The sequence below is a fragment of the Cyanobium sp. LEGE 06113 genome, from assembly GCF_015207615.1.
In genome coordinates this window covers 109,429-159,703 of record NZ_JADEWM010000007.1, presented here as the reverse complement: position 1 = coordinate 159,703, position 50,275 = coordinate 109,429, and the positions used below count along the sequence as shown (strand labels likewise).

At 68.1% G+C, this 50,275-nt stretch carries 66 protein-coding genes, 1 tRNA gene and 2 pseudogenes (1 of these 69 cut by a window edge); 37 read left to right on the top strand and 32 right to left on the bottom strand.

Going from position 1 to position 50,275, the window contains the following annotated elements:
* Positions 1-1,120: SulP family inorganic anion transporter (locus tag IQ220_RS12615; RefSeq protein ID WP_255510965.1), on the bottom strand; the 1,120-nt coding region annotated here is incomplete at its 3' end.
* Between the two features lie 94 nt (positions 1,121-1,214).
* On the opposite strand from IQ220_RS12615, the gene cysK reads away from it, so the two are divergent.
* The 6 genes from cysK to IQ220_RS12585 all read left to right on the top strand — a co-directional run bounded on the left by cysK (position 1,215) and on the right by IQ220_RS12585 (position 6,184).
* Complete coding sequence (gene cysK / locus IQ220_RS12610) at positions 1,215-2,192, top strand: cysteine synthase A (protein ID WP_193815601.1); 978 nt, start codon at positions 1,215-1,217, stop codon at positions 2,190-2,192.
* Positions 2,193-2,302: 110 nt separating this feature from the next.
* Positions 2,303-3,025: a response regulator gene (locus tag IQ220_RS12605; protein ID WP_193815600.1), complete on the top strand. Its 723-nt coding sequence runs from the start codon at positions 2,303-2,305 to the stop codon at positions 3,023-3,025.
* Positions 3,018-4,379, top strand: coding sequence for an ATP-binding protein (locus IQ220_RS12600; protein ID WP_370566470.1), 1,362 nt, complete (start codon positions 3,018-3,020; stop codon positions 4,377-4,379). Before IQ220_RS12605 ends, IQ220_RS12600 begins: the two co-directional genes overlap by 8 nt.
* Positions 4,380-4,382: 3 nt before the next feature.
* Positions 4,383-4,805, top strand: a complete 423-nt coding sequence (locus IQ220_RS12595) for a hypothetical protein (RefSeq protein ID WP_193915350.1) — start codon at positions 4,383-4,385, stop codon at positions 4,803-4,805.
* 107 nt (positions 4,806-4,912) lie between these two features.
* A complete protein-coding gene (locus IQ220_RS12590; protein ID WP_186699276.1) occupies positions 4,913-5,074 on the top strand; it encodes a hypothetical protein in 162 nt (53 codons plus the stop codon).
* An 81-nt stretch (positions 5,075-5,155) separates the two neighbouring features.
* Positions 5,156-6,184, top strand: coding sequence for a metallophosphoesterase (locus IQ220_RS12585; protein ID WP_228009188.1), 1,029 nt, complete (start codon positions 5,156-5,158; stop codon positions 6,182-6,184).
* Here IQ220_RS12585 and IQ220_RS12580 read toward each other — a convergent pair.
* The gene (locus IQ220_RS12580; protein ID WP_193915348.1) at positions 6,177-6,935 is read right to left on the bottom strand and encodes a type 1 glutamine amidotransferase; all 759 of its coding nucleotides are present in this window, start codon (positions 6,933-6,935) and stop codon (positions 6,177-6,179) included. The two genes, IQ220_RS12585 and IQ220_RS12580, sit on opposite strands and share 8 nt — an antisense overlap.
* Positions 6,936-7,081: 146 nt before the next feature.
* Here IQ220_RS12580 and IQ220_RS16130 point away from each other — a divergent pair, with 146 nt between their 5' ends.
* The 3 genes from IQ220_RS16130 to IQ220_RS12570 are packed head-to-tail and all read left to right on the top strand — an operon-like array spanning position 7,082 to position 8,239.
* Positions 7,082-7,216, top strand: coding sequence for a hypothetical protein (locus IQ220_RS16130; protein WP_255460128.1), 135 nt, complete (start codon positions 7,082-7,084; stop codon positions 7,214-7,216).
* Positions 7,213-7,749 (top strand): ferritin, encoded by a 537-nt coding sequence (locus IQ220_RS12575; RefSeq protein ID WP_186699270.1) that lies wholly within the window; start codon positions 7,213-7,215, stop codon positions 7,747-7,749. Before IQ220_RS16130 ends, IQ220_RS12575 begins: the two co-directional genes overlap by 4 nt.
* A gap of 46 nt (positions 7,750-7,795) precedes the next feature.
* The gene (locus tag IQ220_RS12570; RefSeq protein ID WP_193915346.1) at positions 7,796-8,239 is read left to right on the top strand and encodes a hypothetical protein; all 444 of its coding nucleotides are present in this window, start codon (positions 7,796-7,798) and stop codon (positions 8,237-8,239) included.
* A 31-nt stretch (positions 8,240-8,270) separates the two neighbouring features.
* Here IQ220_RS12570 and gorA read toward each other — a convergent pair whose 3' ends face one another.
* Both gorA and IQ220_RS12560 read right to left on the bottom strand, forming a co-directional pair.
* Entirely contained in the window at positions 8,271-9,635 is a 1,365-nt protein-coding gene (gorA, locus tag IQ220_RS12565) for a glutathione-disulfide reductase (protein ID WP_193915344.1), read from the bottom strand.
* 157 nt (positions 9,636-9,792) lie between these two features.
* On the bottom strand, positions 9,793-11,229 hold the full coding sequence (locus IQ220_RS12560; RefSeq protein ID WP_193915342.1) for an ammonium transporter: 1,437 nt from the start codon (positions 11,227-11,229) through the stop codon (positions 9,793-9,795).
* A 500-nt stretch (positions 11,230-11,729) separates the two neighbouring features.
* On the opposite strand from IQ220_RS12560, the gene IQ220_RS12555 reads away from it, so the two are divergent.
* The 4 genes from IQ220_RS12555 (at position 11,730) to IQ220_RS12540 (ending at position 14,493) form a co-directional block, all read left to right on the top strand.
* Positions 11,730-11,915, top strand: coding sequence for a DUF4278 domain-containing protein (locus tag IQ220_RS12555; RefSeq protein WP_186699262.1), 186 nt, complete (start codon positions 11,730-11,732; stop codon positions 11,913-11,915).
* A 195-nt stretch (positions 11,916-12,110) separates the two neighbouring features.
* Positions 12,111-12,455 carry a P-II family nitrogen regulator gene (locus tag IQ220_RS12550; protein ID WP_186699260.1) on the top strand — a complete coding sequence of 115 codons (345 nt, stop codon included), beginning with the start codon at positions 12,111-12,113 and terminating at the stop codon, positions 12,453-12,455.
* A gap of 153 nt (positions 12,456-12,608) precedes the next feature.
* The gene (locus IQ220_RS12545; protein WP_193915374.1) at positions 12,609-13,883 is read left to right on the top strand and encodes a glutathione S-transferase family protein; all 1,275 of its coding nucleotides are present in this window, start codon (positions 12,609-12,611) and stop codon (positions 13,881-13,883) included.
* 22 nt (positions 13,884-13,905) lie between these two features.
* Positions 13,906-14,493 (top strand): DUF2808 domain-containing protein, encoded by a 588-nt coding sequence (locus IQ220_RS12540; protein WP_193814261.1) that lies wholly within the window; start codon positions 13,906-13,908, stop codon positions 14,491-14,493.
* Between the two features lie 18 nt (positions 14,494-14,511).
* On the opposite strand, the gene IQ220_RS12535 is transcribed toward IQ220_RS12540, so the two are convergent.
* From IQ220_RS12535 to IQ220_RS12520, 4 genes are all read right to left on the bottom strand, one after another.
* On the bottom strand, positions 14,512-14,721 hold the full coding sequence (locus tag IQ220_RS12535) for a hypothetical protein (protein ID WP_370566469.1): 210 nt from the start codon (positions 14,719-14,721) through the stop codon (positions 14,512-14,514).
* 134 nt (positions 14,722-14,855) lie between these two features.
* Positions 14,856-15,248, bottom strand: coding sequence for a Hepatitis C virus core protein (locus IQ220_RS12530; protein WP_186699254.1), 393 nt, complete (start codon positions 15,246-15,248; stop codon positions 14,856-14,858).
* Positions 15,249-15,320: 72 nt separating this feature from the next.
* On the bottom strand, positions 15,321-16,079 hold the full coding sequence (locus tag IQ220_RS12525) for a pirin-like bicupin family protein (protein ID WP_193915340.1): 759 nt from the start codon (positions 16,077-16,079) through the stop codon (positions 15,321-15,323).
* Entirely contained in the window at positions 16,076-16,588 is a 513-nt protein-coding gene (locus IQ220_RS12520; RefSeq protein WP_193915338.1) for an NADPH-dependent FMN reductase, read from the bottom strand. Before IQ220_RS12520 ends, IQ220_RS12525 begins: the two co-directional genes overlap by 4 nt.
* Before the next feature lie 308 nt (positions 16,589-16,896).
* Between IQ220_RS12520 and IQ220_RS12515 the strand changes: the two genes are divergently transcribed.
* Both IQ220_RS12515 and IQ220_RS12510 read left to right on the top strand, forming a co-directional pair.
* Positions 16,897-17,484 (top strand): hypothetical protein, encoded by a 588-nt coding sequence (locus tag IQ220_RS12515; protein ID WP_193915336.1) that lies wholly within the window; start codon positions 16,897-16,899, stop codon positions 17,482-17,484.
* A 57-nt stretch (positions 17,485-17,541) separates the two neighbouring features.
* Positions 17,542-18,087, top strand: coding sequence for a translesion error-prone DNA polymerase V autoproteolytic subunit (locus IQ220_RS12510; protein WP_193915334.1), 546 nt, complete (start codon positions 17,542-17,544; stop codon positions 18,085-18,087).
* Positions 18,088-18,299: 212 nt separating this feature from the next.
* Here IQ220_RS12510 and IQ220_RS12505 read toward each other — a convergent pair whose 3' ends face one another.
* Positions 18,300-18,446, bottom strand: a complete 147-nt coding sequence (locus IQ220_RS12505) for a chlorophyll a/b-binding protein (RefSeq protein WP_186699245.1) — start codon at positions 18,444-18,446, stop codon at positions 18,300-18,302.
* Between the two features lie 157 nt (positions 18,447-18,603).
* On the opposite strand from IQ220_RS12505, the gene IQ220_RS12500 reads away from it, so the two are divergent.
* The 3 genes from IQ220_RS12500 (at position 18,604) to IQ220_RS12490 (ending at position 19,738) form a co-directional block, all read left to right on the top strand.
* Positions 18,604-18,843 (top strand): hypothetical protein, encoded by a 240-nt coding sequence (locus tag IQ220_RS12500; protein WP_193814256.1) that lies wholly within the window; start codon positions 18,604-18,606, stop codon positions 18,841-18,843.
* On the top strand, positions 18,836-19,435 hold the full coding sequence (locus IQ220_RS12495; protein WP_193915332.1) for an alpha/beta fold hydrolase: 600 nt from the start codon (positions 18,836-18,838) through the stop codon (positions 19,433-19,435). The genes IQ220_RS12500 and IQ220_RS12495 overlap by 8 nt, the downstream gene beginning before the upstream one ends.
* A gap of 114 nt (positions 19,436-19,549) precedes the next feature.
* The gene (locus IQ220_RS12490) at positions 19,550-19,738 is read left to right on the top strand and encodes a hypothetical protein (RefSeq protein WP_193814254.1); all 189 of its coding nucleotides are present in this window, start codon (positions 19,550-19,552) and stop codon (positions 19,736-19,738) included.
* Positions 19,739-19,745: 7 nt separating this feature from the next.
* Here IQ220_RS12490 and sepF read toward each other — a convergent pair whose 3' ends face one another.
* The 3 genes from sepF to IQ220_RS12475 all read right to left on the bottom strand — a co-directional run bounded on the left by sepF (position 19,746) and on the right by IQ220_RS12475 (position 21,833).
* A complete protein-coding gene (gene sepF / locus IQ220_RS12485) occupies positions 19,746-20,021 on the bottom strand; it encodes a cell division protein SepF (protein ID WP_186699237.1) in 276 nt (91 codons plus the stop codon).
* A 147-nt stretch (positions 20,022-20,168) separates the two neighbouring features.
* Positions 20,169-20,606 carry a hypothetical protein gene (locus IQ220_RS15845; protein ID WP_228009186.1) on the bottom strand — a complete coding sequence of 146 codons (438 nt, stop codon included), beginning with the start codon at positions 20,604-20,606 and terminating at the stop codon, positions 20,169-20,171.
* 15 nt (positions 20,607-20,621) lie between these two features.
* Positions 20,622-21,833 (bottom strand): NAD(P)-binding protein, encoded by a 1,212-nt coding sequence (locus tag IQ220_RS12475; RefSeq protein ID WP_193915330.1) that lies wholly within the window; start codon positions 21,831-21,833, stop codon positions 20,622-20,624.
* Between the two features lie 135 nt (positions 21,834-21,968).
* On the opposite strand from IQ220_RS12475, the gene IQ220_RS12470 reads away from it, so the two are divergent.
* On the top strand, positions 21,969-22,361 hold the full coding sequence (locus IQ220_RS12470) for a hypothetical protein (RefSeq protein ID WP_186699233.1): 393 nt from the start codon (positions 21,969-21,971) through the stop codon (positions 22,359-22,361).
* On the opposite strand, the gene IQ220_RS12465 is transcribed toward IQ220_RS12470, so the two are convergent.
* The 5 genes from IQ220_RS12465 to IQ220_RS12445 all read right to left on the bottom strand — a co-directional run bounded on the left by IQ220_RS12465 (position 22,362) and on the right by IQ220_RS12445 (position 28,774).
* On the bottom strand, positions 22,362-22,763 hold the full coding sequence (locus IQ220_RS12465; protein WP_193915328.1) for a fasciclin domain-containing protein: 402 nt from the start codon (positions 22,761-22,763) through the stop codon (positions 22,362-22,364). It abuts the gene before it with no gap.
* Positions 22,764-22,820: 57 nt separating this feature from the next.
* Positions 22,821-24,131: a CO2 hydration protein gene (locus IQ220_RS12460; RefSeq protein ID WP_193915326.1), complete on the bottom strand. Its 1,311-nt coding sequence runs from the start codon at positions 24,129-24,131 to the stop codon at positions 22,821-22,823.
* A gap of 160 nt (positions 24,132-24,291) precedes the next feature.
* On the bottom strand, positions 24,292-25,707 hold the full coding sequence (locus IQ220_RS12455; protein WP_228009185.1) for an NADH-quinone oxidoreductase subunit M: 1,416 nt from the start codon (positions 25,705-25,707) through the stop codon (positions 24,292-24,294).
* 9 nt (positions 25,708-25,716) lie between these two features.
* Complete coding sequence (locus IQ220_RS12450; RefSeq protein ID WP_193915324.1) at positions 25,717-27,636, bottom strand: NAD(P)H-quinone oxidoreductase subunit F; 1,920 nt, start codon at positions 27,634-27,636, stop codon at positions 25,717-25,719.
* Positions 27,637-28,108: 472 nt separating this feature from the next.
* Complete coding sequence (locus tag IQ220_RS12445) at positions 28,109-28,774, bottom strand: DedA family protein (protein ID WP_370566468.1); 666 nt, start codon at positions 28,772-28,774, stop codon at positions 28,109-28,111.
* A 55-nt stretch (positions 28,775-28,829) separates the two neighbouring features.
* Here IQ220_RS12445 and IQ220_RS12440 point away from each other — a divergent pair, with 55 nt between their 5' ends.
* The 3 genes from IQ220_RS12440 (at position 28,830) to IQ220_RS12430 (ending at position 32,925) form a co-directional block, all read left to right on the top strand.
* The gene (locus tag IQ220_RS12440; protein ID WP_186699224.1) at positions 28,830-30,272 is read left to right on the top strand and encodes a TrkH family potassium uptake protein; all 1,443 of its coding nucleotides are present in this window, start codon (positions 28,830-28,832) and stop codon (positions 30,270-30,272) included.
* 72 nt (positions 30,273-30,344) lie between these two features.
* A complete protein-coding gene (locus tag IQ220_RS12435) occupies positions 30,345-31,049 on the top strand; it encodes a TrkA family potassium uptake protein (protein ID WP_186699222.1) in 705 nt (234 codons plus the stop codon).
* 58 nt (positions 31,050-31,107) lie between these two features.
* Positions 31,108-32,925: an SLC13 family permease gene (locus tag IQ220_RS12430; RefSeq protein WP_370566467.1), complete on the top strand. Its 1,818-nt coding sequence runs from the start codon at positions 31,108-31,110 to the stop codon at positions 32,923-32,925.
* 16 nt (positions 32,926-32,941) lie between these two features.
* On the opposite strand, the gene IQ220_RS12425 is transcribed toward IQ220_RS12430, so the two are convergent.
* Positions 32,942-34,018, bottom strand: coding sequence for a calcium/sodium antiporter (locus tag IQ220_RS12425; protein ID WP_193915320.1), 1,077 nt, complete (start codon positions 34,016-34,018; stop codon positions 32,942-32,944).
* Positions 34,019-34,134: 116 nt separating this feature from the next.
* Between IQ220_RS12425 and IQ220_RS12420 the strand changes: the two genes are divergently transcribed.
* Positions 34,135-34,527, top strand: a complete 393-nt coding sequence (locus IQ220_RS12420; RefSeq protein WP_186699219.1) for an MAPEG family protein — start codon at positions 34,135-34,137, stop codon at positions 34,525-34,527.
* 572 nt (positions 34,528-35,099) lie between these two features.
* A complete protein-coding gene (locus tag IQ220_RS12415) occupies positions 35,100-35,675 on the top strand; it encodes a DUF924 family protein (RefSeq protein WP_193915310.1) in 576 nt (191 codons plus the stop codon).
* 57 nt (positions 35,676-35,732) lie between these two features.
* Here IQ220_RS12415 and IQ220_RS12410 read toward each other — a convergent pair whose 3' ends face one another.
* From IQ220_RS12410 to IQ220_RS12390, 5 genes are all read right to left on the bottom strand, one after another.
* On the bottom strand, positions 35,733-36,149 hold the full coding sequence (locus tag IQ220_RS12410) for an NUDIX domain-containing protein (RefSeq protein WP_370566466.1): 417 nt from the start codon (positions 36,147-36,149) through the stop codon (positions 35,733-35,735).
* A gap of 17 nt (positions 36,150-36,166) precedes the next feature.
* The gene (locus IQ220_RS12405; RefSeq protein ID WP_228009184.1) at positions 36,167-36,559 is read right to left on the bottom strand and encodes a hypothetical protein; all 393 of its coding nucleotides are present in this window, start codon (positions 36,557-36,559) and stop codon (positions 36,167-36,169) included.
* 79 nt (positions 36,560-36,638) lie between these two features.
* On the bottom strand, positions 36,639-36,917 hold the full coding sequence (locus IQ220_RS12400) for a hypothetical protein (protein WP_193915309.1): 279 nt from the start codon (positions 36,915-36,917) through the stop codon (positions 36,639-36,641).
* 82 nt (positions 36,918-36,999) lie between these two features.
* Positions 37,000-37,404 (bottom strand): LysM domain-containing protein, encoded by a 405-nt coding sequence (locus IQ220_RS12395; protein WP_193915307.1) that lies wholly within the window; start codon positions 37,402-37,404, stop codon positions 37,000-37,002.
* Between the two features lie 175 nt (positions 37,405-37,579).
* Positions 37,580-37,663, bottom strand: a tRNA-Leu gene (locus IQ220_RS12390).
* 84 nt (positions 37,664-37,747) lie between these two features.
* On the opposite strand from IQ220_RS12390, the pseudogene IQ220_RS12385 reads away from it, so the two are divergent.
* The 4 genes and pseudogenes from IQ220_RS12385 (at position 37,748) to IQ220_RS12370 (ending at position 39,822) form a co-directional block, all read left to right on the top strand.
* Positions 37,748-37,956: pseudogene (locus IQ220_RS12385) on the top strand (NAD(P)H-quinone oxidoreductase subunit L).
* On the top strand, positions 37,953-38,348 hold the full coding sequence (locus IQ220_RS12380; RefSeq protein ID WP_186699211.1) for a DUF3007 family protein: 396 nt from the start codon (positions 37,953-37,955) through the stop codon (positions 38,346-38,348). The pseudogene IQ220_RS12385 and the gene IQ220_RS12380 overlap by 4 nt, the downstream one beginning before the upstream one ends.
* Before the next feature lie 27 nt (positions 38,349-38,375).
* Positions 38,376-39,191 (top strand): tryptophan synthase subunit alpha, encoded by an 816-nt coding sequence (trpA, locus tag IQ220_RS12375; RefSeq protein WP_193915305.1) that lies wholly within the window; start codon positions 38,376-38,378, stop codon positions 39,189-39,191.
* A 19-nt stretch (positions 39,192-39,210) separates the two neighbouring features.
* Positions 39,211-39,822: a DUF938 domain-containing protein gene (locus IQ220_RS12370; protein WP_193915303.1), complete on the top strand. Its 612-nt coding sequence runs from the start codon at positions 39,211-39,213 to the stop codon at positions 39,820-39,822.
* A gap of 40 nt (positions 39,823-39,862) precedes the next feature.
* Here the strand turns inward: IQ220_RS12370 and IQ220_RS12365 are convergent, their stop codons facing one another.
* Positions 39,863-40,132 (bottom strand): hypothetical protein, encoded by a 270-nt coding sequence (locus IQ220_RS12365; RefSeq protein ID WP_186699205.1) that lies wholly within the window; start codon positions 40,130-40,132, stop codon positions 39,863-39,865.
* 131 nt (positions 40,133-40,263) lie between these two features.
* On the opposite strand from IQ220_RS12365, the gene IQ220_RS12360 reads away from it, so the two are divergent.
* A complete protein-coding gene (locus tag IQ220_RS12360; RefSeq protein WP_186700256.1) occupies positions 40,264-40,533 on the top strand; it encodes a YciI family protein in 270 nt (89 codons plus the stop codon).
* 24 nt (positions 40,534-40,557) lie between these two features.
* Here IQ220_RS12360 and IQ220_RS12355 read toward each other — a convergent pair whose 3' ends face one another.
* Together IQ220_RS12355 and IQ220_RS12350 are read right to left on the bottom strand one after the other, a co-directional pair.
* Complete coding sequence (locus IQ220_RS12355; protein ID WP_228009183.1) at positions 40,558-40,968, bottom strand: c-type cytochrome; 411 nt, start codon at positions 40,966-40,968, stop codon at positions 40,558-40,560.
* 117 nt (positions 40,969-41,085) lie between these two features.
* Positions 41,086-41,451 (bottom strand): AbrB family transcriptional regulator, encoded by a 366-nt coding sequence (locus IQ220_RS12350; RefSeq protein WP_186699203.1) that lies wholly within the window; start codon positions 41,449-41,451, stop codon positions 41,086-41,088.
* 194 nt (positions 41,452-41,645) lie between these two features.
* On the opposite strand from IQ220_RS12350, the gene IQ220_RS12345 reads away from it, so the two are divergent.
* Positions 41,646-42,155: a GNAT family N-acetyltransferase gene (locus IQ220_RS12345; protein ID WP_186699201.1), complete on the top strand. Its 510-nt coding sequence runs from the start codon at positions 41,646-41,648 to the stop codon at positions 42,153-42,155.
* On the top strand, positions 42,148-42,678 hold the full coding sequence (locus tag IQ220_RS12340) for a Nif11 domain/cupin domain-containing protein (protein WP_193915301.1): 531 nt from the start codon (positions 42,148-42,150) through the stop codon (positions 42,676-42,678). The genes IQ220_RS12345 and IQ220_RS12340 overlap by 8 nt, the downstream gene beginning before the upstream one ends.
* Here IQ220_RS12340 and IQ220_RS12335 read toward each other — a convergent pair.
* From IQ220_RS12335 to IQ220_RS12315, 5 genes and pseudogenes are all read right to left on the bottom strand, one after another.
* Entirely contained in the window at positions 42,614-43,129 is a 516-nt protein-coding gene (locus IQ220_RS12335; protein ID WP_225875803.1) for a phosphate-starvation-inducible PsiE family protein, read from the bottom strand. The two genes, IQ220_RS12340 and IQ220_RS12335, sit on opposite strands and share 65 nt — an antisense overlap.
* A gap of 82 nt (positions 43,130-43,211) precedes the next feature.
* The gene (locus IQ220_RS12330; protein WP_193915377.1) at positions 43,212-43,448 is read right to left on the bottom strand and encodes a hypothetical protein; all 237 of its coding nucleotides are present in this window, start codon (positions 43,446-43,448) and stop codon (positions 43,212-43,214) included.
* 51 nt (positions 43,449-43,499) lie between these two features.
* Positions 43,500-43,829 (bottom strand): hypothetical protein, encoded by a 330-nt coding sequence (locus IQ220_RS12325; RefSeq protein ID WP_193815158.1) that lies wholly within the window; start codon positions 43,827-43,829, stop codon positions 43,500-43,502.
* 59 nt (positions 43,830-43,888) lie between these two features.
* Positions 43,889-44,239, bottom strand: coding sequence for a YkvA family protein (locus tag IQ220_RS12320; RefSeq protein ID WP_186699193.1), 351 nt, complete (start codon positions 44,237-44,239; stop codon positions 43,889-43,891).
* A 39-nt stretch (positions 44,240-44,278) separates the two neighbouring features.
* Positions 44,279-45,198: pseudogene (locus IQ220_RS12315) on the bottom strand (sigma-70 family RNA polymerase sigma factor).
* 194 nt (positions 45,199-45,392) lie between these two features.
* Here IQ220_RS12315 and IQ220_RS12310 point away from each other — a divergent pair.
* Both IQ220_RS12310 and IQ220_RS12305 read left to right on the top strand, forming a co-directional pair.
* Positions 45,393-45,893 carry a DUF2214 family protein gene (locus IQ220_RS12310; protein WP_186699189.1) on the top strand — a complete coding sequence of 167 codons (501 nt, stop codon included), beginning with the start codon at positions 45,393-45,395 and terminating at the stop codon, positions 45,891-45,893.
* A gap of 212 nt (positions 45,894-46,105) precedes the next feature.
* Positions 46,106-46,750: a peptidase gene (locus tag IQ220_RS12305; protein ID WP_193915299.1), complete on the top strand. Its 645-nt coding sequence runs from the start codon at positions 46,106-46,108 to the stop codon at positions 46,748-46,750.
* Positions 46,751-46,840: 90 nt separating this feature from the next.
* Here IQ220_RS12305 and hisIE read toward each other — a convergent pair whose 3' ends face one another.
* The gene (gene hisIE / locus IQ220_RS12300; RefSeq protein ID WP_228009181.1) at positions 46,841-47,536 is read right to left on the bottom strand and encodes a bifunctional phosphoribosyl-AMP cyclohydrolase/phosphoribosyl-ATP diphosphatase HisIE; all 696 of its coding nucleotides are present in this window, start codon (positions 47,534-47,536) and stop codon (positions 46,841-46,843) included.
* Between the two features lie 34 nt (positions 47,537-47,570).
* Between hisIE and IQ220_RS12295 the strand changes: the two genes are divergently transcribed.
* The 4 genes in view from IQ220_RS12295 to IQ220_RS12280 are tightly spaced (at most 1 nt apart) and all read left to right on the top strand, a layout consistent with a single transcriptional unit that may run on beyond the window.
* Positions 47,571-48,062 carry a 6-carboxytetrahydropterin synthase gene (locus IQ220_RS12295; RefSeq protein WP_186699183.1) on the top strand — a complete coding sequence of 164 codons (492 nt, stop codon included), beginning with the start codon at positions 47,571-47,573 and terminating at the stop codon, positions 48,060-48,062.
* Positions 48,059-49,021: a permease gene (locus IQ220_RS12290; protein ID WP_186699181.1), complete on the top strand. Its 963-nt coding sequence runs from the start codon at positions 48,059-48,061 to the stop codon at positions 49,019-49,021. The genes IQ220_RS12295 and IQ220_RS12290 overlap by 4 nt, the downstream gene beginning before the upstream one ends.
* A gap of 1 nt (position 49,022) precedes the next feature.
* Positions 49,023-49,703 carry a TIGR03943 family protein gene (locus tag IQ220_RS12285; RefSeq protein ID WP_193915295.1) on the top strand — a complete coding sequence of 227 codons (681 nt, stop codon included), beginning with the start codon at positions 49,023-49,025 and terminating at the stop codon, positions 49,701-49,703.
* On the top strand, positions 49,700-50,275 hold the 5' end (the start) of the coding sequence (locus IQ220_RS12280; protein WP_228009180.1) for a hypothetical protein. 807 nt of this gene lie beyond the right edge of the window; 576 of the gene's 1,383 nt are visible here — the first part of the coding sequence; it begins with the start codon at positions 49,700-49,702; its stop codon lies off the right edge, out of view. The genes IQ220_RS12285 and IQ220_RS12280 overlap by 4 nt, the downstream gene beginning before the upstream one ends.

Here is a 50,275-nt window from a genome sequence, read left to right as displayed (position 1 = left end):
CAAAGCCCACCTTCAGGGCGATGCCGGCCAGCACGGCCTGGGGGATCTGGGCGGCGAGGCCACTGCCGGCCAGGATCACCAGCATCAGGATCAGGGCACGGCTGAGGCCCGAGAGGGCACTGCGGCCACCGGCCTGGATGTTCACCACGGTGCCCATGGTGGCGCCGGCACCGGCGATGCCGCCGAACAGGCCGGAGACGAGGTTGCCGAGGCCCTGGCCGATCAGTTCCTTGTTGGAGTTGTGCTCGGTGCGGGTGATGCTGTCGGCCACCACGGCGGTGAGCAGGGCGTCGATGCAGCCCAGCATCCCCAGCACGGCCCCGTTCACCAGCATCAGCTGCAGCTGCGAGGCCTCGAAGTGGGGCAGATGCAGATGCGGCAGGCCCGAGGCGATGGCACCGATGCGGCGGATGCCCTCCACTTCAGCCGAGCCATCGGCGCCGCTCAGCAGGGTGAGCGAGAGCACGGTGCCGGCGATCAGGGCGATCAGCTGGGGCGGCGCCACCTTTTTCAGCCGCGCCGGCGTCAGCCACAGGATCGCCAGGGTCACCACAGCCAGGGTGACTTCCGCCGGGCGCGCCCCGGCCAGCAGGGAGGGGATGGCACCGAGGGTGCCGAGCACACCGCCCTTGGGGATGGCCTGGCCCAGGAAGGGGCCGATCTGGAGAATGATCAGGATCAGGCCGATGCCGCTCATGAAGCCCGAAATCACCGTGTAGGGCATCTGGGTCACGTAGCGACCCAGCCTGAGCAGGCCGAACAGGATCTGGAACACCCCGGCCAGCATCACCACGGTGAAGGCCATGGCCAGGCCGTTCTCCGGGTCCTGGGCGGTGAGGCTGGCGATGACGGCGGTCATCACCACGGTCATCGGGCCGGTGGGCTCGGAGATCAGGGTGGGGGTGCCGCCGAACAGGGCGGCGAACAGACCCACCAGCACCGCCCCCCAGAGGCCGGCCGCGGCGCCGGCGCCGGAGGCCACCCCGAAGGCCAGGGCCATCGGCAGGGCGATCACCGCCGCGGTGACCCCCCCGAACAGATCCCCCTTGATGGTGTCGAGGCTGAAGTGGTTCAGCAGCCGCAGGGAGGGGTGCCCCGATGGCGTCGTGGCGGTGGCCATGGCACGAGACCCCGGCTCAACAGCGAGCGTGAAGGGGTCCTTAACCCTAGGCAGGGGGGTTCCCTAGGCTGAGCCTCAGGTACGGCGTTCAGCAATGGCGATCTACGCCGACAACAGCTTCACGATCGGCAAGACCCCCCTGGTGCGGCTGAACCGGATCACTGAGGGCTGTGGCGCCACCGTGCTGGCCAAGATCGAAGGGCGTAATCCCGCCTACTCGGTGAAGTGCCGGATCGGCGCCGCCATGATCTGGCAGGCCGAACGGGATGGGCTGCTGGGCCCCGGCAAGGAACTGATCGAGCCCACCAGCGGCAACACCGGCATCGCCCTGGCCTTCGTGGCGGCCTCGCGCGGCATCCCGCTCACCCTCACCATGCCGGAGACGATGAGCCTGGAGCGCCGCAAGCTGCTCACGGCCTACGGCGCCCGTCTGCTGCTCACCGAGGGGCGCCAGGGGATGCCCGGTGCCATCAACGTTGCCCGCGAACTGGCGGAATCGGAGCCCGACCGCTACGTGCTGCTGCAGCAGTTCGCCAATCCCGCCAACCCCCGCATCCACCACGACACCACAGGCCCGGAGATCTGGGACGACAGCGACGGGCAGATCGATGTGCTGGTGGCCGGGGTCGGCACGGGGGGCACGATCACGGGCGTCAGCCGCTACATCAAGACCACGCTGGGCCAGCCGCTTGAATCGGTGGCGGTGGAGCCGCTCACCAGCCCGGTGATCAGCCAGACCAGGGCAGGGGATGAGATCAGCCCGGGGCCCCACAAGATCCAGGGGATCGGCGCGGGCTTCGTTCCAGGCAACCTCGACCTCAGCCTGGTGGACCGGGTGGAGACCGTGTCTGACGCCGAGGCGGTGGCCATGGCCCGGCGGCTGATGCGGGAGGAAGGCATCCTGGCGGGCATCTCCTGCGGTGCCGCCACCTGCGCGGCGCTGCGCCTGGCCGCCGATCCCGCCTATGCCGGCAAGACGATCGTGGTGGTGCTGCCCGACTCCGGCGAGCGCTACCTGAGCTCGATGCTGTTCGAGGGGGTGTTCAACGAACGGGGTCTGGCCCTGGTGTGAGGCCGTGGCCGGCTTGGGTACAGCACCGCCGCAGGGACAGTGGCTCGACCGACCGGGCCTGGATCGGTTCAGGATGATCGCCTCCTGAGCCACCCCGGCTGCCCGGCGCCATGGCCCGTTCCCACCGCATCTGGGTTGTCGACGATGACGCCGAGCTACGTCAGATGCTGCAGCGCTATCTCGGTGAACAGGGCTACGAGGTGCGCTGCCTGGCCAATGGTCAGCAGCTCACGGCGCGGCTGGAGAGTCAGCGGCCAGACCTGCTGGTGCTCGATCTGATGCTCCCCGGAGACGACGGCCTGCTGGTGCTGCGGCGGCTGCGCGACGGCGGCGATGACCTGCCGGTGCTGATGCTCACCGCCAGGGGCGATGCGGTGGACCGGATCATCGGGCTGGAGCAGGGCGCCGATGACTACCTGGCCAAACCCTTCCTGCCCCGCGAGCTCACGGCCCGCATCGAGGCGGTGCTGCGCCGGCGTCAGCAGGGTCCGCCGGGCACGCCGCGGCCTGACGCCAACCCGATCGGCTTCGGGGCCTGGCAGCTGGATCCCAGCACCCGGCGGCTGGAGCGCGACGGCGAGCCGGTGACGATCACCAGCGGCGAATTCAGCCTGCTGCTGGCCCTGGCCCAGCACCCCCACAGGCCCCTGTCGCGGGAGCGGCTGATTGAACTCTCGCGGGGACCCACCAGCGAGACCGACGCCCGCAGCATGGATGTGCAGGTGTCGCGGTTACGGCGGCTGGTGGAGGCGGACCCCTCCCAACCCCGCCACATCCAGACGGTGTGGGGCTATGGCTACGTCTTCGTTCCCGATGGCCAGCCGCGTGCCTAACCGCTCTGCGGCGGGATCCCGCCGATGGCTGAGGGTGCTGGCCTACGGGGCGGGCGGCCTGGGGCTCTGGCTGCTGAGCCTGCTGCTGGTTCAGACCCTGCTCAGCCGCCGGCTGGCCCGCAGCCAGATGGTGCAGCTGGGCTCGGAGGTGGCCTTCAGCCTGCGCCTGGGGGAGCTGGCCCTGGAGAGCTACCCGATGGAGTCTGTGGCGGAACTCAGCGGCCTGGAGCTGGCGGAGGACCATCCGCCAGCAGGGGACAGGGGCGGAGCGGAAGCCGATGCTCTCCACGCCGAGCTCTGCAGCCAGCTGGGCTTCTGCCGGGAGGTGGTGGCCGCTGGAGGCAGCCTCTGGGTCGAAGTGGTGTCGCCCTTCGAGTCGATCTGGCTGGCGGTGGCCATTCCCGACCCGCGGCGCTGGCCCCCCGACCCCCTCTCGCTGATCCTGTCGCTGGGGGCCGCGGGCCTGGCACTCTCCACCCTGGTGCTGAGCCTGGAGGTTCAGCGCCCCCTGCGCCAGCTGGAGAACTCCCTGCAGCAGCTGGGCACCAGCCAGGACCCCGAACCGCTGCCGGAGCGCGGCACCAGGGCCGTACGCCAGATCACCCGCCGCTTCAACGGCCTGCTTGAGCACCTGCGGCTGGACAGGCAGGTACGGGCCACGATGCTGGCCGGCATCGGCCACGACCTCAACAGCCCGATCACCAGGCTGCGCCTGCGCCTGCACCTGGCCGAGGGCCAGCCGATGTCCGCCGCCGAGAGCACCAAGGCCCAGGGCGACCTCGATGCCCTCGAACGGATCACCAGCCAGTTCATCGCCTTCGCCCGGGGAGACGCAGAAGAGCAGCCGGTGCGGGTGGACCTGGCGGCCCTGCTGGCCGAAGTCGCCGGCCAGAGCGGCCTGAGCAACCTGAGCCTGGACCTGAAGCCTCTGCAGGCCTGGGTGCGGCCCATCGCCCTGACCCGGGCGGTGGGGAACCTGCTCAGCAACGCCGCCCACCACGGCCACCCCCCCTACCAGCTGAGCCTGCAGCCCTGGGACGCTGGGGGCTTTGCGATCGCCGTGAGTGACGCCGGCGAGGGGATTCCAGAGGCGCTCTGGCACCAGGCGCTGCAGCCCTTTCGACGGCTCGATGAGGCCAGGGGCGGCGACGGCCACTGTGGCCTCGGCCTGGCCATCGCCCAGCGCGTCGCCCTGGAGCATGGCGGCGAACTCTTCCACCACCGCCCCGGCCAGGGGGGCTTCACCCTGGGGTTGCGGGGGCGGTCTCTGTCAGATCTGGTCACATCTTCGCGCTCTCCAGACCGATCTCATTCAGACCAGCAGGACAGGATGAATGGCGTTGAACATCCCTGAGCCATGACCATTCCCTCCATCTGCCTGTCCCGTCGCCTCGTGCGCACCGGCCTGGCCACCGCCGCCGGTCTCAGCCTCGCCCTGGGCAGCCTGGGCCCCGCCCTGGCCCAGACGTCCGCCCCCCCCGAGCGGCTCACCCCGGCCCAGCGGGAGAAGATCTTTCCGGAGCGCAAGGCGCTCACCCTCAAGCTGCAGAAGGAGCGCTCCCAGATCCAGCAGAAGAGCGAGCGCTGCGTTTCGGGGGCGTCCAACCAGCAGGAGCTGCGCAGTTGCCGCAAAGACGAGCGCAAGGCCAATCAGAAGCTGCGGGCCCAGTACCGCGACGAGATGCGCAAGATCTATGAGCGCAATGGCATCGAGGCGCCCGTGGGAGGCCCCGGCAAGGGCCGCAGGGGCGGCAAGCGCCAGGCGACGCCCGGTAGCTGATCACCGCCACGGCGATTCGTCATACCCCCACACATCTCGTCACGGCCTGGAGGTGGTGCGTGCTGGGGGTGCTGCCTAGGTTGAAACCACCCCTCGGGAGGACCACCATGCGCACTCACGACCTCGAGAACCACGACAATCTCTACGCCGACGAGATTGCCGCGGTAGCTGGCGAAACTCCCGCCGACGCCACGTCCCACGCCCTCTGGGCCGTGGCTCTGATCGCGACGATGGTGGTGGTGCTGGGCGCCTCCCTCGCCGTGTTCTGATCGGAGCAGGGCCTGGCCTCCCCCTGAGCCGCCCTGCCCAGCCACTCCCTCACGCCGATGCATTGCTCCCGACGGCATCTCTTGCAGCTGGCCGCCGGGGGGGCCGGTTTCTGGCTGGCCCGGCCCCTGTGGAGCAGGTCGGGCAGCGCCGCCAGCCTCACGCCAGGAACCGGCGCAGACGACAGCCCCCTGCGCATCGCCCTGATCAGCGATCTCAACAGCAGCTACGGCTCCACCTCCTACGTGCCCCAGGTGCAGCGGGGGGTGGCTCTGCTGGGCCGCCTGCGCCCTGAGCTGGTGCTCTGCGCCGGCGACATGGTGGCCGGCCAGAAACGGGGGCTCACGGCCAGCCAGCTGCAGGCGATGTGGCGCAGCTTCGGGGTGAACGTGCTCGATCCCCTGCTGAGCGATGGCCTCGCCTTCGCTGCGGCGATGGGCAACCACGATGCCTCCAGCAGCCAGCAGAACGGGCGCTACGTGTTCGCCCTGGATCGCCAGGAAGCCAGCCGGTTCTGGCTCGCCCAGCGCTCCCGCCTCAGGATCACGCTGCTGGACGGCTCGAACTTCCCCTTCCGCTACAGCCTGCTGCACCGAGGCGTGTTCGTGCTGGTGCTGGACGCGTCCTCCGCGGGGCTGGGGGGGGAGCAGCTGCGCTGGGCGGAACGGCAGCTCGCCAGCCCCCAGGCCCGCCAGGCCCGGCTGCGGCTGGCGATCGGCCACCTGCCCCTCTACGCCGTGGGCCAGGGCCGGGACCGGAGCGGCGAGGTGCTGCATCAGCCCGCCCTGGTGCGGGCGCTGCTGGAGCGCCAGGGGGTCGCCCTCTACATCAGTGGCCATCACCACACCTGGTTCCCCGGCCGGGTGGGGGGCCTCAACCTGCTCAGCCTCGGCGCCATGGGCAGCGGTCCGCGCCAGCTGCTCCAGAGCACCGCCCCGCCGCAGCAGAGCCTCACCCTGCTGGAGCTCTCCGGCGGCGCGGGCGGACTGAGCGAAACCACCTACAGCCTCAACAGCCTGGAGCCGCTGGCCGCCGGCTCCCTGCCCCAGGCGATCCAACCCAGCCAGGGGCCGCGTCTGCAGCGGCGCCCGCTGCAGATCGGGATCAGCTGAGCGGGGAGGCCTGGGTCGTCTGCACGAGCAGATCGAGCAGATTGTCGATCAGGCGGCGCCCTTGCCGCTCGGCCCTGGCGCCCCAGCGGCGCGTGTCGGCGTGGATCCGCTCCACCCCCCCAGGGCCCAGGGCGGCCGCCACATAGGCCGCGTCCTCCTGCAGCCAGCGCTGCAGATCCCGCTCCAGCACCTCGCCGTGACACTGGAGGCCGTAGGCCCGCGCGCCGAGGCGGAAGATCTGCTCAGGGCAAAGCAACGTGGAGCCCAGCAGCTCGGCACCGGCGGGCAGACGCACCCGATCGCCATGCCAGTGCAGCATCAGTTCGCTCGCCTCCAGCCCCCGCAGCAGGGGCTCCTGGCTGGGGTCCCCCAGGAAGCTCACCGCCCCCCAGCCCACCTCCCGCACCGGCAGCGCCGGAACCCCACAGGTGAGCGGCTCCACCATGCCTCCCGCCGCATGGGCCAGCAGCTGGGCGCCCAGGCAGATGCCGATCACGGGCTGCTGGCGTGCCAGCACCCGCTTCAGCAGGGCCACCTCCTCGGCGAGCCAGGCCAGGGCGGGGTCGCCCAGTTGGGCCACACCCATTGGCCCCCCCAGCACCAGCAGGATCTCGTCGTCGAGGGGATCGCGCAGGGGCTGGGCCAGGTCGGGACGCAGCACCTCCAGCTCCCACCCCCGGACAGCCGCTGCGGCGGCAAACTGGCCCGGGCCTTCGCGCTCCAGGTGCTGGATCACGAGCAGTCGGGCCATGGTCACCTTCCAGTGACCCCCATCCTGGCCGGCCCATCCGAGCGGAGGCCACATCGCTCTGTGCCATCGGTTGCCCGCAGGCGTCACCTGACGGCTCGACCGGGGGAGCGGTGAGGGGCAGTCTGAACGCAACCGCACCGGCACCCATGCTTCGCATCCGTGGCAACCAGCTCAGCCTGCTGGCGGCGCTCAGTGCCCACTGGGCCCATCAGCAGCTGGCCATCCCCAGGGTTCATAGGCTGGCCTCCAAACCCAACCGTGGCCCCGCTCCCCTGCGATGAACCAGCTCACCACCGCCATCAACCGCCATCTGGAATCGGAGTTTCAGGCCAGCCACAGCTACCTGTCGATGTCGATCTGGCTGCGGGAAAAGGATCTGGCGGGATTCTCCAAGTACATGCTCGAGAAGAGCAACGAGGAGCGCGCCCACGCGGCGCGGATGATCGCCTATCTGGTGGACTGTGATGAGGAGGTGATCCTGCCCACGATCCAGGCACCCCAGCGCGACTGGCAATCGGTGCAGCAGCTGTTCGACCGGGTTTCGGAGATGGAGAAGGAGGTGACAGCCTCCATCAACCGGCTCTATGGCCTGGCCGAGGAGAACTGCGAGCGCAGTGCCTCGGCGATGCTCGACTGGTTCGTGGAGGAGCAGATCAAGGAGGAGGCGGAGGCCCGCTTCGTGCGCAAACGCCTGCGGCTCGCCGGGGACAATTCGGCAGCACTGCTGCTGCTGGATCAACAGTTCCTCGAAGGGACAGCCCTGGCCCACGTCAAGGCCACAATGGTGGGTTACGGCGCCGCTGGCGGCGCCTGAAGGCCCCTTCGCCCAGCAACAATGGCCAGGAGCATCGCCTGGGCCCATGAGTGAACTGCGCGCCATCATGCAGCGCCTTGGCCAGCGCCTGGATCACCAGGCCGCTGCCCCGCCAGCCGGCGCGCCTGAGCGGCCTCCGGCCGATCTCTACGTGAGCGAGCTGGAGCACTGCAGCGACGCGATGCTCCACTACGAATGGAACTGGCTGGAGCAGCACCTGCAGGACCTTGCCCTGTGCCGCTCCAACGAGGCGATGCTGAAGGCGGCAGGAGGCCAGCAGCACCTCAACGGCCTGATCGCCCAGAGCGAGCACTACGCCGCACAGCTGCAGAAGGCCTTCGCCCAGCGGGCTCTGGTTCCCTGCCGCCAACCCCACAACGTCGCCCCCTCCGAGCACGCCTGGGAGCTGAGCAACCCGGGGCTGAGGGCCCAGTGGGGCTTCGAGCCGAGGGCCAACGCAGGTGCCCCCGGAGTCGACCCGGCCAGCTAATGACGCCAGCTGGCGCTGACTGGGCTCGTCCCTAGTTGGGCATCGTGACGAACTCCTCCGCCACCGTGGGATGGAGGGCCATGGTGCGGTCGAAGTCAGCCTTGGTGGCCCCCATGCCGATCGCCACAGCCGCCATCTGAATGATTTCAGCCGCGTGCTCTCCCACCATGTGGCAGCCCAGCACCCGGTCACTGGCCTTCTCCACGATCAGCTTCAGCAGCACCCTGGGCCCCCGGGCCGGCAGCGCCTGACTCATCGCCCGGAAGCGGGCCCGATGCACCTGGATCGCCGCGGCACCATGGCGCTCACAGGCCTGCTCCTCGGTGAGACCCACCCCGGAGAGCTCCGGCTGGGAGAACACCGCGCTGGCCACCAGGTCGTGATTCACCTGCCGCGGCCGCTGCCCGTAGACCGTGTCGGCAAAGGCCCGGCCCTCGTCCACCGCCACCGGCGTGAGGTTGATGCGGTCGGTCACATCGCCCACGGCATAGACATGGCTCACGTTGGTGCGCTGGTCGGCATCCACCGGGATGGCATCGCCTTCCACAGCGACGCCGGCCGCCTCGAGGTTGAGGTTGTCCAGAAACGGCTTGCGCCCGGTGGCCAGCAGCACCCCACCGCAGGCAATCTCCTCGCCGGACTGGGTGGTGAGAGTGAGGCCGGCGGAGCTGGCGGCCTGGGTGAGCGCCTTCGGGGTGTGGGCGAAGCGCAGATCGATGCCCTGCTCCTGCATGGCCTCACTCACGGCCTCGCTGGCCTCGCGGTCAAAGCCCCGCAGCAGATGATCGCCCCGCACCAGCTGGGTCACCCGCACGCCGAGGCCGTTGAGGATGCAGGCGAATTCGCAGGCGATGAAACCGCCGCCCACCACGGCCACCGCCTCAGGCAGCCTCTCCTGCAGAAACATGTCATCACTCACCCAGGCCAGCTCGGCGCCTGGGAAGGGGGGGCGATAGGGCCGGCCGCCAACGGCCACCAGGATGTGATCCGCCTGCAGCTGCCGCTCAGAACCATCGGCGCCCTGCACCGCCACGGCATCGGCAGACACAAAGCGCCCCCAGCCCCGCACCAGGGCCACGCCGGCCTTCTCCAGGAAGCCGATGTGCATGCTGTTGAGCCGATCCACCTCGGCCCGAACCGCCGCCAGCAGCCGCGCCGGATCGCTGCGCCAGGGGGCCAGCTCCCAGCCGTAGCTGGCGGCATCGGCGAGCAGGTGGCTGTAGGCCGAGCCATAGACAAGCAGCTTCTTGGGGACGCAGCCACGGATCACGCAGGTGCCGCCCACCCGGTCGCCCTCCACGATCGCCACCTTGGCCCCGTAACTGGCCGCCCGCTTGGCGGCTGCCAAGCCTCCGGAGCCGGCACCGAGCACGATCAGATCGAAGCGGTCACCCATGGAGACAGACGCAGAGGACGGCGGGGAAGAACCCCCAGCTTGCTTGGTCGGGGTCCGGCCCGGAGAACGCCCGAGGGGTCCCAAACAACAAAAAACCCACGGCAGAGCCGCGGGCTGATGGCAGCGAACGCCGAGGCCTGAGCCCCGGCTCGCAGCGTTACTTGGCGCTGGCAGCGAAGTCGGGGTACGACTCCATGCCGTGCTCGCTGATGTCGAGGCCTTCGATCTCCTCCTTCTCGGAGACGCGGATGCCTCCGAAGATGGCACCGATGATCGACCAGGTGATCAGGGAGGCCACGATGGCGAAGATCCCGTAGGCAAGAACGCCGACGATCTGAAAGCCGAGCTGGGAAGCACCGTGGCCGGTGAACAGACCCTTGTCCATGTTGAACAGACCCACGGCCAGGGTGCCCCAGATGCCGCAGGTGCCGTGCACCGAGAAGGCTCCCACAGGGTCGTCGATCTTGAGGCCGTCGATGAAGGACACCGAGAACACCACAAGAGCGCCACCGATGAAGCCCACAACCCATGCTCCAGCCATCGAGAAGCCGTCACAGCCCGCCGTCACAGCCACCAGTCCGGCCAGGATGCCGTTGATGGTCATGGTCAGGTCGGGCTTGCCGCCCCTGATCTGGGACACCAGTGTGCCGGCGATACCGCCGCCAGCGGCGCCCAGGGTGGTGGTCACGGCCACGTAGGGAACCGTTTGATCCATGGCCAGAACAGAGCCTGGGTTGAATCCGTACCAGCCGATCCAGAGAATGAGGCAGCCGAGGGTGGCAATGGCCATGTTGTGGCCTGGCAGGGCCTGAGGCCTGCCTTCGGCGAACTTACCAATCCTGGGGCCAAGCAGGATCGCTCCGATCAGGCCGGCCCAGGCCCCGAAGGAGTGCACGATCGAGGAGCCGGCGAAATCGATGAATCCAAGCTCTGAGAGCCAGCCACCATTCCACTGCCAGGAGCCGGAGATGGGATACAGGATCCCAACCAGAACCAGGGAGAAGACCACGAACTCACCAAATTTGATGCGCTCGGCCACCAGTCCGGAGACGATGGTGGCTGCCGTGGCGGCGAAGGCCACCTGGAAGAAGAAGTCGACGGTGGGAACGAGAGAGCCTTCGCTCACCATCTCAGGGGTGACGGTGGGATCGAAGAACAGGCCCTTGAAGAACAGCCAGCCGCCCAGCACCGAATCGCCGTACATCACCGAGTAGCCGATGAACCAGTAGGCGGTGGCCGCCAGGGCGAAGACGATGAGGTTCTTCAGCAGGATGTTGACCGCGTTTTTCTGGCGGCACATACCCGACTCCACCATGGCGAAGCCGGCATTCATGAAGATGACCAGAACCGCGCAGATGAAAATGAAGAGGTTGTTGGCCAAGAAGGCGGCCGTGAGTTCCGGGAGCTCTGCAGCGTGGGCTGAGAGGTTGAACACTCCCAGGCCGAAGAGTGCCAAAGGAATGCAGGCGAACCAGATGAGGCCGCGCTGGGAAGAAAGACCTCGGATCCTGCTCATCAGCAGGGCTGGTCCTTCCATCAGACTCGCCTCTTGCAGGCGTTTCGTACGCCTGGGAGGGTGCGAAGCAATGGTCATGGGCAGATCAGAAAGACGGCTGCACGATGGAGTTTTGGATGCCGCAAGACATCCATTGCGACTGACAATGCGCTCTGACGCTGCCGGCTGATGTTGTTTTCGCTACAAAATGGCTCCCGGCGGCCTCGGTTGCCGAACCCGGGACATCAGCAGCGGTGATCACCCAGGCGTCACCCTGCGCCGCGGGGCGCGCAGCACGCCCGCCAGGCACACCCAAGGATTGCAACGTTTCAGCACGGTTTCCGCGATCTGTTCGCAGTGGACAGAAATCTCGGCTTAGATGAGGTCTCAGGACAAAACGTTGGGCCTGTGCACGCTCCGCCGGACTCTCTAGAGCCCTGCAGGCCGTGTCTGCTGGAAGTAGCCCGATCCTCGCGTTGACCCCGGTCGCCGCGGGCACGGACGAAGCAACGCTCCTCCACGTCAAGGGGGCCGTCAACGACGCCCAAGCGCTCCGCGCCGCCCCACTTGGCCCTTCTCTTCCAACTGAGGACGCCACCATGACCAACTCCCCTCTGCGCTATCGCGGCGTGGCTTACGACGCCAGCCAGCATGAGCATCCCTCCACTGAGGCGGTGGAGCACACCTACCGAGGCCAGCACTACGTGGCCCCTCTGCGCCATGAGCCTGCACCGGCAGACCCCTCCACGGATCTGCAGTACCGCGGTGCCCACTACCACCACTGAGCCCCACAAGGGACTCTGCAGGAGGATGACCATCGGCCCCTGTTGCGGGCCGTTCCATCCTCTGGCTGCCCCCCTGCCTCAACCCGAACGGTTCAGCCGTGTCGGCGTTCGACAGATACGCCTGCAGAAAGCCGTCATTGCTACAGAAGCGGGCGCTCTCAGCCTCTAGAAGAGGCTGGGTCAACCTGGTATCACGTGAAACAAATTCAAGCCATTGTGCGCCCTGGAAAGCTGGACGCTGTAAAGGATGCCCTTGTGGCCATCGGCATCAACGGCATCACCGTGTCAACGGTTCAGGGCTTCGGACGCCAGATGGGTCACACCGAGGTCTACCGCGGCGTCAAGGTGGAGGCCAAGCTGCTCACCAAGATGCACATCACCACCGTGGTGACGGATCAGGTGGTGGACAGCGTTGTGGAAGCGATCAAGAGCGCCGCCCACACCGGGGAGATCGGCGACGGCAAGATCATCATCAGCCCGGTGGACAACACCATCCGGATCCGCACCGGCGAATCCGGAGACGACACCCTCAATCCCTGAGGGCGGCACCAGCACCGCTGCACTCCCAGTCACCCAGTGGCCGGCCCCTGGCCGGTCACTGGGTCCAGCCAGCGGCCCCATGGCGGAAGCCTGTCCAGCGGCACCACCTCACCCCAGTGGAGAATCGCCATGCAGGCTCCGTCCCCCGAGACGATGGGCGAACCAGGGTTGGTCACCACTGCCAGTTCGCCTCTTCCACTGCCATGGTCCGAGCTTGCCACCTGGGCGCAGCCTGAGTCTGATCGCGTCCAGGGCAGCACCAACGCCCAGGCCCTGCTACGACTGTTCGGTCAGCCTGAATCAGCGCTGAGGGTCACCTTTTACCGCGATCATCACGCCTGGTGCCCCTACTGCCAGAAGGTGTGGCTCTGGCTGGAGGAGAAGCGGATTCCCTATCGAATCCGCAAGGTCACGATGTTCTGTTACGGCGAGAAGGAGCGCTGGTACCGCCAGCTGGTTCCTTCCGGGATGTTGCCGGCCTTGGAACTCGATGGAGAGCGGATCACCGAGAGTGATCGCATCCTTGAGTGTCTCGAACGGGCCTTCGGGCCCTTGGCGGCAGGCCTGGGCCATCCCCAGGTCCTGCCGTTGCGACAGCTGGAAAGACACCTGTTTCGCGCCTGGTGCCAGTGGCTGTGTCAGCCCCAGCCCGGCCCCGCCGCCGAGCAGGACGCCCGCCTGCGCTTCCAGCGCACGGCCGCCCGGCTGGAACAGGCCCTGGAGGAAGGACCCGGGCCCTTCCTGCTGGAGGAGCTCAGCAGCGCAGACCTTGTGTTTGTGCCCTACCTGGAGCGAATGAACGCCTCCCTGGCCTACTACAAGGGCTTTCTGCTGCGCCAGGAACACCCGTCGATCGACCGCTGGTTCGCCGCTCTGGAACAGCGTTCCTCCTACCTCGGCACCCAGAGCGACTTCCACACCCACGCCCACGACCTGCCACCCCAGATGGGCGGCTGCTACGCCAGCGGCAGCGCCGCACAACAGGCCCTGGCCGCCCGCATCGACCGGGGCCCCTGGCCATTGCGTGATGCCTCGGGCACCGATCCGGAAACCTCTGCCCCAGAACCAGTCGATGCCGCCGTCGTGGCCCTGGGCCGCATGCTGCGCCACCGGGTCACCCTGCAGCAGCGCCCGGCCCTGGCCGGACCTGTCATGGACCAGGCCCTGCGCTGTGCCCTCACTCATCTGGTGCACGGCACACCCTGCCCGCCACCGGCCGGCACGGCCGTTGGCCTGCGCGCCCTGCGCGATCGCATCAGCGTGCCGCGCGACATGCCCCTGCATGCGGCCCGACGCCTGCGGACCAGCCTGGAAACCACCGCCGCGCTCGACCCCACAGACCCCTCGGCCCAGCCCGAGTCCCTGCCCGTCCACCATCGGCGCGACCAGGATCCCCAGCCCTTTCTCAGCTCCGCTCCTAGCGTCTGAGGGCACGCCGACGTTCGCGCCCATGGCCCCTCTCAGCCGTCATGCCGGTCCTGGGCAGCCCAGCCAGGAGCGCCACCTGGGCAGCGCGGCCATGGGCCTGGCGTTGCTGGCCCTGCTGGCTCCGGCCCCGCTGCGGGCTCTGGAGTTGCGCGGCAGCACCTACTTCACGCGCCCGCCCTGGAAGGTGGATCTGGTCAGCTACTACACCACCGTGTCCCAGCCCGCAGCGGAGTACTACTTCAGTGTGGAGCTGGCGGCCGACGCCGGCGCCTCCCTGGGAGGCCTGACGGTCCGTCAGACCCGTGGCGTCGACACCCACTTCCCATTCAGCCCTGAACGCACCAGGGCCTTTGTCGGCAGGCCGCGCCGGGAGGGTGCTGCGATTGCGGTGGAGGCCAGCTTTGACCCCGGGAAACGGGAGGTGCAGGTGACCTTTCCCGAACCCGTGGCACCCGGTCAGACGATCACCGTGATGCTCAAGCCCTGGGCCAATCCATCCATGAGCGACACCTACATGTTCCAGGTGCAGGCCATCCCGGCTGGCCCCCAACCCACGCCCTCGTCGCTGGGCTTCGCCACCCTGCGGATCTATCAGCCGGACTGGCGCTGAACCTGAAGGGGTTGGCGATCAGGCGCTGCCGCCCGGGTAGCGCAAAGTGCGCCAATCACCGCTGGCCGTGCTCACCTCAACGCCGATCTCCACCGGTCCCTGGCTGGCACCCACCTGCTCCTGCCACCATCCCATCGCCTCGGCCCAGGCGGCGTCGAGCGAGTCGTAGAGGTCGTCCAGCACCGGGTGGGGTGAGCCCTGCTGATCAACAAGGCGGTAGTGACGCAAATGCTGGGCATGAACTGAAGCCATCTCCCACAACGCGAAAGCCTGTTCTGATCATCGCCCTTGTGACAGCCAGAAACTGTCACCTTCACAACATCTTCGGGTCAGGCGGGTGGCTGCAGCCTGGACAGCCGCCCTCAGGTGAGGTAGCGGCGGATGCTGGGACGGCACCAATAGACCAGCGCCGCCGTGTTGGCGGCCCAGAGAACACCAGCCACCACGGCGGTCAGGCCACGGCCTTCGCTGAACAGGGCCAGCCGCACGATTCCGTACGGGAGCCCCACCGCCAGGCTCATGGCCAGGGCCACGATCACCACGATCTGGCCCCAGGCCCGCCATTTGAGCAGCGCGATCGTGCCCACCAGGCCCACCACCGCCGTGGGCAGCACCGCACTGGCCCCCACCACGATGTGCACCGTGCGCCAGGTGGGCTCCCGCAGAATCACCCAGAGCATCAGCGGCAGCACCAGGAGATTCGCCACCAGACCCAGCCAGCTGAGGGTGAGGTAGCCGCGGGGGGGCTGAAGCATGGCAAGCCGGGCGGGGAGCACGGGGTCCCCCATGGTCGGATACGGCGGACGTACGGCCATCAGTGCTGCCCCTCAGCCCAGCTCAAACAGCAGCAGGTCGGCACCGCCGGGGCCGGCGCTGAAGGCCCGCAGACGATCCGCCCCGAAGCCCAGGCCATCGCCGCGCTGCAGCGGCCGGCTCCGTTGATGCTCGCCGGAGGCTCCAGGCGGCTCAGCCGCAGCCTGCACCGCGCCGGTGCCATCGATCAGCTGCAACCAGCCGAGCCCGCCGGGGGCCAGGGGCAGATCCAGCACGTCGCCGGCCCCGGGCCTGGCCCGCCACAGACGGATCGGCCGCCGCACCGAGAGAGCACCTGCGGCACCGGCAGGATCCAGCAGGGGTGTCCAGTCGGCACCGAGCTGGAACGGCTTCTGGCCGTAGACCGGCGGCAGACCGGCCTGGCTGGGCTCGATCCAGATCTGCAGCAGCCGGCAGGGGCGATCGCCCTGGTTCATCTCGCTGTGCAGCACGCCCGTGCCGGCACCCATCACCTGCACCTCTCCCGCCTCAATCACCGCAACCTGGCCCATCGAATCGCGATGGCTGAGCTGGCCCTCCACCATCACCGTGATGATCTCCATGTCGCGGTGCGGGTGCATGCCGAAGCCCCGACCAGCCGCGATGGTGTCGTCATTGATCACGCGCAGTGGTCCGAAGCCCATCCAGGCCGGATCGTAGTGATCGGCAAACGAGAACGAGTGCCAGCTTTCCAGCCAGTCGAACCGGCTGTGGAACCGCTGCGCCGCCGGACGCAACAGCGGTGCGGGGGCCGCGGCAACGCCGGTGGTCATGGGCGGGGTGCCTGCATGGAGCTCAGCCGCTCCACCAGATCGGCGATGCTGCTCTCCTTGGCGGGATTGGCCCCATTGCTCACCAGCTGGCGGCCCACCACATGGGCCCCCAGGTGAGCCAGCTGCAAGCGCAGCGCCGCCAGCACGGTGTGGCCGCCCCCACCCGAGTGGGTGGCGATGGCAATCGGCCGCTGGTTGAACAGGACCCGGAAGTCGCTGCCCTGCACGGAGAGCCAGGCGATGGCACTGGTGAGCACCGGCGGAATCGAGCCGTTGTATTCCGGCGCACAGATCACCCAGCGCGGCGCCGCCGCCAGGGTGGTCTCCAGGGCAGGCAGGACGGCAGGCGTCCCCGCGGCCTGGGCCCTGGGGGAATACAGCGGCAGCTCCAGGGCGGTGAGGTCGAGCACCTCGGCCCTGAGCTTGTGCGCCGTGGCCGCCGCCACAAAGCGCTCGGCCAGGCGCAGGTTCTCGCCGTTGCTGGCGGCGAGCACAAGCAGATCGTTCATGGTGGCGGCGTGTTGAGCGTGGGCCCCCTCGACGGGATCCGGAACTTAGTCACGTCCCAGCTTGGCGCGCCCGCCCACGCATCCTGAGCTGAACCACTCCGAAGGTCTGACAGGGTCGCTCTGACAGGGCCGCCACAACACCCTTGGCTTGCAAGCGGCCATGGATAGCGTGATGGCGGTCGTCCATCCATCCGGCGGTCCCGCTCCTCTTCCTCCAGACCCATGCCCCCCTCCAGGCCGGACCAGCGGCCATTGATCGACACGCCGATCCCTGACGATGGCCTCAGCCCCGCGGCAGGATTGTCCTGATGCACTCCCGGCTGATCACCGGGCTGGTGCTGGTGGGGCTGGCCGCCACACCCTCGAGCCGTGCCCTGCAGCAGCCGGAACTGCCGGTGGCCGTGTGTGTGGTGGCGCCGCGCGTGGAGCCGGTCGAGATGGCCGACGCCCTCGGCGTTGTGCCGGTGTCCCGCCCCCGGCTGGTGCTGGTGGAACCCCTGCTGGAGCTGCGCATCGAACGGCCCCGAGCCGACACCTGGCGCCTGGTGAGCAGCCCCGACCAACCCATCCGCACCCCCCTGGACTGGCCCACCACGCCGATCCGGCCCGGCGAACCGGTGCTGTTGCAGCTGCGCCCCGAGGAGGCGTCCGCTGAGGCCTTTGCCCATGTGCACCTGGTGGGTGCCTCGGCCAGCCGCATGGCCCAGAGCCAGCGGCTGATCGACCAGCTCAGCGCGGGGGGGCAGCCGGCCGAGTGGCTGGGAGCCATTGACAGCGCCCTGCGGGAGGGCGATGTCCCCCTCGCCTGGGCGCTGCTGTTCGCGCCCCAGATCCCCGACGATGGCCAGCTCAGAGCCCTGCAGCAGGAGGTGATCCGCCGCGGCTGCAGCGACTGACACCGGCCGCCCCAGAGGTGCAGTACAAATGTACGCATCAGACTGGGTTGGAGCTGGATGGGCCGCCTTGACAACACCGCCCAGCGAGCCGATCTGCGCTGGCTGGGCGCCATCAGCGACGAGGCCTCAGGTGAGGCGCTGCCGCTCGCCCTGGAGAGCGTGGCGGCGGGGTTTCCCAGTCCTGCTGACGACTACGTGGAGGCGTCGATCGACCTGAACACGGCCCTGGTGCCGCGGCCCACCTCCACGTTCCTGATGCGGGTGGAGGGCGACGCCATGCAGGCAGCCGGCATCCAGCACGGCGACCTGCTGGTGATCGACCGGAGCGTGGCCGCGCGGCCGGGCTGCACGGTGGTGGCCATTCACGAGGGGCGCTTCGTGCTGCGACAGCTGCGCGGCGAGCGGCCGCCATGGCACCTGGTGGCCAGCGATCCCGCCATCCCCGCCATCCGCGTGGACGACCCCGGCGGAGAGCTGCTGATCTGGGGCGTGGTGATGCATGCCGTGCACCACCTGCTGCCGCGGCGTCAGCGGGTCACCAGAAGCCCTGGGAGCGAAGCCACAGCCCCAGCAGGGCCATGGGCACAAACACCGCCGCCATGATCTGCAGCTTCACGACCCTTGGAGAGGGCGTCTGGGAGGGAGGCATGGAACGCAAACCGGGTCTCTGACAGTGTCAGAGACCCGGTGAGGAGCCCAGCCCGGAGGCTGGAGAACAGGGTGTCCTGGGCTTGCCTTCTGGAATCAGAAGAGGGGATGGGGCGCAGCCACGATCGGCACGGAGCCGAGCAGTCTGAGCCCGCAAGCAGGTGAACTCAGCCGAGACCAACCTGGGCCAGGATGCCTTGGCCGGTGAGGATTTCGGTGGCCAGGCCGATGACGAAGCCCATCATGGCCAGACGGCCATTCCAGGTTTCAGCGAAAGCAACGAAGCCGAAGCGGGAAGCGGTGTTGTCGGCCATGGGAGGCGGGTGACGAAACGTTGCGTGGAGTGTAACAGAACATGAAGGGGTGCGGGTCAACGGGGGCGAGCGTCATGAGGTGCTGACGCAGGCGCCCCTGACCTCAGGGCCTGCCGCACCTAGCGTGAAACGATCAGGTCCGTGGCAGAGGCGCACCGTGGAGATCGACCGCCCGGGGGCCCGCCCCCTCAACGCCGAGGAGGAGGCGCTGCTGGAGCAGTTCCGCCAGAAGCTCCACGCCAGGACCCTGCAGGGAGGCCTGGCCCCTGAGGATGTCCAGCGGATTGTCGCCGGGATCAAGGCACACCCCGCCGCCAGCCAGGCGGTACTGGCCGCGATCTTCGAGGAGCAGGCCAAGCTGGCGCCGGGCCAGCGGATGCTGCGCCTGGATGGTTGAGGCAGCACCACCCCTGGTGCTGGTGCATGGGCTCTGGGACACTCCGCGGGTGTTCAACCCCCTGATCCGACACCTGGACGGCAGGCGCCAGCCGATCCTGATACCGCATCTTCCCCATGGCATCGGCCAGGTTCCCCTGGAAAGGCTGGCGGAGCAGCTGGCCGCGTATCTGACCACCCACGTGGGGACGGAACAGCCGATCGACCTGCTGGGCTTCTCCATGGGCGGGGTGATCGCCCGCATCTGGCTGCAGTGGCTGGGGGGCCATCGGCGCACCCGTCGGTTCATCAGCCTGGGCAGTCCCCAGCAGGGCACCCTCAACGCCCTGGCCTGCCCGCCCTGGCTGCTGCCCGGCATCGCCGACATGGGCCGCGGCAGCTCCCTGCTGCGGCGCCTCAACCAGGACAGCAGGGCTCTGCAGCAGCTGGAGTGCGTGAGCGTCTACACCCCATTCGATCTGATCGTGACGCCGGGGTGGCAGGCGGCGCTGCCCTGGGGCCGCCGCGAGGAACTGCTGGTGTGGACCCACGACCAGCTGCTGCGTTCACCGCTTGCCCTGGAGCGGCTGGGCAAGGAACTGCTGAGGCGGTGAGCGGCGAGGCGGGTGGCTCGCCAATCCTGGAGAAATCCGGAGGCTGGACCAGAGCGCAGAGCCTGCCCCCAGAATGGTCCGATGGTCGTGCCCAATCCAGAAGGTCGGTATCGCGTGCGCCCCAAAGTTGAGCGCGAGCAGAGTGTGCCCCAGCAGGTGATCGCGCCCAGGTTCTGGGACCGGGATGAGGCCGAGACCTTCGCCCAGACCCTCGCCCAGCAGCAGCACCGCAGTGTGGTGGTGGAGAAGCTGGCACCCAGCGGCTGCTGGCTGCAACTCAACACGGTGACCTCAATCCACTGAGCCAAGCTCAGGACTCGGCGGGCCTGTCGCGCTGCAGGGCGATCACCTCAGGAGCAAACACGAAGGTGAGGGGATCGAGGCACTCGGCCTGCCCATCGATGGCGCAGACGCCCCCGGCCACAAAATCGATCAGGCGCTGGGCCTCGGCCCGGTCCATGGCACCGGCATGGACCACCGCGGTCTTGAGCTCCCGCACCGCCTCAACGATCGCCTGGGCATCCTCGAAACCGATGGGGTGGAACACCACCACCTCCGGCAGCCAGTCGCCAAAGGGACTCTGCATAGCCGTGCCGTAGGACCGAAGGTTACTCGGGGGGAGCGGGTGGCGTCCATCCGGAAACGGCTGCCAAGCAAAAGGGGCTCCGCAGAGCCCCATCTCGGAAAACGCCCCCAACGGATTGGGGACATCGTCCACCTCGACCTGTCGACGCTACCGGGACGCGGCAGCAGCTGGCGAGCCTGAGGCGGGCAGAGCCGAGCAGGCGAAGCTGGTCTGCTGGGCCTGCTGCAGCAGCAGGGTGGGCCGACTTGGATCCTCGAGGCTCCACCACCAGCGGCCATCACCGAAGCTGGGGGCTCCGGCATTGTTGGTGCGGGGCAGCTGCAGGTGCAGCTCGCGCCAATCGATCACCACAAAGGCCCCTGGCAGGGTGCCGGCCAGGGTGTTGGGGATGCCGGGAGCATCAACCGCGCCGTTCTCGACCCGGGCCAGCAGCAGGTCGCCATCGCAGCTGTAGCGGCTGGGCTGGTTGGCCGCCTCCAGCCCCCAGGCCGCCGAGCCTGGGCCCAGCAGCAGCAGTCCCAGGGCCAGCAGGGGCGACAGCAGCCATCGCGTTACAGCCGCGGAAATCAGCAGGTGGGACGGCATCGGGCGCTCCCGGCTCTAGGTCAGTCCAGCTTGCAGCAGGGAAGCGGCCAGCTGTTCGGCGCTGTGCAGGGCACCCTCAATGCGGCCAAAGCCCTCGCCGTCGAGGTAGTCGCCGCAGAAGCCGACGCGGCTGAGCGGGCACAGCCGCAGGGACGGGGGCAGACCTGGCGCCACCGGGAAGGCCGCCGCCCAGCGCATCAGCTGCGGAGAGGCACGCTCCAGGGTGAGGTCATCAATCCAGGGGGCCAGGCACTCCATCACGGCCCTGGCCAGGGCCTGGATCACATCCTCCTCACGGCCGGCATCGACGGGAAGATCCAGCAGCCGGGCCACGGCGGAGTGGGATCCATAGACATCGAGGTGGTCGGCCGCAAAGGCATCGCTGGAATGGGCGACCACGGCGCAGCGGCCGTCCGGGAGCGGCTGGATGCTGATCCGGCGCAGGCCCCAGCGCTGCTGAGCCGCTGGATCGAAGTTCACCAGGGAGAACGGCAGCGAGCTCCAGGGGAGCGCGTCCTCGGGGGGGAACAGCAACAACAGGTTGCTGCGGGCCTCGGCGCGGATGCCCGCAATGGTGGTGAGGGCGTGATCGAGCTGCAGATCCCCCAGCGATGCGGCCGCCCGCACCAGCGGCACCTCCGGCCACTCGAACAGCAGGCAGCTGCGGGGGTGAGCCAGCAGGGTGCTGCTGAGCACCAGCCAGTCGGCCTCGCCCTGGAGCTCCCCCTGGCGATCCCGCAGCCGCCAGCTGCCGCTGGCGGCGCACTCGAGGGAGCGGATCAAGGTGCCGTAATGGGCCTCGGCAGCGGGCTGGGCACCACTGGCCCCCAGCTGCAGCAGGCCGCGGCAGAGACCATCCATCCCGTCCGCACCCCGGTAGAGCTGGCCGATCCCCAGGACATCGGGGCGCCCGATGTGCAGGCGCGACTCCCCCTCCAGCAGGGCCATCAGACCGCTCCACGGCGTGATCCAGCCCCCCTCCAGCAGGGGCTCCAGCAGCTCCGGGGGCCGCTCGCTGCGGATGTTCAGCAGGGGGGCCCCATGGTCGATGGCCAGGGCCCCATCGCCCCGGGAGCGGCGTGTGCTGGCCCGCCCGCCCGGGCCGCGCCCGGTCTCCCAGAGGCTGATCCGGCCATCAAAACCGGCCCGACGCAGCTGGGCGGCAGTGGCGCAGCCAGCGACCCCAGCCCCAATGACAGCAACGGATCCCGATCCAGACCGGGCCATGACGGGGTCACCACCCAGTAATCCCTCAGGATGCCAGCGCCGCCGCACAGGTGCAGAAGCCGAACCGCGACCCCAGCGGGCCGCCAAGCTCGCAGGGCCCCGGTCGCAGTAGCGTCAAGCCCGACGTAAGCGTCCATGGCGCGATTTCTGCTGGTGCTCAAGCCTGAAGGCCACCCCGAGTCGGGGGCCATGCTCAAGGCTCTCGACCCGGTGCTCAGGGACCTGAACGCCGAGGTGGATCACCGCACCTCGGCCCACCTCGGCGCCATGGTCAAACAGGGCGGCGAAACCCAGCGCATGCAGCTCTTTGCCGACGTGCAATCCAAGGCCGATGGCAGGGTGCTGGAACTGGTGCTGCTCAGCCGCGAGGCGATGGGCCTGCGAGCGCCCAAGACCCACCAGACCTTCATGCGGCTGCTGGAGCTGGTGAGCCAGCATCTGGGCGGGATGACGCTTCAGTTCCGTTCCGACCTGGATGGCCCCATCCCTCAGACGCGCCGCTCCGCCGATCCGGCGGCAGCCGGGTGATCACCCAGGCAGGATCACCCGATCGATCACGTGAACCACGCCGTTGTCGCAGACCACATCGGCAGCCACCACCGTGGCGTTCTTCACTTCAAAGGGCTCTGCCCGCCGGATCGGCACGGGAGCTCCCTCCAGGCTGTCCCACTGGGGCTGCTGCACCAGCTGCTCGCGGCGATGGTCGCCGGAGAGCACATGGAACTTGAGGATGCGGGCCAGCTGGGGTGGGTTGTCCACCAGGGTCTGGACGGTGCCGGGGGGCAGGGCCGCGAAGGCATCATCCACAGGGGCAAACACGGTGAACGGCCCCGGTCCCTCCAGAGCGCCCCGCAGGCCGGCGGCATCAACGGCGGCAAGCAGGGTCTGAAAGCTGCCCGCAGAGGCAGCCGTTTCGAGAATGGTGGCCATGGGAAAAGGGCGAGGGGCCAGGAGAAGGACAGGCAGCTGTGCCGCCTGGGGGACGGATCAGCGGTAGTCCTGGGTCTGGATGGCGGTGAGGCGGGCTTCGGGCCGCAGGAAACGGTCCATCTGGGCTTCAAAGAACTGGCGATTGGCGCTGAGGTGGGCGGGATCAGGGTCGTCGAGGGGGTACAGCAGAGCGCAGCGCAGAGCCTGGATCACCGCGGAGGTGACGTTGTACATCGAGCGCTGGAAGGTGATGCCCAGCTGAATCAGCTTGTCCTCATCACCGCGCTTGTGGTTGCGGTACATCACCTCCAGATAGGGAGGCAGAAAGTGCAGCATGTCCTGCATCAACAGGGTGGGAGGGATCCCCGCTGAGCCCACAGGGAACACATCGGCATAGAGGATGCCGTAGTGAAAGTCGGCCTGATCAGCGGGCACCTGCATCGCCTGGGCGTTGTAGCTCTTGGTGCCACGGAAGGGCGAGGTGCGATAGAAGACAGCCTCCACATAGGGCAAGGCCGCCTCATACAGCCAGGTGAAGCCACAGCTCTTGGGAATGATCTCGAAACATTCGCCCCGGATGAACACATGGTGATAGATCGGTCGACCGGCGACGGCAAAGATCCCGTTCACCAGGAAGTCCATGGCCGCAGGCACCGAAGTGAGTTTGCCCTCGTCGTAGAGGTCACTCATCTCGAAGAACACCGGGGCCATCACCTCCCAGAAGAGGCCCAGATTGGCGTAGTAGGAGAGTTTGCGCACCTGCTCAAGAAACAGATCCGGGAACAGGCGGTAGAGGCCCAGCATCAGGGGATTGCCCTTGAAGTAGGCCTTGATGGCCCGGTCTGCCTGCTCCCGATAGGGCTCGGAAACGAGGTAGTCGTTGAAGCGGCCACCCATGCCCTGGTGCCAGAACATGGCATCCATGCAGGCCTCTGCGAACTCCATGTTCACCCGGTCGTGCCAGAGGTGATGCAACAGTTTGGACATGGAGCCGGTTTCACCCTTGGCCATGAACTCCAGCAGTTCGGAATGGGCCTTTTCGCCACCTCTCCAGATCCGAAGTTGAGACTGATCGCCTGAATAGCTGTTGGGCCGATCCAGATACTCCTGAGAAATGAAGTACTTGAAGGCCGGCAACGGGTTCAGGAAAACCTTCTCGGCGATGTAGAGAAGGTCGCGCCAATAGAAATCCATCGGCACGGCATAGGCCTTGTAGATGCCGATGATCTGCTGCAGATTCTCCGGATTGTCAGGCAGCATCGAGCCACCGGCCTCAAGGCGATGGATCACCTCGGCGTAGGGGTGGGTGGAGGGGGGAATCGGCGGGGCCTGAGGCTCGGAGGGGGCCAGGGCGGTTGGATGGGTCATGCCAGGAGCTCCTTGGTGGCGGCAGAGGGAAAGGCAGGGGCTGGAGGTAGGGCAGCGGCCATGGCGGCTGCTGTCGCCGTCGACCGGGAGAGCAGGGTGGAGGTGGTTCCTGTGGACTGTCTCAGGGCCAGAAAGGCCGTGGTGGATTCACTCCATCCGGTCAACAGGGCCGGGCGGAGGCCAGCAAACAGCACCAGGCTGAAAGCACGATCGCCGGGGCCCGCTCGGCCCATGTCGTGGCCAGCCAGTCGGCGCGGTCATTGTCCAGACGTCCAAAGCCCACACGGTTGAACAGCCGCACCGCGTAGACGGCGGTGAACCCGGAAGCCACAAGGCACACCAGCGTGGCCCTGGGGAAGGTGACCCAGCTGCCTTCAAACACCAGCAACTCAGCCGGGAAGCCCGCCAGTCCAGGAATGCCGGCGGCAGCCATCAGGGCAATCAACAGCATGCCCGTGGTGAACGGCAGGCCGCGAATCGGGTTCATCAGGCCCGAGAGTTCAGGGATGGAGGTGGTGCCCGTCTTGCGTTCGATCAGCCCCACACAGGAGAACAGCAGGGCCGTGATCAACCCCTGGGCCAGCACCTGAGCCACGGCGCCCTGCAGGCTCATCGGCGTGGCGGCGGCCAGGGCCAGGGTGAGCAGTCCCATGTGGCCCAGGGCGCTGTAGGCCATCACACGGCGGATATCGGTCTGGGCAATGGCGTTGAGGGCGCCGTACACCGCGCTCACGGCTGCCGCCGCCGCAATCCAGGGCGAGAAGCTGGCCCACGCATCCGGCAGCAGACCCACGCCGAAGCGCAGCAGGCCATAGGCCCCCAGCTTCGACACTGAGCCGCTGAGCAGCATCACCACAGGGATCGGTGCCTCGGCGTAGGTGATCGGCTGCCAGCCATGCAGGGGCACGATCGGCAGCTTGAGGCCGAAGCTCAGCAGCAGCAGGCCCAGGATCCAATGGCCCGCCGATGGACTGAAGCTGGCGTTGGCGAGGGTCTGGAAACTGAACAGCGTCATGCCGGCGGCGGCATCAGCCCCAGGCTGGGCCAGCCAACCGAAGGCGAGCACCGCGGCCAGCAGGGCCAGGCCGGACACCGCCCCGTACATCAGATAGCGAATGGCGGCACCGCGGCCATTGGCCCGTCCCCAGATCGCCACCAGCAGGGTGGTGGGGATGAGCACCAGTTCGAAGGCGAGCAGAAACAGCAGGGCGTTCTGGGCCAGGAAGGCTCCCACCAGACCGAGGTTGGTGGCCAGCAGCAGGCTCACGTAGAGCCGCGGCCGACTCTGATCGGCAGGGGAGGCCAGCAGCACCAGCATCGTGAGCAGAGCGGTGAGCAGCACCACCGGCAGGGACAGGCCGTCAAGGCCCAGCTCCAGCGCCAGTCCCAGCTTCGGCAGCCAGGCCAGGGCCAGGTCGGCCGGCTGACTCAGCCAGCACAGACCCCCGAGCAGAAGCTGAACGGAAACGGCGGCGAGAGCCAGGGTGCGGGGCCGAACGGCTGCCTCGGCGGGCAGCACGGCCACCGCAAGGCCGGCGACCAGGGGCACCAACAGCAACAGGATGAGCAGCGACATGGCCGGAATTCAGGGCAGGGTCGTGGGAAGGAGCGGGGTGGGATTGGCCAGCAGCCAGGCGGCCATCAGCACCACGCCGACGATCAAGGTGAGGGCATAGAGCTGAGTGCGGCCGCTGGTGGTGAAGCTGAGCCGGCGGGCGCTGGCCATGGCCGCAGCGCCGGTGCCGGTGCTGAAGCCATCCACCACCCGTCCATCACTCCAGGCCCCGAGCCGGGCCAGGGTCAGCACCAGGGCCACCACCGTGCGGTGATAGAAGCGCTCGGTGTCCATGTCGTGGGCCAACCAGCGCTGGAAGCCGCCCATGGCAGCAGGCAGCTTCGCCAGAGGGTGAGGGCGCAGATAGAACACGGCCGAAAGACCGCAGCCCGCCACGGTGCTGAGCAGCAGCGGCACGGCCATGGGGCCCCAGGCCGGCAGGGCTGAGAGCCCGAACACGCCGCTGCTGGCCAGGATGATCGGCAGATGCAGCACCAGACCCATCAGCACGGTGGTGGGAAGCACCATCAGCCAGAGAACCTCAGCCGAACGAGCGGTGAAGGCCGAAGGGCTGCCCCCCCAGATGAGGCCGAACACCCGGATCAATCCGGCGGCGATCAGGCCATTGCTCAGCAGCACCACGCCCGAGAGCAGAACGGGATGGGTGCTGCCGGCGGTGAGAGCCAGCAACTCGCGCAGGGCTGAAAAACCAGCGAAGGGCGGCAGGCCGATCAATCCGGCGCTGCCCACGAGAAAGGCCAGACCGGTGAGGGGACGCCGGCTCCACAGGCCCCCGAGCTGGGTGAGGTCCTGGGTCACATTGCTCACCAGCACGGTGCCCACCACCATCAGCAGCAGGGCCATGGGCAGGGGGTAGACGAGCAGCAGGTGGTTGGCCACGGGAACGCCGCCCAGACCCACCGCAACAAACAGGAGGCCCAACCAGCTGCTCACCAGGAAGGAGAGCGCTCGCTTCACATCCACCTGGGCCAGGGCAATCAGGGCGCCCACCAGGGCCGTGGAACCTCCCACCACCACCAGCACCGAACCCACCAGCGGGCTGAGGGCCAGCAGCGGCTGCAGCCGCAACAGCACCCAGGCCCCACCCAGAACCACCACGGAGTTGCGCAGCACCGTGGAGGGCAGGGGGCTCTCCATGGCCTCATCGAGCCAGAGGTGCAGGGGAATCTGGGCACATTTTCCCATCGGCCCGGCAATCAGGGCCAGCAGGATCAGGGTGACGCTGAGTGGCAGGGTGACATGGCCATCGGGGCTGGCGGCGATCTGAGCCTCGGCCCAGGCCTGCAATCCATGGAAGTTCCAGGTGCCGGTGATCGGCAGCAGGGCGATCACGCCGGCCAGCAGGATCAGGTCTCCGATCCGCTTGGTGAGGAAGGCATCCCGGGCCCCCTTGACCACGAGCGACTGGTTGTACCAAGTGCCCACAATGAGGTAGGTGCCCAAGGTGAGCAGCTCGAGAATCACATAGCTGAAGAAGAGAGAGTCTGTGAGCACGAGGGCACACAAGCCGGCTTCGAAGCAGCTGAGCGAACCGAAGAAACGAGCCCAGCCCCAGTCCATTTCCAAATAGCCAATCGTGTAGATCTGCACGAGCACATGCAGACCGGTGATCACGATCATGGCGATCAGGGCTGGCTCGGTGATCAGCCCATCGAAGCCGATCTTCAGGCCTGCCGTGTCCATCCAGGTCCAGCCGAAGCGCACCGGTTCCAGGGCCGTCGCGTCGACGGCCAGCTGCCTGGCGTGGAGCCCGAGCAGTGCCAGCACGGCATGGCAGAACGCCACACTCACCATCAGCAGGTTGAGGTAGCCGCAGGGGCGGGGTCCGGTGCGCCAGATGACGCCTGGTGACCAGGCGAGGGAGAGGAAAGCGGCAGCGAGTGGGTAGAGCGGCACAAGCCAGGCCGTCTCCAGAAAGGCGACAGTCATGATGACGACAATTCCGGTGGCATCTGAACGGGAGTATGTCAGTGAGAGGATGAAACTACGGGTCCTGAACTAAGGGCCCTGAAGACCTTGGCAGCGATTGGGACATTGATGGACTGATAGCTCGGAAGCAATCTGCCAACTTAATGATGCCCAGGGAGAAGCCAGGAAGCTGAATCAGGGGAAGAACGGCCACAATCCTGAGATCCAGAAGAACCAGGAGTGGTGCCATCAGGCACACGTGGATGGCCGTGGCGAGCGACTGCCCAGGCCTTGCGGGAAATGGTGATTGAGCCTCGTCAAGAGCAGCTCAACTCAAGGAACAAGGGTTTGAGGCGATGGCGAGTGGCTGGAGTAGGGGGTTGCGAAGGAAACCTTAAGCGGGTTCTTCGCCCGCTGGGCTGGCGTCGCGAAGGAATGTCCTATGGCTTCAAGAAGGAGGGGTGATCCAATCCACTCGGGGGATGGTTCCGGCTCAGGATTGCCGTCGCTGCGGCTGGGCCAACAGGCGCGTCCCGATCACCCCCAGCCCCAGCAGCAGGGTGGCCAGCAGCAGCACGCGCAGCATCTGCCCATAGGGCTCCAAGCGCTCGGCCACCAGGGAATACTGCTGCCCAAGCAGACGGCCGGCCAGGATCAGGGCGAAACTCCAGATCAAGCTTCCTGCGGTGGTCCAGGCCAGGAAAGGCCACTGGGGCATCCGCTCGAGGCCGGCGGGCACCGAGATCAGCGTGCGCATCCCGGGCACCATGCGTCCCCAGAAGACCAGGGCCCGGCCATGGGCCAGAAACCAGGAGCGGCTGCGCTCCAGGCTGCCCAGCCGCAGACCCACCCGGCCGCCATGGCGTTCCAGCCATCCCTCCAACCGCGGCCGCGGCACCAGCCGACCCACCAGATACCAGCACCAGGCCCCCAGCACGGTGCCGGCCAGGGCCGCCAGCAGAGTGGGCAGCAAGGCCAGATCACCTCGGGCCACGCCATAACCCGCCAGGGGCAGGATCACCTCCGAGGGGATGGGCGGGATCAGGTTTTCCAGCAGCATGGCCAGGGCGATGGCGCCGTAGCCGAGCCAGGGATCCAGCTGGGCAGCCCGGTCGATCAGCTGGGGGAGATCGGGAAACCAGGCCAGCAGCGGGGGCAAAAGCCAGGGTGTGAGGGGGTTTAGGTTAAGCGGCTCCGGCCTGGACCCTGCGGCGATGCCGCCCCCTGACATCGCCCTGCAAGACAGCCATCTGCGCCGCAACGCTCGCACCGGCCCCTGGGAGGCCCTGAAACGCTGGCGCCACGCCCTCACCGTGCCTCAGTTTGCGGTGGTCACCGGCGCTCTGGTGATCGCGGCCGGCACCCTGGTGATCTCCAGTCCGCTCTGCTCCTCGCCCGAGGTGGGGCTCTGGGAAGCGCTCTTCACCGTGACCTCCGCCATCACGGTCACGGGCCTGACGGTGATCGACATCGGCACCGACCTCACCCTGCTGGGGCAGGTGGCCCTGGCGGGCCTGATCATCACCGGCGGGCTGGGCCTGATGGCCATCACCACCTTCCTGCAGGGTTTCGTGCAGGGCCACTCCGGGCTGCGCTCCCGTCTCGACAAGGGCCGTGCCCTCGATGAATTCGGCGTGGGCGGGATCGGCCCCACCTTCAACAGCATCCTGGTGGCGGGCTGCTGGGTGATGGGTCTGGGCACCGTGCTGCTCTACAGCTTTGGCTTCACCGACATCGCCAACCCGCTGGAGCGGTTCTGGGCCTCGCTCTTCCATGCCATCAGCGCCTACAACAATGCGGGCTTCGGGCTGTGGAGCAGCAGCCTGGAGCGCTACCGCGACAACGCCGTGGTGAATGGTGTGATCGCCACGATGATCGTGGTGGGGGGAATCGGCTGGCGGGTGATGAATGACCTGTGGGCCAACCGCGCCACCTGGCGCGGCATGCGCCGACTCAGCCTGCACACACGCCTCGTGCTGCGCTCCACCCTGCTGCTGGTGCTGTTCGGCACCCTGGGCCTGGTGTTCACCGAATCCTTCGCCACGGGGGGCGTTGTCCAATCGCTCGGTGGGCTGCAGCGGCTTCAGGTCTCCCTGTTCCAGTCGATCAGCACCCGCACAGCGGGGTTCTCCACGTTGCCCCTCTCGGTGGAAACGATCTCCGACGCCGGCTTGCTGCTGGTGATCGTGCTGATGTTCATCGGCGCCAGTCCGGGCGGCACAGGCGGCGGCATCAAGACCACCACCTTTGCCACCCTGATGGCCACCACCCGCTCCACCCTGCAGGGGAAAGAAGAGGTGGTGATTCACAACCGCCAGATTCCTGATCGGGTGGTGATGCGAGCCATCGGGGTCACGATCGCCTCGCTGATTTTCGTGTTGCTGATGGCCCTGCTGCTGGGCCTGGGACCCACGGCGAGTGGAGCGGAAGGAGCCAACAGCTTCAACTTTCTCGAAAAGCTGTTCACCTGCATGTCCGCCTTCGCCACCGTGGGGCTCGATCTGGGCGTCACGGCCCAGCTGAACCGCTGGGGCCAGCTGGTGCTGATGGTGGGAATGTTTGTGGGTCGGCTGGGCATCCTGCTGCTGCTCTCGGCGCTGTATGGAAGCCGCCGCCAGCCGCGGGTGGGCTACCCCCGCGAAGACCTCTACATCTGAGGCAGGCGACGGGCCAGGGTCGGGCCTTGAGCGAGGATCCACTCATCTGGCCCCGCGCGACTCCCGGCAACCATGAGCAACTGGTGGAACTGGAATCCAGCCGAGAGCCGGGCCCTGGGCAGCTTCGCGGTGATCGGGATCGGGCGCTTCGGCACGGCCCTCTGCCTGGAACTGAGCAAGGGCGGCGCCGACGTGCTGGCGATCGACAATGACCCCTCCGCCGTGGATCGGATCAACAGGCAGGACCCCTCGATCACGGCCCGCAAGGTGGAGAGCACCGATGAAGAGGCCCTGCGGGCCGCGGGGGTGCTCGATGTCACCACGGTGGTGGTGGCCATGAGTGAACCGATCGAGGTGAGTGTCACCGCCACCCTGATCGCCAAAGACAGCACAGGCAGCCAGGTGAAGCAGGTGATCGCAAGGGCCACCAACGACCTGCACATGAAGATGCTGCAGCGGGTCGGTGCCGACCGGGTGATCTTCCCCTCCAAGATGCAGGGCCAGCGGCTGGGGCTTGAGCTGGTGCGCCCCAACCTGCTGGACCGGCTGCGGCTCGACGACCGCAACAGCATCGAGGAGATCCGGGTTCCCGGACCGTTCATCGGTCAGTCGCTGCGGGATCTCAACCTGCGCAAGAACTTCAACGTGAGTGTGCTGGCCGCCGGGCCGGACAACCAGCTCACCGTGAATCCCCCCGCCTCCCATGTGCTGCAGAAGGGGGAACTGCTGGTGGTGATGGGCGCCACAGAGGATCTGGCCGAGCTGCCGGGGAGCTGACCCCCAGGGGGCCGCGGCAGCGAAGCCCCTACATTCAGGCGGCGTCGGCGCCTGGCCCTTGCCCCCCCTGCTAGAGGCCGTTCTCGCCCCCCAGGCTCTGATCACCCTGGCGGTGATGGTGCTGTCGGTGGTGCTGTTCATCGGCAGCTGGATTCCGGCGGAAGTCACCGGCCTGCTGGCCGTGGGGCTGCTGATGGCCCTGGGGGTGCTGAAGCCGGCCGAGGCCCTGGAGGGCTTCGGCAGCCCGGCCCTGCTCACCCTGGTGGGCCTGTTCGCCCTCTCGGCCGGCCTGTTCCGTTCGGGTGGCCTGGACCGGCTCCGGGGACTGATCGGCTCCGATGCCGTGCGCAGCCCCAGGCGCATGATCCTGCTGCTGGCTGGCGTGGTCGGGCCGGTCTCGGCCTTTGTGCCGAACACGCCGATCGTGGCCTCATTGCTGCCGGTGATCGAGGGCTGGTGCCACAAGCGCCGGATTGCCCCCTCCAAGGTGCTGCTGCCCCTCTCCTTCGCCACGGTTCTGGGCGGAACCCTGACGCTGCTCGGCAGCTCGGTGAACCTGCTGGCCAGCGAGGTGAGCAACAAACTGGGTTACGGCGGCTTCGAGCTGTTCACATTCACGCCCATCGGCCTGGGCGTGTGGATGGCGGGCAGCCTGGCCATGGTGCTGCTCTCGGATCGCTTCCTGCCGGATCGCGGCAACGACGACACCGATCTGGCCCGGGGCTTCGCCCGCAGCGGTTACATCACCGAGGTGGAGATTCCGAGGGGTTCCGAGCTGGTGGGCCAGTCGCTCCTTGGCAGCCGGCTGCAGCGACGCTTCGATGTGGACGTGCTGGAGCTGCACCGGGATCAGGAGCGTTTTCAGCCGCCCCTGGCGGACCGGCGCCTGGAGCTGGGCGATCGGCTGGTGCTGCGCTGCACCCGCAGCGACCTGCTGCGGCTGCAGCAGGAGCACACGGTGGTGCTGGCGCCCACGCCGGAGGAGGGGGCCTCCAGCCCTCCGATTCCCGACGCCCAGAACAGCCAGCGGATGGTGGAGGCCCTGCTGCCGGCAGGCTCGGCCCTGGCGGGAAGCTGCCTGCGCGATCTGCGCTTCCGTCAGCGCTACAACGCCACCGTGCTGGCCCTGCGCCGCGGCAGCGCCGTGGTGCGGGAACGCCTGGGCAAGGCCCAGTTGCAGGAGGGCGATGTGCTCCTGCTGCAGGGACCACAGGATGCCATCCGCGGTCTGCTGGCCGGCAACGATCTGGTGGTGCTGGAGCAGATTGAAGACGACCTGCCCACCGTGAGCCGCAAGCGTGTGGCCTTGGCCATCGTGGGCCTGTCGATCCTGCTGCCGAGCCTGCAGGTGCTCCCCCTGGTGGCCTCTGTGTTGCTGGGCAGTGTGGCCATGGTGGTCACCGGCTGCCTGCGGCCAGGGGAGCTGCAGCGCTCGATCCGGCTGGATGTGATCCTGCTGCTGGGGTCTCTGGCCAGCTTCAGCGTGGCGCTGCAGAAAACGGGGCTGGCGGAGGCTCTGGCCCAGGCGCTGATCCGAGGCCTGGACGCATGGCCGCTCTACTGGGCCCTGGCGGTGGTGTTCCTGTTCACCACCCTGCTCACCGAAGTGATGAGCAATGCCGCCAGCGTGGCGATGCTGATCCCGATCGCGGCTCAGCTGGCCCTGGGGCTGGGCATGCCACCGATGGCCGCCATCTTCGCCGTGCTGTTCGGGGCCAGCCAGAGCTTCCTCACCCCGGTGGGCTACCAGACCAACCTGATGGTGTTCGGACCGGGACGCTACCGCTTTCTCGATGTGGCCCGCTACGGCTTTCCGCTGACGCTGCTGATGACGCTGCTGGTGCCCTGGCTGATCTGCAGACAGTTCGGGCTCTGAGGCGGCAGGCCCATGGTCAGACTCCGGCCTTGCGCTCATGCCGCCAGCGCAGGGCCTGCCACACCAGAAACACCAGCACCAGCGGCACCACGGCGGTGAGGGCAATCAGTCGGTATTCATCGGTGAGGCTGCTGACGCTGTTGCTGAGCACCTGCTCCCCCAGGTACAGCGCGTACAGCATCACCAGGATCCCCCCCTCCAGCCGGGTGATCTGGCCATGGCTCCAGAAAATCGGCAGACAGGCCAGGGTTGTGACCACCATGACCGGTAGATCGCGTTGGATCAGCACGGGGTCCACCGCCAGGCCCCTGCCGCCTGAGGCCGTGGCGCAGACTCCGAGGATCAGGAACAGGTTGAGCAGATTGCTGCCCACCACATTGCCGATGGCCAGATCCACCTTGCCGCGGTAAGTGGCCACCAGCGAGGTGACCAGCTCCGGCATCGACGTACCGGCCGCCACGATCGTGAGCCCCACCACCGTCTGGCTGACGCCAAGGCCCAGGGCGGCCGTGGTGGCCCCACGCACCAGCACCTGGGAGCCCACCACCAGCAGCGCCAGCCCGCCCAGCAGGCGCAGTCCGGCGGCCAGGGCCGAAAGGCGCTCGCTGGCGTCGAACTCCCCCGCCTCCTCGGGGTTTTCCCCGGCCGTACGGATCTCCCAGACCAGATTGATCAGCAGTCCCACCAACAGGGCCACGCCGGCCTGCCAGGTGAGCTGGCTGCCACTGGCCATGCCCCAGACCGCCATCGAGAGGGCCACCAGCAGGGGCACATCGCGGCGCACCAGGCGGCTGCGCACGCTCAGGGGCATCACCAGGGCACTCATGCCGAGCACCACCAGCACGTTGAAGATGTTGCTGCCCACCACATTGCTCATGGCAATGGCCTCGTTGCCCTGCACCGTGGCGATCAGGCTCACGAACAGCTCCGGGGCGCTGGTGCCCAGCGACACCACCGTGAGGCCGATCACGATCTGGGGGATGCCGAGCATCAGGGCCACCGCGGTGGACCCCGCCACGAACAGCTCGCCACCACCGAACAGCAACAGGATGCCCAGCAGGATCTGCAGGAGGCTGGGGAGCAGGTTGGTCACGCGCGAGCCGTCGCAGGGTGAGTCCGCTCAATTGTGGGGCCAGGGGGTTGGTGGCCAGGCCTGAGGCGAGGCGGCGGCGAGGCGGCGGCAAAGATGGGGCCTGCTGCCGCACCACAATGACGAGCCTCGCCCTGCCTGCCCTGGTGACCCTCGCGGGCCTCAGCCTCTATCAGGGCACGGCGCTGGCGGTGGGCCGGGCACGGTTCAAGCACCTGGTAAAGCCGCCGGCCATGGACGGCCCCGAGCCGTTCCAGCGGGCCGTGCGGGTGCAGCAGAACACCCTTGAACAGCTGGTGTTCTTTCTGCCCAGCTACTGGCTGGCCTGCCTCTGGAGTGAGGCGGCACTGGCCAACCTGCTGGGGATCCTCTGGGTCGCAGGCCGTGTGGCCTATGCCGTGGGCTACCTGCAAGCGCCTGAACGACGGGGCCCTGGCTTTGGCATCAGCTTTCTGAGTGCCGCAGGGCTTTGGGTGCTGGCCCTGATCGGTGCCATCCGCGAGCTGGGCTGATGGGCGGCTGGGCTGCGATGGGTCTCAGCGCTGGCCGAGCAGGTCTTCCCAGGTGATCGGCTGGGGAGCTCCCGACTGTCGTGAGCCGCTGCTGCCCAGGGGTCGCAGCGGGCAGCACGGGCCGGAAGGACCGCGCCCCACAGAGGCCCCCCTCAGGGGGCGTTGGCGGTTGGAGCGATGGAATGTGGTCATGGTGATGGGGTGAAAAACGAGGGTGGAACAAACTGAATCCATGGACTGGCCTGGACGCCGAAACGCCGTTGCAGCGAGGCCCCATGGCCTGACGGAGATATCGGCATGACGCACCGGGAACGACCCTTCCCGCGCTGACGGGACTCTCCATGGGTTGTGACCTTCAGGCCTCCCGGCCCGGGCTGCTCTGCCGGAAAGCACGCAGAGCGAGGGTGCTATAGCGGCGGCGAGAGCAGAGCGGGCTTACGGCGATGGCCCGAACTGCCTGCTTTGGCCACCCAGAATACTACCTTATGTGCTCGCAACAAGCAAGCTGTTATCCCGCAAGGCTGGGCATCGGCCGTGCCGGGGAGGGGCCAGGTGGTGAGATCGTGCTTGGGATGACACCTGAACCCGATGGCGCTGTCTCCAACCCTCAGGCACTGGAGCTGCTGCAGTTCTGGTTTGAGACCATCGAGCCCCGGCTGTGGTTCGCCAGGGATGGGTCCTTCGACGCCCGCGTGCGCCAGCGCTTCCTTCCGCTCACCGAACAGGCCGCCGCGGGAACGCTGCTGAGATGGGGGGATGAGCCCCTCGGGGCTCTGGCCCTGGTGCTGCTTCTCGACCAGCTGCCACGCCAGATCTGGCGTGGCAGTGCCCGGGCCTTCAGCACGGACCCTGAGGCCCTGGCCCTCAGCCAGGCCGCCGTGGCGCGGGGCTGGGTGGCCACTGAGCCCGCCAGAGCCCGCCGGCAGTTCTGGCTGATGCCGATGATGCACAGCGAGGACCTGGCCGTGCAGGAAGCCTCCCTGCCCCTGTTCGCTCGCTGGAGCGACCCTCGCACCGCCCTGTTCGCCCAGCGGCACCACGCTGTGATCGCCCGCTTCGGGCGCTTCCCCCACCGCAACCAGCTGCTCGGGCGCCCCTCCACGCCGGAGGAGACGGCCTTCCTGCTGGAGCCGGGATCCCGTTTCTGAGCAGAGCTGCCTGCCGCCTGGGCAGCAGTTCAGCCAAGGGGGCCAGCCCTGGACTCCTCACTGCGGCGGCTGCAGGGCCTCGAGAGCACACCGGAGCGAGGGGGCGATGGCGCGGTGTTCCCCCAACCTCGGACTCCATGCCCGGCCGCTGCGCAGCTGAGCAGGACAGGCCAGCGCCATGTCCTGACCCTCCAGGAGCTGGAGCGTCTGCAGGGGCATCGGCAGTGGGGCGCGGAAGACATGGGCGACCCGATCGGCATTGCGATGGGAGAACCAGAAGGGCAGCGGGGCGGGGGGCCACCAGCCGATCTCCTCGCGCAGCTCGCGGCGCACCGCCTCTGCGGGGCTCTCACCCGGGTCGAGATGGCCCCCGAATAGTCCCCAGGCCCCAGGGGCCACGATCCCGGGGATGTCATCCCGCAGCTGGATCAACCACTGGCCGCCCTGCTCGAGCACGGCCAGGGCCACCTCCACAGGAGGGGATGGGCGGTTCAGGGTTCGATCCCCCAGGGCTGCCAGCCCGATTGCCGGAAGATGGCGTAGGCCACGCTGCTGTTGACCAGAGGGTCGAGCAGCTCCTCGGGGCTGCGAATGCCCATCGCGGCGATCAGACCCCGGTTGGCGCCGAAGTGGATCTGAAACAGGCCGAAGCAGTCCCCACCGCAGCCACGGGCCGTGGGGGTGAGGCCGCTTTCCAGATGGGCCAGACGGATGGCACTGTCGAGGTGCTCCTGGGGCCACACCTGGCGGATGGCCTCAAGCGCATCGGCCCTCGGCGTGCCGCGCGCCAGAGCGGCCGGGGAGAGGGTGCCGAGGGCCCCAGCGACCGACAGCAGCAGGGGCAGCAGCAGGCCGCCAGTGGAACGAAGGAACCAGGCAGGCATGCCTGTGGGCCAGAGACTCGCCGGCAACGTATCGGCCCCGAACCGGTGCCGCCAGGGTCAGGGGTGGTTGGATCCGGCCTCAGACCCCCGGGGCTGGAGCCGGCGGAGGAATGGCACCCTCCGGCGAGGCCTGCACCTCATCACAGAGGTCAAGCACGATCTGTTGTCCCACGGAGCGAGGCTCCGGCACCGCCCAGGCCTGCCAGGCCCCATCCACACGCCAGGTCTGGCGCAGGCTGCTGCACTGCACCGCCACCGCCGTGGCCCTGGCCCGGGAGGCCCCCACGTCTTCGGCGGCGGGCTGAACCACCGTCACCCGCAGCCCACCGGGATGCAGCTTCCAGCTGCCCCAGTCCACCAGGGTGTTGCCGAAATAGCGCCAGCGGCCCTGCTGGGGTTTCTCAGCGGGGGTGGCTTCGGCCGCCTGGGGCTCAGCCGGCTCAGCCGGCTTGGTCTGGGTGGGGGCGGTGGCTGGGGTGGGGGTTGCAGGAGCCGTGGTTGCCGGTCTTGGCGGCAGGTTTGGCGGCAGCGGGTTTCGCCGCTGGAGCCGGCTTGGCAGCGGGGCCCGCAGCGGTGGCGGGGGGGAGCTTGAGCACTTGATCGATCTGCAGGGTGCGCGGATCGCTGATGTTGTTGAGACGCTGCAGGGCCTCCACGGACACCCCGTGGCGTCCGGCAATCACCTCGAGGGTGTCACCCTCCTTCACCGTGACCTGACGCGGCCTGGCGGCCGCCTGGGCCAGGGCGGGCCGGGCTCCGGGTAGCAGCACCGCTGTGGCCAGCACTGTCCCGAGCCCCCCCAGAACCCAGAGGCTGCCGAACAACCCGAACAACAGGGAGGACAACAGGCCAGAGGCCCCAACGGAAGCGAGCTGCCGGCCTGAGCCTGATTCCAGAAACGGGCTTGGTTGCTGGGGTGGGCTTGGTTGCTTTGCTGGGCTTGGCAGCGAGGCTGAGGCTGGCTGCTGGGCTGGGACGTCTCTCACCACCCTGGATCCCTTCGGCTTGGTTCGACCCTAGTGGGGGCAGGGGGACTTGAACCCCCACAACCTAGCGGTCTGCAGATTTTAAGTCTGCTGCGTCTACCGATTCCGCCATGCCCCCGGCAAAGGCACTCTAGATTTGCCCCATCGATGCCACTTCGGCCGTGTCCCTTCTTGGTCTTCTGGGAGCGCTGCCTCCGGGGTTCTGCCGGTGCTCGCCCTCTACGTCGCCCTCGGCGGGGCCTATCTGGTGGTGATCCCCCTGGCCCTGTACGCCTGGATGGTCAAGCGCTGGACGGTGATGGGCAAAGTGGAGCGCTTCGGGATCTATGGACTGGTGTTCCTGTTCTTCCCTGGCTGATTCTGTTCGCGCCATTCATCAATCTGCGCATGGCCGGCCAGGCTGCCCGATGACCAAGGGTCAATCCCTGCTGCTCGGGCTGGCGGTGTTCGGCCTCGGGGCCTTGGGCTATGCGCTGTTCCAGGCCAATGGTTTCGAGGGCTTCTCCGCCGGCATCGCCGCGTCGGCCCTGCTGATGGTGCTGGTGGTGGGCTGGACCGCCACCTACCTGCTGAGGGCCCTCAGCGGCAACATGACCTACATGCAGCAGCGCCGCACCTATCGCGAGGCCTACGACGCCGCGACCACCGAGGCGCTGCAACGCAAATTCGATGCCCTCAGCCCTGAAGACCAGCTGAGGCTGCTGCGCGACACCGGCCAACTCAGCCCGGAGGCGGACGAGCCCGACTCGGCTCCAGCCTCAGGCGAGACCACGACCGCTGAGACCCTCCACGGCGAGGCATAGGCTCACAGACCAGCCCCTGCCGCCGCTGTGTCCGTCGCCCCAACTCCGATTCAGCAGCGCTTCGATCAGCTGGAGCAGCAGGGTCGCTGTGCCCTGATGCCGTTTCTGATGGCCGGGGATCCGGATCTGGCCACCACCCGGGCCGCCCTGCTGGCCCTCGAGGCGGCCGGCGCCGACCTGGTGGAGCTGGGCATTCCCTACAGCGATCCCCTCGCCGACGGCCCCGTGATTCAGGCGGCGGCCAGCCGGGCCCTGGCGGCCGGCACCACCCCCGCCAGGGTGCTGGAGATGCTGGCCAGCCTGCGCGGCGAGCTCAGGCTGCCGGTGGTGCTGTTCACCTACAGCAATCCGCTGCTCAACCGGGGCATGGAGGCCTTCTGCCAGGCCGCCGCGGCCAGCGGTGGCGCCGGCCTGGTGGTGCCGGACCTGCCCCTGGAGGAGGCCGAGAAACTCTCCGGCATCGCCGCCGCCGCCGGGCTCGATCTGGTGCTGCTGGTGGCCCCCACCACCCCGGCCCAACGCATGGCCCGCATTCACCAGGCCAGCCGCGGCTTCACCTATCTGGTCAGTGTCACCGGGGTCACGGGCGTGCGCGCAGGGCTCGAGGCCCGGGTGGGCCCCCTGGTGAGCCAGCTCAAGGCGCAGGCAGACACCCCGGTGGCCGTGGGCTTCGGCATCTCCGGGGTGGAGCAGGTGCGCCAGGTGCGCGACTGGGGAGCCAATGGCGCCATCGTGGGCAGTGCCCTGGTGCGGGTGATGGCTGAGGCCCACACCCAGCAGGCCGATGTGGCCGCGGCCGCTGGCCGCTTCTGCGCCGAGCTGCGGGCCGGACTGGACCCCTGAGCTTCTCAAGCGAACCGTGATGCTGTATTCCCCTGCCTGCGACCGCAACGCGGCTCCGATCCTGGCGGTGCTGCGCCAGTGGCTGCCCGCGGGGGGCACGGTGCTGGAGGTGGGCTCCGGCAGCGGCCAGCACGGGGTGGCCTTCACCAGGCAGTTGGCGCAGCTGATCTGGCAGCCGAGTGAGCGATCCGAAGGGGTTGGCCCCCTGCAGGAGCGCATCGACGCAGAGGGGGCTGAGCACGCCGCCCCAGGGTCGCGGCTGCTGCCGGCGATGGCGCTCGATGTGCTGGAGGCTCATGCCTGGCCGGCAGGGCCCTACAACGCCGTGTTCAGTGCCAACACCGCCCACATCATGGGCGAGCCCGCCGTGGCGGCCTTTTTCAACGGCAGCGCCGGGGTGCTGGCTCCCGGGGGCCTGCTGCTGCTCTATGGACCCTTCTGCGACAACGGCGTGCACACGGCGGAGAGCAACGCTGCCTTTGATGCCCACCTGCGCAGCATCGACCCAGCCATGGGCGTGCGCGACAGCCGCGATCTGAATCACCTGGCCAAGGGAAAGGGGCTGGAGCCGGTGGCGGATCTGCCCTTACCCTCCAACAACCGCGTGCTGATCTGGCGCCGGCAGCCCTAACCGCCGGGAACGACACCGCGGTGGCGACGGCCCAGGGGGCTCAGAGGTTGTACTTCTTGGCCGTGCGGGCCTTGCAGGTGGTTTTGGCCTGCTCCTGACTGCTGCCGCTCTTCATCTGCTGCACCACGCAGTCGCAGGTGTAGTCGGCCATGCCGGCCGGCGCCGGCTTCCCGGAAGCCTTGACCTCATCATTCACCGCAGCGAGGCAATACTTGCGGATCATGAAATCCATCATGTTGGCTTCGGCTGGCAGCTCTGACACCAGCGCTCCGAAGGCCAGGAACACCAGGGCAGCGGCACGGATCAACATGGCTGGAGAAGGGCGCGATGGTCGTCCTGCTGTCCTATCACCTTGTGGTGGGGCTGAGGGTGGCGTTGGCGCCAGCGCGTTCCGCTTTGTGCACCGGCACCGATAGGGTCGAGGCCCTCCACCACTCCGCCATGGCCCGCTTCGTGCTCTGGGGCACCTACTGCAACGATGCTCTGGACAAGCGCACACCGTTTCGGGAGGAGCATCTCGCCGGGCTCAAACGGCAGAAGCAGGCGGGAACGCTGATCACCCTGGGACCCACCGAAGGCAGCACCCATGTGTTCGGCATCTATGAGGCCGACAGCCGCGAGCAGGTCGAGGCCCTCGTCAAAGGGGACATCTACTGGCGAGAAGGCATCTGGACTGCCGTGGAGATCCATGGCTGGATTCAGGCCTTTTGACCCTGCAGACAAACAGGGATGGGATCAGCTGCGGGGCCAGCCCGCCTGGGCCTGATCCCAGACCCAGGCCGCTACAGCCTGGACGCCGTCCTCGCCGAGCACGTTCGCGTACCCCCCCATCTGGCCCACACCAGCTGCTGCAATCGCAGCAATCGCGGCCTCGGAGGCAACGCCCTGGCGCTCCAGGGCAGCGAGCTTGAGGGTTTTGCCCCGGCGCAGAACATTGCCGCCATGGATGTGGCAGCCGGCGCAGTGATTGGCAAACAGCTGGGTTCCTTCGCTGCTGGTCATGGCGGCGTGGGCTGGAGGCACCAGCGCCACCAGCGCCACCAGAGCGACCCACACCAGCATCGCCACGACCGCAAAGCCCCTGCTGAAAACCTCCTGGAGCCGTTGAGCAGAAGGAGGCCGGATGGAGAGAACAATGGATGGCATCGGCTGAATCACACCTGCTGATCCATCAGGTTGGCACCCCGATGGAAATCAGCAGCAGGGGGAGAACGTCGCCATCCAGACTGGCTCAGCTGCGGCGCTGAGGCAGCCGGCGAAGCATCACTCCTCGTCTTCGTCGGTGGCGCCTGCGGGGATCAGACGGATCTGCTTCCGGCCCAGCTTGATTTCAAACTCATCGCCGGGCTTGAGATCCAGCAGGGCGGTGTAGGCCTTGCCGATCAGCAGATTGCCATTGCCCTGCACGGTGGCCACATAGCTGAGCTTGCGCCCACCTTTGCCGACCTTGCCGGTGCCGCCGAGCTCGACGCCCTTGGCTTCGAGCAGGGCTTCATAGAAGGCCGTGAAGTTGAGGCGATCGCCGCCGTCCTTCTTGGTGGAGACGTAACCGCAGGCGCGGACGATCTCCGACTTACTCACGTCACCAAGCTCTTTGACCTTGGCGAGCAGTTCAGATCCAGTGAGCATCGGTCAGGGAGGTGGTAGGGGGAGGTGATAGGGGGAAACTTCCCTCTAAGACTTCTTAAATTTACACCACCGGATGCTGTTGACAAGCTTGCAACTTGAGAATGGTGATCCCAAGCCAATTGGGCGGCCCTCTGTGCCACGGCCACCGCCACCATCAACGAGGTGATAGAACATGCCTTGGGAGGATCGGGTGGATGAACCGCTTACGCATCCTGCGGCCTAGCGACCTGGAACAGTTGCTCCTGCTCTATCGGGACGCCGTGGTCAGCCAGGCTGTTCGGCTCTACAGCCCCGCACAGATTGCAGCCTGGGTTGAGCATGCCTCCCGCAGCAATGGCGTGGCGATCGCCCTGCAGCAGGGCTACGGCTTGGGCAGCCACCCAGTGGATCAACCCAATGAGCTCGAGGCCTTCGGGATTCTCGAACCAGCCGATCGCCTCTCCCTGCTCTACTGCCGCGGCGTGGCCAGCCGACGCGGGCTGGCGAGCACCATTCTCGAACAGTTGGAGGCCCACGCCCGGCGGCATGGCGTCCCCCAGCTGCGCACGGAGGCCAGCCAGCTGTCCCGGCCCCTGCTGCTGAGGCGCGGCTGGCAGGTGGAGGCGGCCGAAACGGTGCAGCTGCAAGGCGTGAGCTTCGAGCGCTGGCGGATGATCAAACCGCTGACCACCGCGCACCTCGGTGCCGCTGCCGCCCGTGGCTGAAGCCCAACTGCAACAGTTTCTGGAGAAGGTGAGGCAACTGAATGCCTTTGTAGAGCTCACCGAGACAGACCCAGCCCTGCGCCAGGCCTTGAGGGACTGTGAGCACCATCACCAGGTCGTGGAGCTGGCAAGCCGTTGCGGTTTTGAGATTGGGCGCCGCTGGGGAGAGCCGCCCCAACCCGGAGCTGTGAGCACCAACCTGCTGAGCCAGCCCTGCCCACCGCAGGGGGCTGAATCCTGCAGCGTGCTGGTGAGGGGTGAGGGCTGGAGGCTGGAGCGGATTCACTCCTGCGCGGCCACTACGCCGGGCGATCAGTGGTACGACCAGACGGAGCATGAGTGGATCACCCTGGTGCAGGGTTCAGCCCTGCTGCAGTTCGCCGATGAGCCCGGCGCCAGGGCTCTTCAGCAGGGCGACTGGATGCTGATCGCGCCCCACCGGCGCCATCGCGTCGTCGCTACAGATCCTGCCCCCGGCTCCGTCTGGCTCGCACTTTTCTGGAGCGCTTCCTGCGCAGGGTGAGCGAACGCACCAACCAGTAGGCCCCGGCCAGGGCGAGCACGGCGATGCCGAGCCCGGCCAGCAGTTGGGGCTTGCTCTCGGCACCGGCGGGCAACACGATCACCTTCCTGGCCACAGCGGTCATGGCCGTGAGCAGCACCAGCTCGATCTGAACCACGTGGCGGCGCAGATAGGAGGTGATGTTCTGCAGCACCTCCACGGCGATCAGCAGGTTCAGCAGATCGCCCAGCACCCGGTTCAGCTTGTCGCCCAGCCAGGGGGTCTCGGAAACGCTCAGGGCCAACGCCACCTGCCAGATCAACTGCAGGGTGGCCGCCGCCATCACCACGACCAGCACGATGCCGAGCAGCTTGGCCAGCTGCCGCTCGGCGCGGTCGATCACGGACAGGTAGTAGACGTCGTCGAGCAGACGCTGCAGACGCAACACGAGGGGCCGGGACAGGGTTGGCATCCATCAGGCGCCCAACTCTTGCACCACAGGTGGGCCTGGGGCCTGAACACCCCCAAGAACGATGCAGCTCCCGTGGGGAGGCTCAGTTCTCAAACAACTCGAACTGCGGCCTGGCCGGGGTGTCGCCGGCAGGATTTTCCAATTCGGTGTCACAGGTCACCGCTCCATCGGGTGCGGTGACACAGTTGGTGGGCTTCACCCTGGTCGCAGGGCCGACGGAACTGCCAGGACCGAGCAGATAGCCCTCCCGTTGGGCCAGGGCTGCTGGCAGCTCCACCGCTGCCCACGCCAGGCAGAACAGGGCCAGGACCCGGACCAAGGACGTGATCATGCGGATGTGACGCGTTGCGCCCACTCTGGCGACAACGACTCAATCGCGCCGTTCAGAGCGGATCTCCTGCAACAACAGATCCAGCTGGCCGAGGGAAGCACTGCCGTCCTGCGCCGTTGGCGCAGGAACGGTGTCGATGGCCTGATCTTCCAGCTGCCAGCGCTCCTCAATGCCGCAGAGCTGGCCAGCCAGACCGGTGAGCCCCTCACCCGCGTAGGTGTGCTGCAGGGCCTCGAGCAGCACCGGCATCCGGATCGAGCTCGCCTGCAGCGCCCGCCGCAGGTCGGCCTGGGTGCGGCCGCTGTGCCGCAGCCAGTCCTTGAGGAAGGCCTGAAGCTCCTCGAGCTGCTCAGGGCTCAGCGCGGACATGGCAACAGCGAATCACGACAGGAACGGGACAGCGGGGAACGGGCCAGAAGCTTGACCGATCAGCGTCCCAGCGGGAACCAGCGGTCCAGTCTGCGCTGCGCCCTCATCCTGATGGTTTCGGTGCGGTGGCGACCGCAGATGCCCAGAAGGGCGGTGATGGCCACCAGATCATCACTGAAGCCTGCCACCGGAATGAAATCTGGAATCAGATCCAGGGGCACCAGGAGATAGGTGAGGGCAGCGAGCACCGTGAGCTTGGCCGGCGTGGGGGTGTCCCCATCCAGCAGCATCTCCAGACATTCCAGAGCCGGCCTGGCAATGCCCCGCCCAGCACGGCGCAGCAGTCTCAGCAGCAGGGCTTCGTCAACGACGGTGCTCTCCAGCACCTCAGCATCAACGGAATTTGACACGTGACATTCAACAGGCCGACCTTGCCATTCTTGACCGAGTCAGGCTTCGACCAGGCCCGTTTCAATGCCGGTTTTCCGCAGTTTGCGCAGGGCGCGCTGCACAACCTGCCGGCAATATTCGCGGCTGCAATCCAGCTGTCGCGCCACTTCCGCCAGGGTGCGCCACTCGTGGCTGCCATCCAACCCGAAGCGCAGCATCAACACCGTGCGTTCCTTGGGAGTGAGGTTGAGCGCTCCAGCAACACCCACACCGAGGCACTGCGCTCGGCCAGTTCGGCCCGCTCCATCGGCGCGAGATCCTGGCTGGGCAGCACATCCACCAGCTCGGAGGGGTCTGACTTGGACTTCACCACCCCCTGCAGGCTGACGGTGATGCTGCGCAGTTCGCAGCCCAGCAGCTCCTCCACTTCAGACAGCGGCAGGTTCATCGCCCTGGCCAGGGCTGGGGCGCCAGGGTTGACGCCATGGCATTGCAGGTAGCGGGCCTTGGCGGCCCTCAGGCGGGTGAGCTTCTCATTCACATTGACGGGGATCCGGATCGTGCGGCTCTGGGTGGAGAGCGCCCGGTTCAGACCCTGCCGGATCCACCAGTAGGCGTAGGTGCTGAAGCGGTGGCCGCGGGTGGGGTCGTACTTCTCCACGGCACGGGTCAGGCCCAGGGTGCCCTCCTGAATCAGATCCAGCAGATCAAGCCCCTTGTTCTGGTAGCGCTTGGCCAGGTTCACCACCAGCCGCAGGTTGGCCGTGATCATCTGGTTCTTGGCCCGCTCACCCAGGCGCAGGGCGCGGCGCTCCTGGTCGCTGTACTCACAGGCGGGGCCCTGACCGCCGGCCTCCCGGCAGCGCTCCTGCAACCCGGCCATGGCCTGCACCTTGCGGCCCAGGGTGAGCTCCTGCTCCGGCGAGAGCAGTTGATGGCGACCGATTTCGGCCAGATAGGCGCTCAGGGAGCTTGGCATCAATCGCGGTTTCAGTTCAATGAACCTAAGGAGTTTTTCGGCCAAATGAAGAACCAACGGAAAAGCTTCCAACCTTCCAACTTGCTACACATTTTCAGGAACACTTCATCTTCATCTCCAGCCCCCGGGCTCGCAGCCTGCGGGATGTCACCGTTAAAATCCCGCGGCTGAACAACCGTGGAGTTCACCCCCACATGCCACTGCTGGACTCGCTTCCCGCTGAAGTGCTGCCCCGGGCCGGGGTGGCTTATCTGCATTACCTGAGCTTCATGGTGTGTTTCGGGGCTCTTGTGCTGGAGCGTCGCCTGATCGCCCCAAACCCCAGCCGGGAGAACGCCACCTTGATGGTGATCACGGACATCGTCTACGGCCTGGCGGCCCTGGCGCTCCTGGGCAGCGGCATCCTGCGTGTGTTGTATTACGGACAGGGAAGCGGCTTCTACACCGAGAATCCCCTCTTCTGGTGGAAGGTCGGGGTCTACCTCTCCGTGGGCGCCCTGTCCCTGTATCCAACCGTCACCTACATCCTCTGGGCGATTCCGCTGCGCAAGGGCGAACTGCCCCAGGTGAGTGAGGCCCTGGCCCAACGGCTGTCCTGGATCCTGAACATTGAACTGGCCGGGTTCGCCCTGATCCCCCTGCTGGCCACCCTCATGGCCCGGGGCGTCGGTCTACCCAGCCAGGGGTTGGGCTGAGACCGCTGAGCAGGATGCATCGCTTGCCGCAACGGCTGCTCCCAGCTGTCCCTGGCGCTCTGGGCCTGGGCCTGCTTGGGCTGGCGATCTCAGCCCCCTTAACCAGCCCCCTCCTGGCCCCGCCCCTGGGCGGCCCCCTCCAGGCCCAGCCGCTACCGGCCGCCAGGCCAGCCGGCGCACGAGCCTGTCCCGTCGCTGAAGCCAGGCGCCTGGTGCCCCGCCCTTCGCCCACTGAGCGCACCCCGCCCCCAACAGCTCCTGCGGTGGCCAGCGATTACCGCCACCTGCTGAGGCCCACCCCCTGGGGCTGGCCCCGGCGCGACCACTGGTGCCTCTGGATCGAGCCGGGCGCCATCGCAGGGCCGGCAGCACGTTGGGATGGCCGCTGGCGCCAGGCGGTGCAGGCCGCCCTCAACACCTGGAGCGCGGAGCTGCCGATCACCCTGGTGGACGATCCCCGCCAGGCCCAGATTCAGCTGCTGCGCCGCCGGCCTCCCCTCAGGGGTGGGCGCGCCAGCCATGGCCGCGCCGAGTTGCAGCTCGTGGCCGTGTTGCGGCAGGGCAGCTGGCAGCTGGAGCCCGAGGTGCTGGTGAGCATCAGTCCAGGGCAGCGGCTGGAGGCCACCCAGGCGACGGCCCTGCATGAGCTGGGCCACGCCTTCGGGATCTGGGGCCACAGCGATGTTGCCGGCGACGCCCTGGCCGCCATTCCCGGACCGGTGCCGGTGCTGGAGCTGAGCGCGCGGGATCGGGCCACCCTGGGCTGGCTTCAGTCCCAGCCTGGGCTCAGCCAGCCGCCGCCCGCAGCCCCGGCGCCAGCCGCAGGATCAGCGCAGACGGTGCTGAGGGCCGATTGAGCGGGCCTGCGATCGGGGCATCGCGGCTCCCGCAACCTCCTGCTGCCTGCGGCCTGAACGAGCCGCGTGCCCATGGATGGCGGAAGGCTCTCATCCCCGGCGTGGGGCGCCCCGGCGAGCCGCCAGAACCTGCTGCACCTGACGCCAGCTGACACCGTGGAAGGCCAGGGCCACCTGCAGGTGATACACGAGATCGGCGGCCTCCCCAGCGATCTCGGCCGGCTGGCCGTCTTTGCAGGCCATCACGAACTCGGCACTCTCCTCGCCGATTTTCTTGAGGATGCGGTTCTCACCCCCCTCCAGCAGAGTGTTGGTGTAGCTGCCGAGCTCGGGCTGGTCGCGCCTCCCCTCAATCACCCGCATCAGTTCCGTGCAGGCGTCGGCGGGTGGAGGCGGCGCGGCGGCTCCGCCGGCGCTGGGCTCGGGCCCGTCGTCATAGAAGCAGCTGCGGGCGCCGGTGTGGCAGGCCACATCGCCCACCTGCTCGATGCTGAGCAGCAGCACATCGGCGTCGCAGTCGTAACGCAGACCGCGCAGGTGCTGGATGTGGCCGCTGGTGGCCCCCTTGTGCCAGAGCTCCTGCCGCGAACGACTCCAGTAGTGCACTTCGCCGCTCTCCAGGGTGCGTTGCAGCGACTCCCGGTTCATCCAGGCCAGCATCAGCACCGCCCCGTCCAGCCAGTCCTGGGCCACGGCGGGAATCAGGCCATCGCCATTGAAGCGCAGCGCCTCAATGAAGCCGGGCTCCGGCCGCTGCCCCGCTCCACGCTGAAATAGACCTTGCAAGACCACCGCTCTGCCGCTGACCCGATCCTCTCCCATGCCCGCGCCGGCGACCTACACCTGCAGCAAGCACTTCGAGGGCTATCCGTGCTGCCATCGCCAGTGGCGCCATCAGGGCCACTGCCGCTTCGTGCACGGGTACAGCCGCAGCTTCACCTTCTGGTTCAGCGCCACCGCCCTCGATGCCTGCGGTTTCGTGGTGGACTTCTCCAGCCTCAGGCCCCTGGAGGCCCAGCTGAGCCATCAGTTCGACCACACCTTTCTGGCCAATGCCGACGATCCCCTGCTGGAGCAGTGGCAGACCCTGCACAACGCCGGCGCCCTGGATCTGCGGGTGATGGAGAACGTGGGCATGGAGGCCAGCGCCGCTCTGGTGTGGAGCTGGGCCAACGACCTTCTGCAGCGCCGCGACGGCGGCCGCAGTTGCTGCTGGAAGACCGAGGCCCGCGAGAACAGCCACAACGCCGCTGCTTTCGCCGCAACGCCCTCCTGGTTTGACGCCAGCCTCCCTGCGGGGCCGCAAGCGTGAGTCTCACCCGCCTGGCCACGGCCTGGGCCCTGTTTCAGGGGTTGCTGGTGGAGGCGCTGCCCTTTCTGCTGATCGGCGTGGCGATCGCCGCCCTGGCCAGGCGCTTCGCGCCGGGGGGGCGCTGGCTGCGGCGGCTGCCGGCCCACCCCGTCTGGGGGCCCCTCACCGGCGCCGCCCTGGGCTTCGCTTTGCCCGCCTGCGAGTGCGGCAATGTGCCGGTGGCGCGGCGGCTGCTGGTGGGGGGGGCACCGGTGGGCACGGGCCTGGGCTTTCTGTTCGCGGCGCCGGTGCTCAACCCGATCGTGCTGGCCAGCACCTGGGCGGCCTTCCCGGACCGTCCCTGGATGCTGCTGGCCCGGCCCCTCGGGGCCGTGGTGCTCGCCCTGGGGCTGGCCCTGGTGCTGCGGCAGCTGCCGGAGGCGGATCTGTTCCGCACCGACCTGCTGGAGGAGCGGCGCCTGAACCAGCCCCTGAGCAGCGTCAGCCTGCTGGAGCGCCGCACCGGGCTGGTGGGCCTCACCGAACCCGTGGCGCCACCGGAGCCGGTGGCGCGGCCAAGCTGGGCCACCGTGCTGCAGCACGGCAGCCGCGAGTTCATCGACCTGGCCCTGCTGCTGGTGCTCGGCTGCGCCATCGCCGCCCTGGTGCAGAGCCTCCTGCCGCGCCAGTGGCTGCTGGCCGTGGGGGGCGCCCCCACCCTCTCGATCCTGGCGCTGATGGCCCTGAGCCTGGTGGTGTCGGTGTGCTCGAGCGTGGATGCCTTCCTGGCCCTGGGCTTCGCGGCCCAGGTCACGCCTGGGGCCCTGCTCGCCTTCCTGTTGCTGGGGCCCGTGATCGACCTCAAGCTGATCGGCCTGCTGGGCCTGTTGTTCCGCCCCAAGGGCCTGCTGGTGACGGCCGCCGGCGCCAGCCTGCTGGTGCTGGTGATCGGCCAGTGGGTGAACCTGTGGAAGCTCTGAGATGGTGAACCTGAGGCACCGCCACCTGCTCCGCCTGCGCCAGGCCATGCCCCTGGCCCTCTGGGCAGCCGTGATGCTGCGCAGCAGCGTGGACGGCCGGCTGGATCTGCTGCTGCGGGCGGTGTTCCACCCGCTGGTGTGGGTCGCCGGGGCGCTGCTGCTCGGCCTGGCCGTGGCCCTGCTGCGCTGCCGGCCGGAACGCCCCCTGCCTGGCAGCCACTGGCGCGACCTGCTCACCGTGGCCATCGCCATCGGCCTGCTGCTGCTGCCGCCCAACCCCTCCTTTGCCGATCTGGCCAGCCAGCGTCCCAGCGACGAAACCGCCGATGCCGAGCTCAGCTTCGTGTTGCCTCCGGCCCAGCGCAGCCTCACCGACTGGGTGCGGCTGCTGCGCAGCCAGCCCGACCCGCAGCTGTTCGAGGGTGATCCGGTGCGGATCAGCGGCTTCGTGTTGCCCATGGAGGGGCAGTCCCCCCAGCTGGCGCGGCTGCTGGTGCGCTGCTGCCTGGCCGATGCCACGCCGGTGGGGCTGCCGGTGCGCTGGCCCAGCGACGGACCCAGCCCCCAGACCGACCAGTGGCTGGCCATCCAAGGCCGCATGGCCGTGAGCGAGGGTCGGCTGGAGGTGGTGCCCAGCTCGATTCAGCCGATTCCGCGGCCGGCTCGGCCGCTGGAGCCATGAAACCCAGGCTGGAGGCGCTGCGCTCCCCCGGCAGCCGCGGGCTGTTCGGGGCCCTGGGCGCGCTGGCTGCTGTGGCCACGGTGCAGCAACAGCTGCTGCTGCGCCTGCCACCGCGCCTGGAGCGCCTCAGCACGGCCCCGGCCAGCTCCGGCCCCGCGGCGCTGCAGGCGCGCTTCAGCCGACCGATCACGGCCGAGAGCCTGCAACAAGGCAGCCGTCTGGAACCGGCCCTGGAGCATCGCTGGCTGGGTAGGGGCGACAACCTGCTGCTCAGCCTTGGCGATGGCCAGCGGCTGACCCAGCCCCTGCAACTCGATCTCACCGGCCGCGATGGCCGCGGCCTGGCCCTGCCGCCCAGCCGCTGGCTGTGGGATCCCCGCCCCAGGGTGATGGCGGTGGTTCCTGAGGGGGGCGGGGAGCAGCTGCAGCTGCGCCACCACGACGGCAGCTGGAGCGCCATCAGCCCGGTGTGGCCCTCGATTCCCGTGGTGATCCCACTCGGCAATGGCTCCGGCGTGGCCGCCGCCAGCCGCGAGGCCTCCGGGCAGCTGCGGCTCTGGACCATCGCCCTG

Bases quoted from the DNA above. Each gene is read 5' to 3' on its own strand.
- IQ220_RS12525 (WP_193915340.1), bottom strand. From the start codon at position 16,079: ATGACCACCGGCGTTGCCGCGGCCCCCGCACCGCTGTTGCGTCCGGCG.
- sepF (WP_186699237.1), bottom strand. From the start codon at position 20,021: ATGCAGAGTCCCTTTGGCGACTGGCTGCCGGAGGTGGTGGTGTTCCAC.
- IQ220_RS12370 (WP_193915303.1), top strand. From the start codon at position 39,211: ATGCTGTATTCCCCTGCCTGCGACCGCAACGCGGCTCCGATCCTGGCG.
- IQ220_RS12580 (WP_193915348.1), bottom strand. From the start codon at position 6,935: ATGGCCCGACTGCTCGTGATCCAGCACCTGGAGCGCGAAGGCCCGGGC.
- IQ220_RS12365 (WP_186699205.1), bottom strand. From the start codon at position 40,132: ATGTTGATCCGTGCCGCTGCCCTGGTGTTCCTGGCCTTCGGAGCGCTG.
- IQ220_RS12405 (WP_228009184.1), bottom strand. From the start codon at position 36,559: ATGCCTGCCTGGTTCCTTCGTTCCACTGGCGGCCTGCTGCTGCCCCTG.
- IQ220_RS12355 (WP_228009183.1), bottom strand. From the start codon at position 40,968: ATGCCATCCATTGTTCTCTCCATCCGGCCTCCTTCTGCTCAACGGCTC.
- IQ220_RS12415 (WP_193915310.1), top strand. From the start codon at position 35,100: ATGACACCTGAACCCGATGGCGCTGTCTCCAACCCTCAGGCACTGGAG.
- IQ220_RS12475 (WP_193915330.1), bottom strand. From the start codon at position 21,833: ATGGCCCGGTCTGGATCGGGATCCGTTGCTGTCATTGGGGCTGGGGTC.
- IQ220_RS12450 (WP_193915324.1), bottom strand. From the start codon at position 27,636: ATGACTGTCGCCTTTCTGGAGACGGCCTGGCTTGTGCCGCTCTACCCA.
- IQ220_RS12575 (WP_186699270.1), top strand. From the start codon at position 7,213: ATGAACCAGCTCACCACCGCCATCAACCGCCATCTGGAATCGGAGTTT.
- IQ220_RS12310 (WP_186699189.1), top strand. From the start codon at position 45,393: ATGCCACTGCTGGACTCGCTTCCCGCTGAAGTGCTGCCCCGGGCCGGG.
- IQ220_RS12420 (WP_186699219.1), top strand. From the start codon at position 34,135: ATGACGAGCCTCGCCCTGCCTGCCCTGGTGACCCTCGCGGGCCTCAGC.
- IQ220_RS12510 (WP_193915334.1), top strand. From the start codon at position 17,542: ATGGGCCGCCTTGACAACACCGCCCAGCGAGCCGATCTGCGCTGGCTG.
- IQ220_RS12460 (WP_193915326.1), bottom strand. From the start codon at position 24,131: ATGACCCATCCAACCGCCCTGGCCCCCTCCGAGCCTCAGGCCCCGCCG.
- IQ220_RS12520 (WP_193915338.1), bottom strand. From the start codon at position 16,588: ATGAACGATCTGCTTGTGCTCGCCGCCAGCAACGGCGAGAACCTGCGC.
- cysK (WP_193815601.1), top strand. From the start codon at position 1,215: ATGGCGATCTACGCCGACAACAGCTTCACGATCGGCAAGACCCCCCTG.
- IQ220_RS12495 (WP_193915332.1), top strand. From the start codon at position 18,836: ATGGTTGAGGCAGCACCACCCCTGGTGCTGGTGCATGGGCTCTGGGAC.
- IQ220_RS12605 (WP_193815600.1), top strand. From the start codon at position 2,303: ATGGCCCGTTCCCACCGCATCTGGGTTGTCGACGATGACGCCGAGCTA.
- gorA (WP_193915344.1), bottom strand. From the start codon at position 9,635: ATGGGTGACCGCTTCGATCTGATCGTGCTCGGTGCCGGCTCCGGAGGC.
- IQ220_RS12325 (WP_193815158.1), bottom strand. From the start codon at position 43,829: ATGTCCGCGCTGAGCCCTGAGCAGCTCGAGGAGCTTCAGGCCTTCCTC.
- IQ220_RS12350 (WP_186699203.1), bottom strand. From the start codon at position 41,451: ATGCTCACTGGATCTGAACTGCTCGCCAAGGTCAAAGAGCTTGGTGAC.
- IQ220_RS12455 (WP_228009185.1), bottom strand. From the start codon at position 25,707: ATGTCGCTGCTCATCCTGTTGCTGTTGGTGCCCCTGGTCGCCGGCCTT.
- IQ220_RS12590 (WP_186699276.1), top strand. From the start codon at position 4,913: ATGCGCACTCACGACCTCGAGAACCACGACAATCTCTACGCCGACGAG.
- IQ220_RS12595 (WP_193915350.1), top strand. From the start codon at position 4,383: ATGACCATTCCCTCCATCTGCCTGTCCCGTCGCCTCGTGCGCACCGGC.
- IQ220_RS12470 (WP_186699233.1), top strand. From the start codon at position 21,969: ATGGCGCGATTTCTGCTGGTGCTCAAGCCTGAAGGCCACCCCGAGTCG.
- IQ220_RS12380 (WP_186699211.1), top strand. From the start codon at position 37,953: ATGACCAAGGGTCAATCCCTGCTGCTCGGGCTGGCGGTGTTCGGCCTC.
- IQ220_RS12540 (WP_193814261.1), top strand. From the start codon at position 13,906: ATGGCCCCTCTCAGCCGTCATGCCGGTCCTGGGCAGCCCAGCCAGGAG.
- IQ220_RS12465 (WP_193915328.1), bottom strand. From the start codon at position 22,763: ATGGCCACCATTCTCGAAACGGCTGCCTCTGCGGGCAGCTTTCAGACC.
- IQ220_RS12440 (WP_186699224.1), top strand. From the start codon at position 28,830: ATGCCGCCCCCTGACATCGCCCTGCAAGACAGCCATCTGCGCCGCAAC.
- IQ220_RS12335 (WP_225875803.1), bottom strand. From the start codon at position 43,129: ATGCCAACCCTGTCCCGGCCCCTCGTGTTGCGTCTGCAGCGTCTGCTC.
- IQ220_RS12545 (WP_193915374.1), top strand. From the start codon at position 12,609: ATGGGCGAACCAGGGTTGGTCACCACTGCCAGTTCGCCTCTTCCACTG.
- IQ220_RS12560 (WP_193915342.1), bottom strand. From the start codon at position 11,229: ATGACCATTGCTTCGCACCCTCCCAGGCGTACGAAACGCCTGCAAGAG.
- IQ220_RS12345 (WP_186699201.1), top strand. From the start codon at position 41,646: ATGAACCGCTTACGCATCCTGCGGCCTAGCGACCTGGAACAGTTGCTC.
- IQ220_RS12295 (WP_186699183.1), top strand. From the start codon at position 47,571: ATGCCCGCGCCGGCGACCTACACCTGCAGCAAGCACTTCGAGGGCTAT.
- IQ220_RS12505 (WP_186699245.1), bottom strand. From the start codon at position 18,446: ATGGCCGACAACACCGCTTCCCGCTTCGGCTTCGTTGCTTTCGCTGAA.
- IQ220_RS12515 (WP_193915336.1), top strand. From the start codon at position 16,897: ATGCACTCCCGGCTGATCACCGGGCTGGTGCTGGTGGGGCTGGCCGCC.
- IQ220_RS12435 (WP_186699222.1), top strand. From the start codon at position 30,345: ATGAGCAACTGGTGGAACTGGAATCCAGCCGAGAGCCGGGCCCTGGGC.
- IQ220_RS12530 (WP_186699254.1), bottom strand. From the start codon at position 15,248: ATGCTTCAGCCCCCCCGCGGCTACCTCACCCTCAGCTGGCTGGGTCTG.
- IQ220_RS12570 (WP_193915346.1), top strand. From the start codon at position 7,796: ATGAGTGAACTGCGCGCCATCATGCAGCGCCTTGGCCAGCGCCTGGAT.
- IQ220_RS12285 (WP_193915295.1), top strand. From the start codon at position 49,023: ATGGTGAACCTGAGGCACCGCCACCTGCTCCGCCTGCGCCAGGCCATG.
- IQ220_RS12360 (WP_186700256.1), top strand. From the start codon at position 40,264: ATGGCCCGCTTCGTGCTCTGGGGCACCTACTGCAACGATGCTCTGGAC.
- IQ220_RS15845 (WP_228009186.1), bottom strand. From the start codon at position 20,606: ATGCCGTCCCACCTGCTGATTTCCGCGGCTGTAACGCGATGGCTGCTG.
- IQ220_RS16130 (WP_255460128.1), top strand. From the start codon at position 7,082: ATGCTTCGCATCCGTGGCAACCAGCTCAGCCTGCTGGCGGCGCTCAGT.
- IQ220_RS12555 (WP_186699262.1), top strand. From the start codon at position 11,730: ATGACCAACTCCCCTCTGCGCTATCGCGGCGTGGCTTACGACGCCAGC.